Origin of the sequence: Belnapia mucosa (genome assembly GCF_016775475.1) — a bacterium.
Taxonomy (GTDB): domain Bacteria; phylum Pseudomonadota; class Alphaproteobacteria; order Acetobacterales; family Acetobacteraceae; genus Belnapia; species Belnapia mucosa.
The window spans coordinates 553566-606349 of sequence record NZ_JAEUXJ010000001.1 but is presented as its reverse complement, the minus strand read 5'-3'; the positions used below and the strand labels follow the sequence as shown (position 1 = coordinate 606349).

The 52784-nt window shown below is 70.7% G+C and carries 62 protein-coding genes (2 of these 62 cut by a window edge); 26 read left to right on the top strand and 36 right to left on the bottom strand.

What is annotated here, in order from left to right; genetic code table 11:
* On the bottom strand, positions 1-987 hold the 5' portion of the coding sequence (locus JMJ55_RS02925) for an amidase (RefSeq protein ID WP_202823976.1). The gene continues 309 nt to the left of window position 1, outside the view; only the first 987 of its 1296 coding nucleotides appear in the window; the start codon lies at positions 985-987; its stop codon lies beyond the left edge, outside the window.
* Positions 988-1179: 192 nt separating this feature from the next.
* Between JMJ55_RS02925 and JMJ55_RS02920 the strand changes: the two genes are divergently transcribed.
* The gene (locus tag JMJ55_RS02920) at positions 1180-2061 is read left to right on the top strand and encodes a polysaccharide deacetylase family protein (RefSeq protein WP_202823975.1); all 882 of its coding nucleotides are present in this window, start codon (positions 1180-1182) and stop codon (positions 2059-2061) included.
* On the opposite strand, the gene JMJ55_RS02915 is transcribed toward JMJ55_RS02920, so the two are convergent.
* From JMJ55_RS02915 to JMJ55_RS02890, 6 genes are all read right to left on the bottom strand, one after another.
* Positions 2049-2345: a hypothetical protein gene (locus JMJ55_RS02915; protein WP_202823974.1), complete on the bottom strand. Its 297-nt coding sequence runs from the start codon at positions 2343-2345 to the stop codon at positions 2049-2051. The two genes, JMJ55_RS02920 and JMJ55_RS02915, sit on opposite strands and share 13 nt — an antisense overlap.
* On the bottom strand, positions 2342-3229 hold the full coding sequence (locus JMJ55_RS02910) for an ABC transporter permease (protein WP_202823973.1): 888 nt from the start codon (positions 3227-3229) through the stop codon (positions 2342-2344). Before JMJ55_RS02910 ends, JMJ55_RS02915 begins: the two co-directional genes overlap by 4 nt.
* Complete coding sequence (locus JMJ55_RS02905) at positions 3229-4131, bottom strand: ABC transporter permease (RefSeq protein ID WP_236033330.1); 903 nt, start codon at positions 4129-4131, stop codon at positions 3229-3231. The genes JMJ55_RS02910 and JMJ55_RS02905 overlap by 1 nt, the downstream gene beginning before the upstream one ends.
* Entirely contained in the window at positions 4112-5368 is a 1257-nt protein-coding gene (locus tag JMJ55_RS02900) for an ABC transporter substrate-binding protein (protein WP_202823972.1), read from the bottom strand. The genes JMJ55_RS02905 and JMJ55_RS02900 overlap by 20 nt, the downstream gene beginning before the upstream one ends.
* Before the next feature lie 23 nt (positions 5369-5391).
* A complete protein-coding gene (locus JMJ55_RS02895) occupies positions 5392-6345 on the bottom strand; it encodes an ABC transporter ATP-binding protein (protein WP_328702561.1) in 954 nt (317 codons plus the stop codon).
* A 193-nt stretch (positions 6346-6538) separates the two neighbouring features.
* On the bottom strand, positions 6539-7546 hold the full coding sequence (locus JMJ55_RS02890; protein ID WP_202823971.1) for an isopenicillin N synthase family dioxygenase: 1008 nt from the start codon (positions 7544-7546) through the stop codon (positions 6539-6541).
* A 118-nt stretch (positions 7547-7664) separates the two neighbouring features.
* Here JMJ55_RS02890 and JMJ55_RS02885 point away from each other — a divergent pair, with 118 nt between their 5' ends.
* Genes JMJ55_RS02885 through JMJ55_RS02875 form a run of 3 tightly spaced genes read left to right on the top strand, consistent with a single transcriptional unit; the run spans position 7665 to position 10223 of the window.
* Positions 7665-9233, top strand: coding sequence for an ABC transporter substrate-binding protein (locus JMJ55_RS02885; RefSeq protein ID WP_202823970.1), 1569 nt, complete (start codon positions 7665-7667; stop codon positions 9231-9233).
* A gap of 50 nt (positions 9234-9283) precedes the next feature.
* Positions 9284-9709: a MarR family winged helix-turn-helix transcriptional regulator gene (locus JMJ55_RS02880; RefSeq protein ID WP_202823969.1), complete on the top strand. Its 426-nt coding sequence runs from the start codon at positions 9284-9286 to the stop codon at positions 9707-9709.
* Positions 9710-9731: 22 nt separating this feature from the next.
* Positions 9732-10223 (top strand): PaaI family thioesterase, encoded by a 492-nt coding sequence (locus JMJ55_RS02875; RefSeq protein WP_202823968.1) that lies wholly within the window; start codon positions 9732-9734, stop codon positions 10221-10223.
* On the opposite strand, the gene JMJ55_RS02870 is transcribed toward JMJ55_RS02875, so the two are convergent.
* Positions 10184-10588, bottom strand: a complete 405-nt coding sequence (locus tag JMJ55_RS02870) for an acyl-CoA thioesterase (protein WP_202823967.1) — start codon at positions 10586-10588, stop codon at positions 10184-10186. The two genes, JMJ55_RS02875 and JMJ55_RS02870, sit on opposite strands and share 40 nt — an antisense overlap.
* 174 nt (positions 10589-10762) lie before the next feature.
* Between JMJ55_RS02870 and JMJ55_RS02865 the strand changes: the two genes are divergently transcribed.
* Both JMJ55_RS02865 and JMJ55_RS02860 read left to right on the top strand, forming a co-directional pair.
* Positions 10763-12043 (top strand): thiolase family protein, encoded by a 1281-nt coding sequence (locus JMJ55_RS02865; RefSeq protein WP_236033328.1) that lies wholly within the window; start codon positions 10763-10765, stop codon positions 12041-12043.
* The gene (locus tag JMJ55_RS02860) at positions 12040-12459 is read left to right on the top strand and encodes an acyl-CoA thioesterase (RefSeq protein WP_202823966.1); all 420 of its coding nucleotides are present in this window, start codon (positions 12040-12042) and stop codon (positions 12457-12459) included. Before JMJ55_RS02865 ends, JMJ55_RS02860 begins: the two co-directional genes overlap by 4 nt.
* A 247-nt stretch (positions 12460-12706) precedes the next feature.
* On the opposite strand, the gene JMJ55_RS02855 is transcribed toward JMJ55_RS02860, so the two are convergent.
* Positions 12707-13498, bottom strand: a complete 792-nt coding sequence (locus JMJ55_RS02855; protein WP_202823965.1) for a TauD/TfdA dioxygenase family protein — start codon at positions 13496-13498, stop codon at positions 12707-12709.
* A 262-nt stretch (positions 13499-13760) separates the two neighbouring features.
* Between JMJ55_RS02855 and JMJ55_RS02850 the strand changes: the two genes are divergently transcribed.
* The 4 genes from JMJ55_RS02850 to JMJ55_RS02835 are packed head-to-tail and all read left to right on the top strand — an operon-like array spanning position 13761 to position 17405.
* A complete protein-coding gene (locus JMJ55_RS02850; protein ID WP_202823964.1) occupies positions 13761-14768 on the top strand; it encodes a sulfate ABC transporter substrate-binding protein in 1008 nt (335 codons plus the stop codon).
* Positions 14768-15586, top strand: a complete 819-nt coding sequence (gene cysT, locus JMJ55_RS02845; protein WP_202823963.1) for a sulfate ABC transporter permease subunit CysT — start codon at positions 14768-14770, stop codon at positions 15584-15586. The genes JMJ55_RS02850 and cysT overlap by 1 nt, the downstream gene beginning before the upstream one ends.
* Positions 15583-16389: a sulfate ABC transporter permease subunit CysW gene (gene cysW, locus JMJ55_RS02840; RefSeq protein ID WP_202823962.1), complete on the top strand. Its 807-nt coding sequence runs from the start codon at positions 15583-15585 to the stop codon at positions 16387-16389. The genes cysT and cysW overlap by 4 nt, the downstream gene beginning before the upstream one ends.
* Positions 16386-17405, top strand: a complete 1020-nt coding sequence (locus JMJ55_RS02835) for a sulfate/molybdate ABC transporter ATP-binding protein (RefSeq protein WP_202823961.1) — start codon at positions 16386-16388, stop codon at positions 17403-17405. The genes cysW and JMJ55_RS02835 overlap by 4 nt, the downstream gene beginning before the upstream one ends.
* Here the strand turns inward: JMJ55_RS02835 and JMJ55_RS02830 are convergent.
* Complete coding sequence (locus JMJ55_RS02830) at positions 17371-18528, bottom strand: MFS transporter (protein WP_202823960.1); 1158 nt, start codon at positions 18526-18528, stop codon at positions 17371-17373. The two genes, JMJ55_RS02835 and JMJ55_RS02830, sit on opposite strands and share 35 nt — an antisense overlap.
* Before the next feature lie 43 nt (positions 18529-18571).
* Positions 18572-19126: an NAD(P)H-dependent oxidoreductase gene (locus tag JMJ55_RS02825; protein WP_202823959.1), complete on the bottom strand. Its 555-nt coding sequence runs from the start codon at positions 19124-19126 to the stop codon at positions 18572-18574.
* Positions 19127-19199: 73 nt separating this feature from the next.
* On the opposite strand from JMJ55_RS02825, the gene JMJ55_RS02820 reads away from it, so the two are divergent.
* A complete protein-coding gene (locus tag JMJ55_RS02820; RefSeq protein ID WP_236033327.1) occupies positions 19200-20150 on the top strand; it encodes a LysR family transcriptional regulator in 951 nt (316 codons plus the stop codon).
* Here the strand turns inward: JMJ55_RS02820 and JMJ55_RS02815 are convergent.
* Entirely contained in the window at positions 20110-21021 is a 912-nt protein-coding gene (locus JMJ55_RS02815; RefSeq protein ID WP_202823958.1) for an ABC transporter permease, read from the bottom strand. The two genes, JMJ55_RS02820 and JMJ55_RS02815, sit on opposite strands and share 41 nt — an antisense overlap.
* A 13-nt stretch (positions 21022-21034) precedes the next feature.
* The gene (locus tag JMJ55_RS02810; protein ID WP_202823957.1) at positions 21035-21988 is read right to left on the bottom strand and encodes an ABC transporter permease; all 954 of its coding nucleotides are present in this window, start codon (positions 21986-21988) and stop codon (positions 21035-21037) included.
* A gap of 224 nt (positions 21989-22212) precedes the next feature.
* Between JMJ55_RS02810 and JMJ55_RS02805 the strand changes: the two genes are divergently transcribed.
* The 3 genes from JMJ55_RS02805 to JMJ55_RS02795 are packed head-to-tail and all read left to right on the top strand — an operon-like array spanning position 22213 to position 24522.
* Entirely contained in the window at positions 22213-23178 is a 966-nt protein-coding gene (locus tag JMJ55_RS02805; protein ID WP_202823956.1) for a flagellar motor protein MotB, read from the top strand.
* A complete protein-coding gene (motA, locus tag JMJ55_RS02800; RefSeq protein ID WP_202823955.1) occupies positions 23175-24041 on the top strand; it encodes a flagellar motor stator protein MotA in 867 nt (288 codons plus the stop codon). Before JMJ55_RS02805 ends, motA begins: the two co-directional genes overlap by 4 nt.
* A gap of 31 nt (positions 24042-24072) precedes the next feature.
* Entirely contained in the window at positions 24073-24522 is a 450-nt protein-coding gene (locus JMJ55_RS02795) for a PaaI family thioesterase (RefSeq protein ID WP_202823954.1), read from the top strand.
* Here JMJ55_RS02795 and JMJ55_RS02790 read toward each other — a convergent pair.
* Entirely contained in the window at positions 24509-24988 is a 480-nt protein-coding gene (locus JMJ55_RS02790) for an MmcB family DNA repair protein (RefSeq protein WP_202823953.1), read from the bottom strand. The genes JMJ55_RS02795 and JMJ55_RS02790 overlap by 14 nt on opposite strands.
* Before the next feature lie 129 nt (positions 24989-25117).
* Between JMJ55_RS02790 and JMJ55_RS02785 the strand changes: the two genes are divergently transcribed.
* Positions 25118-25546, top strand: coding sequence for an Rrf2 family transcriptional regulator (locus JMJ55_RS02785; RefSeq protein ID WP_202823952.1), 429 nt, complete (start codon positions 25118-25120; stop codon positions 25544-25546).
* Position 25547: 1 nt separating this feature from the next.
* On the opposite strand, the gene JMJ55_RS02780 is transcribed toward JMJ55_RS02785, so the two are convergent.
* Positions 25548-25838: a 4a-hydroxytetrahydrobiopterin dehydratase gene (locus tag JMJ55_RS02780; RefSeq protein WP_202823951.1), complete on the bottom strand. Its 291-nt coding sequence runs from the start codon at positions 25836-25838 to the stop codon at positions 25548-25550.
* A gap of 54 nt (positions 25839-25892) precedes the next feature.
* Here JMJ55_RS02780 and JMJ55_RS02775 point away from each other — a divergent pair, with 54 nt between their 5' ends.
* On the top strand, positions 25893-26285 hold the full coding sequence (locus JMJ55_RS02775; RefSeq protein WP_202823950.1) for a metallopeptidase family protein: 393 nt from the start codon (positions 25893-25895) through the stop codon (positions 26283-26285).
* Here JMJ55_RS02775 and JMJ55_RS02770 read toward each other — a convergent pair.
* The 5 genes from JMJ55_RS02770 to JMJ55_RS02750 all read right to left on the bottom strand — a co-directional run bounded on the left by JMJ55_RS02770 (position 26282) and on the right by JMJ55_RS02750 (position 29217).
* The gene (locus JMJ55_RS02770; RefSeq protein WP_202823949.1) at positions 26282-27055 is read right to left on the bottom strand and encodes a trypsin-like serine peptidase; all 774 of its coding nucleotides are present in this window, start codon (positions 27053-27055) and stop codon (positions 26282-26284) included. The genes JMJ55_RS02775 and JMJ55_RS02770 overlap by 4 nt on opposite strands.
* Entirely contained in the window at positions 27009-27485 is a 477-nt protein-coding gene (locus tag JMJ55_RS02765) for a copper chaperone PCu(A)C (RefSeq protein ID WP_202823948.1), read from the bottom strand. The genes JMJ55_RS02770 and JMJ55_RS02765 overlap by 47 nt, the downstream gene beginning before the upstream one ends.
* Positions 27486-27503: 18 nt before the next feature.
* Positions 27504-28001 (bottom strand): YcnI family copper-binding membrane protein, encoded by a 498-nt coding sequence (locus tag JMJ55_RS02760; RefSeq protein ID WP_202823947.1) that lies wholly within the window; start codon positions 27999-28001, stop codon positions 27504-27506.
* 82 nt (positions 28002-28083) lie between these two features.
* The gene (gene thpR / locus JMJ55_RS02755) at positions 28084-28623 is read right to left on the bottom strand and encodes an RNA 2',3'-cyclic phosphodiesterase (protein ID WP_202823946.1); all 540 of its coding nucleotides are present in this window, start codon (positions 28621-28623) and stop codon (positions 28084-28086) included.
* 12 nt (positions 28624-28635) lie between these two features.
* Positions 28636-29217, bottom strand: coding sequence for an arylesterase (locus JMJ55_RS02750; RefSeq protein WP_236033326.1), 582 nt, complete (start codon positions 29215-29217; stop codon positions 28636-28638).
* Between the two features lie 166 nt (positions 29218-29383).
* On the opposite strand from JMJ55_RS02750, the gene JMJ55_RS02745 reads away from it, so the two are divergent.
* The 3 genes from JMJ55_RS02745 to JMJ55_RS02735 all read left to right on the top strand — a co-directional run bounded on the left by JMJ55_RS02745 (position 29384) and on the right by JMJ55_RS02735 (position 30719).
* Positions 29384-30016, top strand: a complete 633-nt coding sequence (locus JMJ55_RS02745) for an ABC transporter ATP-binding protein (RefSeq protein WP_407927517.1) — start codon at positions 29384-29386, stop codon at positions 30014-30016.
* A 66-nt stretch (positions 30017-30082) separates the two neighbouring features.
* Positions 30083-30241 carry a DUF6726 family protein gene (locus JMJ55_RS02740; RefSeq protein ID WP_236033325.1) on the top strand — a complete coding sequence of 53 codons (159 nt, stop codon included), beginning with the start codon at positions 30083-30085 and terminating at the stop codon, positions 30239-30241.
* Between the two features lie 79 nt (positions 30242-30320).
* A complete protein-coding gene (locus JMJ55_RS02735; protein WP_202823942.1) occupies positions 30321-30719 on the top strand; it encodes a hypothetical protein in 399 nt (132 codons plus the stop codon).
* Between the two features lie 7 nt (positions 30720-30726).
* Here JMJ55_RS02735 and mltG read toward each other — a convergent pair whose 3' ends face one another.
* The 7 genes from mltG to JMJ55_RS02700 all read right to left on the bottom strand — a co-directional run bounded on the left by mltG (position 30727) and on the right by JMJ55_RS02700 (position 36321).
* Positions 30727-31680 carry an endolytic transglycosylase MltG gene (mltG, locus tag JMJ55_RS02730; RefSeq protein ID WP_328702560.1) on the bottom strand — a complete coding sequence of 318 codons (954 nt, stop codon included), beginning with the start codon at positions 31678-31680 and terminating at the stop codon, positions 30727-30729.
* Between the two features lie 23 nt (positions 31681-31703).
* Entirely contained in the window at positions 31704-32993 is a 1290-nt protein-coding gene (fabF, locus tag JMJ55_RS02725) for a beta-ketoacyl-ACP synthase II (RefSeq protein ID WP_268885225.1), read from the bottom strand.
* 24 nt (positions 32994-33017) lie between these two features.
* Positions 33018-33254 carry an acyl carrier protein gene (locus JMJ55_RS02720; protein WP_202823941.1) on the bottom strand — a complete coding sequence of 79 codons (237 nt, stop codon included), beginning with the start codon at positions 33252-33254 and terminating at the stop codon, positions 33018-33020.
* Between the two features lie 202 nt (positions 33255-33456).
* Positions 33457-33678, bottom strand: coding sequence for a hypothetical protein (locus JMJ55_RS02715; RefSeq protein ID WP_202823940.1), 222 nt, complete (start codon positions 33676-33678; stop codon positions 33457-33459).
* Positions 33679-33800: 122 nt separating this feature from the next.
* A complete protein-coding gene (fabG, locus tag JMJ55_RS02710) occupies positions 33801-34538 on the bottom strand; it encodes a 3-oxoacyl-[acyl-carrier-protein] reductase (protein WP_202823939.1) in 738 nt (245 codons plus the stop codon).
* A gap of 9 nt (positions 34539-34547) precedes the next feature.
* Positions 34548-35507 carry an ACP S-malonyltransferase gene (fabD, locus tag JMJ55_RS02705; protein ID WP_202823938.1) on the bottom strand — a complete coding sequence of 320 codons (960 nt, stop codon included), beginning with the start codon at positions 35505-35507 and terminating at the stop codon, positions 34548-34550.
* Between the two features lie 64 nt (positions 35508-35571).
* Positions 35572-36321 carry a hypothetical protein gene (locus JMJ55_RS02700; RefSeq protein WP_202823937.1) on the bottom strand — a complete coding sequence of 250 codons (750 nt, stop codon included), beginning with the start codon at positions 36319-36321 and terminating at the stop codon, positions 35572-35574.
* Positions 36322-36478: 157 nt separating this feature from the next.
* On the opposite strand from JMJ55_RS02700, the gene JMJ55_RS02695 reads away from it, so the two are divergent.
* The 5 genes from JMJ55_RS02695 to rplI all read left to right on the top strand — a co-directional run bounded on the left by JMJ55_RS02695 (position 36479) and on the right by rplI (position 40491).
* A complete protein-coding gene (locus tag JMJ55_RS02695) occupies positions 36479-38071 on the top strand; it encodes an ABC transporter substrate-binding protein (RefSeq protein ID WP_407927524.1) in 1593 nt (530 codons plus the stop codon).
* 141 nt (positions 38072-38212) lie between these two features.
* A complete protein-coding gene (rpsF, locus tag JMJ55_RS02690) occupies positions 38213-38686 on the top strand; it encodes a 30S ribosomal protein S6 (protein WP_202823935.1) in 474 nt (157 codons plus the stop codon).
* Positions 38687-38689: 3 nt separating this feature from the next.
* Complete coding sequence (rpsR, locus tag JMJ55_RS02685) at positions 38690-38977, top strand: 30S ribosomal protein S18 (RefSeq protein ID WP_043362479.1); 288 nt, start codon at positions 38690-38692, stop codon at positions 38975-38977.
* A gap of 26 nt (positions 38978-39003) precedes the next feature.
* Complete coding sequence (locus JMJ55_RS02680; RefSeq protein ID WP_202823934.1) at positions 39004-39921, top strand: hypothetical protein; 918 nt, start codon at positions 39004-39006, stop codon at positions 39919-39921.
* 15 nt (positions 39922-39936) lie between these two features.
* A complete protein-coding gene (gene rplI / locus JMJ55_RS02675) occupies positions 39937-40491 on the top strand; it encodes a 50S ribosomal protein L9 (RefSeq protein WP_202823933.1) in 555 nt (184 codons plus the stop codon).
* Between the two features lie 135 nt (positions 40492-40626).
* On the opposite strand, the gene JMJ55_RS02670 is transcribed toward rplI, so the two are convergent.
* The gene (locus JMJ55_RS02670) at positions 40627-41559 is read right to left on the bottom strand and encodes an amidohydrolase family protein (protein WP_236033324.1); all 933 of its coding nucleotides are present in this window, start codon (positions 41557-41559) and stop codon (positions 40627-40629) included.
* A 117-nt stretch (positions 41560-41676) separates the two neighbouring features.
* Positions 41677-44373: an aconitate hydratase AcnA gene (acnA, locus tag JMJ55_RS02665; RefSeq protein WP_202823932.1), complete on the bottom strand. Its 2697-nt coding sequence runs from the start codon at positions 44371-44373 to the stop codon at positions 41677-41679.
* A 133-nt stretch (positions 44374-44506) separates the two neighbouring features.
* Between acnA and ccmA the strand changes: the two genes are divergently transcribed.
* Both ccmA and ccmB read left to right on the top strand, forming a co-directional pair.
* Entirely contained in the window at positions 44507-45097 is a 591-nt protein-coding gene (ccmA, locus tag JMJ55_RS02660) for a heme ABC exporter ATP-binding protein CcmA (RefSeq protein ID WP_202823931.1), read from the top strand.
* A complete protein-coding gene (ccmB, locus tag JMJ55_RS02655) occupies positions 45094-45753 on the top strand; it encodes a heme exporter protein CcmB (protein WP_202823930.1) in 660 nt (219 codons plus the stop codon). Before ccmA ends, ccmB begins: the two co-directional genes overlap by 4 nt.
* Here ccmB and JMJ55_RS02650 read toward each other — a convergent pair.
* The 7 genes from JMJ55_RS02650 to JMJ55_RS02620 form a co-directional block, all read right to left on the bottom strand.
* Positions 45740-46174: a MarR family winged helix-turn-helix transcriptional regulator gene (locus JMJ55_RS02650; RefSeq protein WP_236033323.1), complete on the bottom strand. Its 435-nt coding sequence runs from the start codon at positions 46172-46174 to the stop codon at positions 45740-45742. The two genes, ccmB and JMJ55_RS02650, sit on opposite strands and share 14 nt — an antisense overlap.
* Before the next feature lie 95 nt (positions 46175-46269).
* On the bottom strand, positions 46270-48765 hold the full coding sequence (locus JMJ55_RS02645) for a putative bifunctional diguanylate cyclase/phosphodiesterase (RefSeq protein WP_202823928.1): 2496 nt from the start codon (positions 48763-48765) through the stop codon (positions 46270-46272).
* Positions 48766-48768: 3 nt separating this feature from the next.
* On the bottom strand, positions 48769-49302 hold the full coding sequence (locus JMJ55_RS02640) for a molybdopterin-dependent oxidoreductase (RefSeq protein WP_236033322.1): 534 nt from the start codon (positions 49300-49302) through the stop codon (positions 48769-48771).
* Positions 49303-49402: 100 nt separating this feature from the next.
* On the bottom strand, positions 49403-49729 hold the full coding sequence (locus JMJ55_RS02635) for a 6-pyruvoyl trahydropterin synthase family protein (RefSeq protein WP_202823927.1): 327 nt from the start codon (positions 49727-49729) through the stop codon (positions 49403-49405).
* A gap of 72 nt (positions 49730-49801) precedes the next feature.
* A complete protein-coding gene (locus JMJ55_RS02630; protein ID WP_202823926.1) occupies positions 49802-50932 on the bottom strand; it encodes a zinc-binding metallopeptidase family protein in 1131 nt (376 codons plus the stop codon).
* A gap of 61 nt (positions 50933-50993) precedes the next feature.
* Complete coding sequence (locus JMJ55_RS02625) at positions 50994-51887, bottom strand: transglutaminase family protein (RefSeq protein WP_202823925.1); 894 nt, start codon at positions 51885-51887, stop codon at positions 50994-50996.
* Positions 51884-52784, bottom strand: partial view of a circularly permuted type 2 ATP-grasp protein gene (locus JMJ55_RS02620; protein WP_202823924.1) — the end only. The gene runs 1622 nt beyond the window's last position; the window shows 901 of its 2523 coding nt (coding positions 1623-2523); its start codon lies off the right edge, out of view; it ends in the stop codon at positions 51884-51886. Before JMJ55_RS02620 ends, JMJ55_RS02625 begins: the two co-directional genes overlap by 4 nt.

Below are 52784 nucleotides of genomic sequence, written 5' to 3'. Positions count from 1 at the left end.
CGCCAGCCCCGCCTCGATATCCGCACCGATCCGTTCGGAGACAAGATCCCGCGGTGCCCGGGCATGAGTGCGGCCAAGCTCCGCCACCATCACCCCGCGATGCACCACCAGCACATCCTCGAGGCGCACCGGCGAAGTCGCCTCCCGCACCGGCAGCCCCGCCGCGCCGAACCGCGCCGCCAGCGCCGCCACCGCCGATGCGGTCCCCGGCTGCGCCTTGGCCGTGATCATCGGGTCATTGAGCAACACGATCCGCGGCCGCACCGGCGCCGGCGCCCGCAGCCCGAGATGATCCGCCGCATAACCCGCGGCGCAGAGCACCGCATCGCGCGCGGTGCCGCCGAAGGTCCCGACCGTGTCGAAGGAGGGTGCGAGCGGCAGCACCCCCGTCCCGCCGATGGCCAGGGTCGAGGGCTTGAAGGCCCCGACGCCGGTATAAGCCGCAGGCCGGTTCACGCTGCCCGCCGTCTGGGTGCCGAGCGCGAGCGGCACCGTCCCCGCCGCCACCGCCGCCCCCGAGCCGGCGGAGGAACCGCCCGCCGTCCGCGTCAGGTCCCAGGGATTCCGCGTCGGCGGCAGGCTGTTGAAATAGGCATATTCCGTGGTGTGCAGCTTGCCGAGCACCACCGCCCCCGCCGCCCGCAGATGCGCGACGACCGTCGCATCCGCGGTCGCCGGCGGCAGCTCGGCCCGGCTCGGGCTATTGGCTCGGGTTGGCAGGCCGGTGACATCGATGACGTCCTTCACTCCGACCGGGATGCCATGCAGCGGGCCGCGCACCTGCCCTGACCGCCGCTCGGCATCCAGGGCGCGGGCGGCGGCGAGCGCCTCCTCCGCCAGCACATGCACCCAGGCCCGGACCTGGCCATCCACCGCGGCGATGCGGGCGAGGCAGCGCTCGACCAGCGCCTCGGAGGTCAGGCTGCCGGCCTCCATGGCGGCGGCGAGGTCGCGGATGCGACCAGGGTCCTGGATCAAGGCGGTCATGCGGCCCTCCTGCCCGGCATGTGGCTCGCCATCATCATGCCATCGGGGCAGCGAGGCGAGAGGGGCACGCAACATCTTCGCGGCGGATCAGAAGCCGGGGGATGCCGGAAGGCGTTATGCCGATATCATCAACGCGGTGGCGATCGATGAGATCGGGCGCCGGGCCCGCGCCAAAGACAAGGGATCAGGGACATGGCCAAGGAAATCCTCTGCGCCTTCAGCATCCATTGCGATGCGGTGGCGGGCTGGCTCGGCAGCTATATGGGCGAGGACAGCCCGGGCGACATCAGCCGTGGCGTCTTCGCGGCCGAGGTCGGCATGCCGCGCATCCTGCGGCTGTTCGAGCGCTTCGGCCTGAAGCAGAGCTGGTTTATCCCCGGCCATACCATCGAAAGCTTCCCCGAACAGACCGACATGGTCGCCAAAGCGGGGCACGAGATCGGCCTGCATGGCTACAGCCACGAGAACCCGCTGGCGCTTTCCCGCCAGCAGGAGGAAGCCATCTTCGACAAGTGCATCACCCTGATCGAGAAGCACTGGGGCCGGAAGCCGGTCGGCTATGTCGCGCCCTGGTGGGAGGTGAGCGCGACCAGCATCGAGATCCTGGTCGAGCGCGGCATCGCCTACGACCACTCGCTGATGCATCACGACTGCACGCCCTACTACGTCCGCACCGGCGATGGCTGGACGCCGATCGACTATTCCAAGCCGGCCGAGAGCTGGATGCGACCCTTCACCAAGGGCCAGACCACTGGCCTCGTCGAGATTCCGGCCTCCTGGTATCTCGACGATCTGCCGCCGATGATGTTCATCAAGAAATTCCCGAACAGCCACGGCTATGTCTCGCCGCACCAGCTTGAGCAGATCTGGCGCGACCATTTCGACTTCATCTACCGCGAATACGACTATGCCGTGGTACCGATGACCATCCACCCCGATGTCTCGGGCCGGCCGCAGGTGCAGATGATGCTGGAACGCCTCATCACCCATATGCTGAAGCATCCCGGCGTGCGCTTCGTCACGCTGGAGGAGATGGCGCAGGACTTCCGGCGCCGTTCGCCTCAGCCCGCCTGAGCCAGCAGCGCGCGGGCGATCGCCAGCCACTCCTCCTCGAGCGTGCCGGCCGGCTTCACCCGGCCGGCGCGACTGTACCAGTAGCCGGCATTGGCGAGGTCGCCCTCCTTGCGGTGCAGATAGGCATGCACCCAGGCGCTCTCGGCATCGTCGCCCGCCTGGGCCGCCGCATGGGCCGCTTCCCAATCGCCGCGCGCATCCTCGGCCAGGGCGCGCAGAGGGCCCGGCAACCCTGGCGGCTGCGCGCCCGTCCGGGCCGCCTGCAGCAATTCCTCAGCCGTCATCCGAGCACCCGCTTCGCTGCCCGGCGCTTGGCGATGGAGACGCCGAGGAAGGCCAACACGATCACCAGCACCGAGACGCCCGTCACCACCGTCCCGAGCGCATAGATCTCCGGCGTCGTCACCGTGCTGGTGAGGCCCTGGAGCTCGAGCGGCAGGGTATTGGCATCGCCGATCGCCTGGCTGGTCCGCGCGATCTCGTCCCAGGACAGGGTGAAGCCAAAGAGCGCAACGCCGACCAAGCTCGGCGCCACCAGCGGCAGCACCACATGGCGGAAGACCTGCCAGGGGGAGGCGCCGAGATCGCGCGCCGCCTCCTCCAGGTCGTTGGGAAACCGGTTGAACACGGCGAACATGATGAGCAGGCCGAAGGGCAAGGTCCAGGTGAGATGCGCCCCCAACCCGGATGTGAAGAGCCCCATCGCCGTGGTGTAGCCCTCGTTCAGCCATTCGATCCCGTGCTCCTCGGCGAAAGCCTTCACCGCATCGTCGAGCAGGCGGAATTCGAGAGCGATGCCGAGCGAGACGACGATGGAGGGCACGATCAGGCTGGCGATGGTCAGGTTGAAGAGCAGCCCCTGGCCGAAGAAGCGCCGCCGGAAGGCATAGCCCGCAAGAAGCGAGATCACTGTCGTCAGCACCATGACCACGAGGCCGAGCCACAGCGAGCGCCGGAAGGAGGCCCAGATATCGATCACCCCGGAGCCGCGCCAGAGCAGCTCGTACCAATGCGTCGAGACGCCCCGCAGCGGGAAGGTCAATCCGCCCTCCGGCCCCTGGAAGGAGAGGACGAGGATGGTCAGCGTCGGCCCATAGAGGAAGACGACGAAGGCCAGGAAGACAGCTCCCAGCAGCCAGAAGGAGAGCGGGCGGCGATCCTCGTCCATCACAGCTCCCGCCGGATATCAATCAGCCTGGTCATCACCGCGATCACCAGCAGCACCAGGCCGAGCAGCACCACCGCCTGCGCCGCGGCCGCCGGGAATTGCAGGTAGGACATCTGCACCTGGATCACCTTGCCGATGGAGGCGATCTGCTGGCCGCCCATCACGCCGATGGTCACGAAATCGCCCATCACCAGCACGATGACGAAAATGGAGCCGATGACGAGGCCCGGCTTGGTCAGCGGGATGACGACGTGCCACAGCGTCTGCCAGCCACTCGCCCCCGCATCCTGCGCAGCTTCCAGCAGGCGGCGGTCGATCCGCATCATGCTGTTGAAGACCGGCACCGTCACGAAGAGCGTGTAGAGATGCACGAAAGCCAGCACGACCGAGAAATCGGAGAAGAGCAGCCAGTCCTGCGGCTGGTCCACCACCCCGGTCGAGATCAGGAACTGGTTCACCACCCCCTCCCGCCCCAGCAGCGGCAGCCAGGAGATCATGCGGATGACGTTGGAGGTGAGGAAGGGCGCCGTGCAGACGAGGAAGAGCGCCATCCGCATCGTGTCCGACCGGATGTGGAAGGCGAGGAAATAGGAGATGGCGAAGCCGAAGAGCGTGGTGAAGGCCCAGACCATGGCGCAGAGCCGGAGCGTCGAGAGATAGGTGCGGAAGGTCGTGCAGAGCCCCTCGCCCAGGTTCGAACAGCCCTCGAACATCTCGACATAGTTGCGCTGGGTGACATCCGGCACCAGCGAGTATTCGGTATAGTTCCACAGGCTGACGACCGCGGTCGCCAGCAGCGGGAACACGAAGAACAGCAGCAGCACCAGCGCCAGTGGCGCCGCCTGGAGCAGCGGCGCCACCGGACGGCCCATGGGGCGGCGGTCAGGCGGCGATGAACTCATTCCATTTCCTGACCATGTAGTCGTTCTCATCCATGACCGCGTTCCAGCAGGCGACGGCGCCCATGCGGGCCTCGAAGCTGCCGCCGTCGCGCACGCTGCCGGCCTTCTCCATCACCGTGCCGTCGGGCGCCTTGATGTCCTGCGCTGCCGGCTTGCCCATCATCCAGAAATCCCACTCAAAGGGCTGCATGCTCTTCTGCGCGGTCGACAACACCGCGGAGTAGTAGCCCTGGCGGTTGAGGAAGGCGCCGGCCCAGCCGGAGAGGAACCAGTTGATGAAGTCATAGGCGGCATCAAGCTTCCGCCCGCTCAGCGTCTTCGGCAGTCCGAAGCCCGCGGCCCAGGCGCGGTAGCCCTCCTTCAGCGGCTGGTAGGTGCAGGGGATGCCGCGGCTGCGCACCGCCGTCACCGCCGGCGACCACATCGACTGGATGACGGTCTCGCCCGAGGCCATCAGGTTGACGCTCTCGTTGAAGTCCTTCCAGAAGGCGCGGAACTGCCCGGCACGCTTCGCCTCGGTCAGCACCCGCATGGTGAGGTCGATCTCGGCCCGGGTCATGTTGCCCTTGTCGGCATATTTGTGCCGGCCCATCGCCTCCACCGCCATCGCCGCATCCATGATGCCGATGGAGGGGATGTTGAGGATGCTCGCCTTGCCCTTGAATTCCGGGTTCAGCAGCTCCGCCCAGCTCTCGATCGGCCGGCCCACGCGGTCCGGGCGGATGCCGAGCGTGTCGGCATTGTAGGTGGTCGGGATCAGCGTCAGCCACTGGGTCTGGCCGGTGGCGAAGGTCTTGCCGTCCTTCGTGGGCAGGTAGCTGACCTTGATCGGTGCCGTGCCCTGGTCGCCGATCTTCTTCCCCGCCACCTCGCCCTTGGTGAAGACCGTGCTGATCTCGTTGACCAGCTTGATGCGGTTCGCATCCATGCCCATCAGGTTGCCCGAGGGGATGATCTTCTTCAGCATCCAGTATTCGGCATCGAGGATGTCGAGGCTGTTCGGCTGCGTCACCGCGCGCCGCACCACATCGTCCGAGGTGACAGGGATATACTCGAGCGTGATGCCGAGATCCTCCTTCACCTTCTCCTTGATGCCGGCATGCTGGTTCACCGCCGTGCCGACATAGCGGAGCGTCACCGCGCCTTGCGCATGCACCGCTGGGGCGGCGAGGCCGGCGGCGATTCCCGCCGCGCCCTGCAGCAGCCGGCGGCGGCCGGTCGGAAGCGTCGTGTCCATGCCTGGATTCTCCTTCTGTGGCATCAGTCTTCCGCCAGGGGGCGGAGGTCTTCCCTATCCCAGCCGAGGCCCACCGCCTGGCCGGACTCCAGCGGCCGCGCCCGCAGCGCGGCCTCATCCACCAACGCCGTCCATTCCTCGCGGCCTGGGCCGATCAGGGTCACGGCATAGCCGGTGCCGGTATATTCGACATCGCGGATGGTGGCCGGCACCGCGCCGGCGCCCGGCGGCAGCAGCCGCGTACGGTCAGTCCGTACCGCGATCAGCCCCTCGGGCAGGCGGATGACATTGTGCCCGCCCATGAAGCGCGCGGCGAAGGCGGTGCGCGGGGCGTCGAAAACCTCGAAGGGCGTGCCCTGCTGCTCGATCCGCCCGTCCTTCATCAGCACCACCAAGTCGGCCAAGGCCAGCGCCTCGTCCTGGCTGTGGGTGACATGGACGAAGGTAATGCCGAGCTCGCGCTGGAAGCGCTTCAGCTCGGCCCGCACCCGGCCGCGCAGGAAGGGGTCGAGCGCCGAGAGCGGTTCGTCCAGCAGCAGCGCCGCGGGGTTGGTCACCAGCGCCCGGGCCAGCGCCACGCGCTGCTGCTGCCCGCCCGAGAGCTGCGCCGGCAGCCGGTCCGCCAGCGCCTCCAGCTCAACCAGCCGCAGCATCTCGCGCGCCTTGGCATGGCGCTCCGCCTTCAGGACGCCGCGCATGCGCAGGCTGAAGGCGACATTGTCAAGGCAGGTCAGATGCGGGAAGAGCGCATAAGACTGAAACATCATCGCCGTACCGCGCCGGGCCGGCGGCAGGCCGCTGATCTCGGAATTGTTGAGCAGGATGTCGCCGCTGCTCTGCCGCTCATGCCCCGCGAGCATGCGCAGGCTGGTCGTCTTGCCGCAGCCCGATGGCCCGAGCAGGCAGCAATAGGTGCCTGCCGGAATCTTCAGGTCGAGCGCATCCACCGCGACCGCGCCGCCGAAGCGCTTGGTCACCTTGACGAATTCGATGGCACCGCGGCCGGTCTGGCCGACATGCAGGACGGATGTGTCAGGCAGGCGAAGATCCCCCTCGCCCGCGAGCCTGCGGCAGAACCCGCCCCCGCTTCAAGGCGGACGCAGGGGGAAAGGCGCCGCTGCCAGACCGGAATTGCCCAAACCCCGCGCGGCGTGACCGCGCCGCGGGCAGTCAGGCCGAGGCCTGGGCCTGGCGATGGGCGAAATTGGTCCGGTTCAGCTTCAGCCGGTGATCCAGATAGAGCAGCGGCTCGTATTTCGGCGGGTTGTCCGGCCCGGTGCAGCTCGGCACCACCTTGATCACCGCGTCATTGGCGGGACCGAAGAAGAAGGGGATGGCGTAGCGCATCGCCCGGTTGTTGTTGACGACGCGGTGGGGCGTCGGCGCGAAGCGGTCGTTGGAATAACGGCCGAGCATCTCGGCCGTGTTGACGACGAAGGTGCCAGGGATGGCCGGCGGCCGCAGCCAGGTCCCCTCCCGCGTCCGAACTTCCAGACCCGGCAACGCGGACTGGGCGAGGAAGGTGATGAAATTGGTGTCGATATGCGGGGCGAAGCCGAAGCGGTCGGCTTCCGCCTCGGGCTGCGGCTGGTAGCGGATGAGGCGCAGCGTGCAGCTCGGCTCGGCGAAATCCGCCTTGAAGTAATCGGGCGGCAGGTCCAGCGCCCGGGCGAAGGCCGGCAGCATTCGCTGCGCGAGGCCACGCATCGCGCTGTAATAGGCCATGGTGGCCTCGCGGAAGCCGGGCAGGTTCGGCGGCCAGCGGTTCAACCCGACCATCGGCTTGCCCTCCACGATGGCGGGATCATCCGGCGCGTAGTCGTGCGAGATGTAGAAGCTCTCGTTCAGGTTCGGCTTGGTATTGCGATGGATGGTCGAGGTGCGGATGACCTGCGCGCCGGTCGGCAGGAAGCCGAGATTGATCTCGCCCACCGCCAGCGCCAGCTTCTCCTCCTCCGGCAGGGCGAAGAACTCGGCGGCGGCGGCGAAGCAGCCATCGATCAGCGGCTGCGGGATGCCGTGATGGGCCAGCACCAGGAAGCCGGTATCCTCGCAGCTCCGGGCGATGCTGCGGGCGAGATGGTCCACCGCCCCCGGCTCGCCGGCCAGCATCGGGCCGATATCCAGCACGGGGATGCGGCCTTCCGGCCCCTCAGCGGTCGTGGCGGCCTGGCTCATCCCGGGAGTCCTCCTGCGGCTGGGGCCAGTCCAGCACGGGCTGTGGCGGGCGACCAGGGGCGGTTGCGCCCCGAAGGCAGCGCCGCCTAGGCTGCCCCGATAGCGGGAGACGGATCGGATGCGGCGCTTCTTCCTCGGACTGGCCCTGGCGGCCGCCCTCGCCCTGCCCGCCGCCGCCCAGCCGCTGCGCGTGGTGATGAATCTCGAGCTGCAGGTGCTCGACCCGATCATCACCACCTCCAACGTCACCCGCGCCTATGCCTATCTCGTCTTCGACACGCTGATCAGCATGGATAGCGAGGGCCGCTACCACCCGCAGATGCTGGAAGGCTGGGAGAGCAGCCCGGACGGGTTGACCTGGACCTTCCGTCTCCGCCCCGGCCTCGCCTGGCATGACGGCGCGCCGGTGACGGCCGAGGATTGTGTCGCCTCGCTCCGCCGCTGGGGCCGGCGGGATGGGCTCGGCAGCCGGCTGATGGCGGCGTCCCGCGGGTTGCGGGTGGTGGACGAGCGGACCTTCGTGCTGGAGTTGGCCCAGCCCTTCAGCCAGGTGATCGAGGCGATCGGCAAGCCCGCCGCCCAGATCCCCTTCATGATGCCGGCGCGGATGGCGGCGACCGATCCGACCCGGCCGGTGACGGAGACCGTGGGTTCCGGCCCCTATACCTTCAGTCGCGAGGAATGGCGCCCGGGCGACCGCGCCATCTTCCGCCGCAACCCCGCCTACCGGCCGCGGCCGGAGCCGGCCAATGGGCTGGCCGGCGGCAAGGTCGCGCATCTCGACCGCATCGATTTCGTCAGCCTGCCCGATCCCGCCACCCGCGTCGCGGCGCTGCAGGCCGGCGAGGCGGATTACGTGGAATATGTCCCGACCGACTTCATCGCCCGCCTGTCGCGGGACCGGAACATCCGGCTGGTCAGCCCGCGGCCGATCGCCCAGATCATGGGCGCGATCGCGATCAACCATATCCACCCGCCCTTCGACAAACCCATCCTCCGCCGCGCGCTGCAGCAGGCGCTGGACCAGGGCGAGATCCTGGCCGGGCTTGGCCTCCCCTCCAGCATGACCCTGCCCTGGTGCCAGTCCATCTTCATGTGCGGCGGCCCCTATGCGAGCGAGGCGGGGACCGAGGCGCTGCGCCAGCCGGGCCTGGAGCGCGCCCGCGCCCTGCTGCGCGAGGGCGGCTATGCGAATGAGCCGGTGGTCTTCCTGCACAGCACGGACAGCGTGACCATCAACCCAATGGCCCTCGTCATCATCGACCGGCTGCAGCGCGCCGGCTTCAATGTCGATGTGGTGGCGAGCGACTACAGCAGCCAGGCGCAGCGCCGCCTCTCGCGCGAGCCGCCAGGGCGCGGCGGCTGGTCCCTGATGCCGGTGGTCTTCACCGGCTTCGACATCCTCAATCCGCTGGCCCATTACGCCGTGGCCTATAACTGCACCAACAACTATCCCGGCTGGTATTGCGACCCGACCATGACTCCGCTGGTGGACGAGTTCGCGCGGGAGCCGGATGCGAAGCGCCGCCTCGCCCTGGCGGGCGAGATCCAGCGCCATGTCCATGAGAATGGGCTGATGGCCTTCACCGGCCAGTTCTCCGTCCCCGCCGCGCACAGGGCCGAGATCGATGGCGTGCTGCCGGTCGGCTTCCCGGTCTTCTGGAACATGCGCCGCGCCGGGCGCTAGGGCCGCTCCCGCTTGCCAGCCCGGGAGGCCCGCCTTAAGCCGGGTGAGGCATGGCCTCCCTCGACCTCGCGCGCCTCGAAGGCACCACGGGTTTCCTGCTGCGCCTCGCGCAGCTCCGGGTCTATGACGAGTTCCACGCGAGGCTGGATGCGATGGGCATCACGCCCACCCGCTATTCCATCCTCGGCGTCATCCACGACAATCCCGGCTGCCGGCCGCATGAGATCGCCGATGCCCTGCGGCTGAAGCGGCCGAACCTTGCCACCCTCCAGGCCCAGCTCGAACGCGAGGGGCTGGTGGCGCGGCAGGAGGAGGAAGGCCGGGCCGTGCGGCTGCGCCTGACCTCGGATGGCGAGCAGCTTTTCGCCCGGCTGGCGCACATCGTCGAAGGGCTCGACCACGGCCTGACCGAGACGCTGAGCGAGGCGGAGCGCGCCACCCTGCACGCCCTGCTGCGCCGCCTCGTGCATCCCTGATTCTGCATCGGACATCCCCCGCATGAGCGACACCCCGCCCGGCTATCTCCGCCTGCCCGACCATGCGCTGCCGGTCTTCAACAGCCTGGTCGGCCCCTTCTGGATCCGGCCCGAGGGCGAGAGCATCACCTTCGGCTTTCGCGTCGAGCTGCGCCATTGCAACCCGATGGAGCTCTGCCATGGCGGGATGCTGACCGCCTTCGCCGATATCGTGCTGACCGGTGGCTGCAACCATGTGGCGCGGTTGAGCAAGTTTCTCACGACCATCAGCCTCTCGACCGATTTCATCGCCCCCGCCCGCATCGGCGCCTGGGTGGAGGCACGGCCGGAGGTGCTGAAGGTCACGCGCGGCATGCTGTTCGGCCAATGCCTGATGACCGCGGATGGCACGCCGGTGCTGCGCGCCAGCGGCACCTTCCGCCATGCCGGCGACCCGGACCCGCGCTTCAACCGCATCGCCCGGCTGCTGGAAGCTCAGGCGAGTGCGGCCTCCGCCTCCAGCGCCGGGCGGTAGCGCTCCGGCGCCGGGATCGGCTTCATCCGCGCCGTCTCGACGAAGGCGCAGACCAGCTCCGCCTCATAGACCAGCCGCTCCCCGACCCGCCCGGTCACCGCGAAACGCAGCGAGGAACCACCGAGGCGGATCAGCCGCACGGTGCTGTCGAGCGTGTCGCGCGGCGTGACCGGGCTGCGGAAATCCATCTGCACATGCACGAAGGGGGTGCCGATCCCCTCATCGACATTCATCTCGTACCAGCCGGTGCCGAGCCGGTCCTGGAACCAGCGCTCGACCGCCTCCATGGCGTAGTCGAGGAAGCGCGCGGTGTAGGCGATGCGCGCCGCATCCGTCTCGCCCCAGGTGACCCGGCGGGAATGCACGAAAACCCCGGTCGATCCCACTTTGGCAGCCCCTCTGGTCTCGCGCCCTGGATATGGGCGGCCGGCCCGGCTGGCAAACCGCCCGGCCCGGCTCCGGTTCCGCCCTCTGGTTCCTCCCTTTGGCTGGTCCGTGCCATGCTGACCCCAACGCCATCCCAACCGAGGAACCGCGCCATGAACGCCCCCGTCGCCGTCACCGAGACCCCGGACTGGACCCGCTATGCCGAGGGCGCGATGGTCGAGACCTTCGCCGATGCGGTGCTGGCCTCCGGCGCCCGGACGCCCTTCACCGACCTGAACGGGGCGCTGGCCGGGATCTCGCCGACCGATCTCGGCATCCATGCCGCCCGTGCCGCGCTCTCGCGCAGCGGGCTCGACCCGCGGCGGATCGGCACCACCATCGCCGGCAACTGCATCCAGGCCAGCTTCGACAGCCTCTTCTTCGCCCGGCATATCGGCCTCTATGCCGGCATGCCGGATGACCGGCCGGCGCATGGCGTGCAGCGCCTCTGCACCACCGGCTTCGAGGCGGTGGCCCAGGCGGCCCGCGCCACCAGCGCCGGCCAGGTGGAGGCGGCGCTCGCGGTCGGGACCGAGAGCATGAGCCGCGCCCCGGTCGCCAGCTTCACCTCGCGCGGCGGCTTCGGCCTCGGGCAGGTGGAATTCAAGGACTTCCTCTGGGAGGCGCTGTTCGACACCGGCTGCGCCACCGCCATGGGCGGCACGGCGGAGAACCTCGCCCGGTTGCATGGCGTGAGCCGCGCCGAGACGGATGCCTATGCGGCGGCGAGCTTCGCCCGCGCGCTGGACGCCCAGGCCGCCGGCCGCTTCGGCGAGGAGATCGCACCGGTGACCGAGGCGGTGTTCGAGGGACCGGGCCTCAAGCCGCGCCGGCTGAAGCTGCCGCGCAAGGTCGATGCCGTCTCCCAGGACACACATATCCGTCCCACCCCCATCGAGGTGCTGGCCAAGCTCGCCCCGGTCTTCGGCGGGGTGCAGACCGGCGGCAACAGCAGCGCCATCGTCGATGGCGCGGCGGCCCTGGTGGTGACGACGGCCCGGGTCGCGGCCGAGGGCGGCACGGCGCCGCTCGGCCGGGTGGTCGCCGCCGCCGCGGCGGGCGTGCCGGGCGAGGTGATGGGCATCGGCCCGGTGCCGGCTGCCCTCGCGCTGATGCGGAAGCTTGGCCTCCGCCTCGAGGATATCGACCTGTTCGAGATCAACGAGGCCTTCGGCGCCCAGGCGGAATCGGTGCGCCGCGCCCTCGGCGTGCCGCATGAGCGGTTCAACGTGAATGGCGGTGCGATCGCCTTCGGCCATCCGCTGGCCGCGACCGGGGTGCGCTGCATCCTCTCCCTCGCGATGGAGTTGCGGCGGCGCGGGCTGAAGCGCGGCATCGCCGGCGCCTGCGCGGGCGGCGGCCAGGGCATGGCGGTGCTGGTGGAGGCGGCGTGAGCGACTTCTCCCGCCAATTCCTGGTCCACTGGAACGACTGCGACCCGGCGGGCATCGTCTTCCATGCCCATTATATCCGCTGGATGGATGAGGGCTTCACCGACATGACCCGGGCACGCGGCGTGGATTTCGCCGCGCTGGCCGCCGAGGACCCGCATTTCCGCGGCTCCCCGCTGGTCGATGTCCGCTGCGGCTTCCGCGCCCCGGCCCGCTTCGCCGATGTGCTGGAGCACCGGATCGCCCCGCCGGTCTTCGGCGCCGGGCGATCCTACCGGCTGCTGCACCGCTTCCTGCTGCCCGATGGGCGGCTGGCGGCGGAAGGCGAACAGACCCGCATCTGGGGCCGGGACGAGGGCGAAGGCCTGCGCGCCGTGCCGATGCCGCCGGAGATCGCGGCGCGGCTGGCGGAGGGCTAAGACAGAAGGCGCAGCTTTCGGACAAATGCCGGACCGGCTGCTGAAAAACCCCGGCCGCTCCTTACCGTCATGGCCGGGCTCGACCCGGCCATCCCTGGGCTGAGGTTTCCTCGGTCAGGGATGCGTAGGTCAGGCCCGCGCAGGACGAAGGGAGGCCAAGGTCGGATGTTCCAGCGGCCCGCGAGGCCGGGCCGCCTCTAGACTATATTCCTATAATCTCATTCCGCCTTCGTGTCCAGCGCAACCCCTATCCCGCCACCACCCAAGGCATCTCCGCCGCGCGCAGGCCGAGCGGCCGGTCGCCCTCGATGCGGACGCGCTGCAGGGCCGGAGCCGGGGCACCGGTATGCAGCACCACCCGGTTGTCCCAGAGCAGCAGGTCGCCCGGCTGCCAGGCATGGCGCCAGGTGACCTCCGGCGCCGTCGCCGCGGCAAACAGCGTGGCGAGCAGCCGCTCGCTCTCGCCGGCCGGCAGGTTCAGGATGCGGCGGGTGAAGCCCGGGCTGACGAAGAGTGCGGGGTCGCCGGTCAGCGGGTGGCTGCGGACCACCGGATGCTCGGCGCGGTCCGGCCCGTGCCGGTGCTCGGCGCGCAGCTCCTCGGCGCGGCGCCGCAGGCCCGTCGGCAGCAGGCCGAGCGCGGCGCGCTGATCGGCGAAGGCGATCTCCGCCCCCTCCCCGGCCCGCGCATGCGCATGCGCATGCGCAAGGCAGGCGAGCGCCGGCTCCGCCATGTGGCTATGATCGGCATGCCAGGCGGGACCGGGCGGCAGCTCGCCCTCGGGGATGCCGGAGACGACCCGCAATGCCGGGGGCCGCAACAGGCTGCGGCGGTCCAGCAGCGGCGCCTCCAGCGCCGCCAGCCGGGTGGCGAGCCGCGCCTGCGCCGCGGGACCCAAGGTCTGGCCGCGGAAGAGCAGCACGGCATGGTCGAGGAAGGCGTCGTGCAACGCCTCGAGCATCGGCGCGTCGAGAGGGGCAGCAAGGTCGAGGCCGGTGACCTCGACGGCGAAATGGGGGTGGAGGGCGTGGATCTGCATGGCGGAGCTCCGGAAGGGATGGCGGGCATGGGTCGAGCGCTAGCGTCGACAGCGCCCCTCTCCGGTCCTGATGCTGTTCGGCATTCCACGCGCCTTTCTGCTGGAACGTGTCGTGAAACACGATCCGTAATGGCTATAATGGCGATCGGCTCGCGGGACGCAAGTGGCAATCCATCACCCGACGGCGTTCAAAGCACTGGGTCGGGTTGAATTGCCCGATTAAAGATTGTTAAATCTGGGCCGGAGCTGCAAGGAGGCTGCGATGGCTGTTCCTCTCGGACGCCGGGCCCTGCCCGGACTGGCTCTCGGCCTGGCGGGGCCGGCTGCGGCCCAAGGAGCCGGCGCGCTGCTGAATGTCAGCTACGACCCGACCCGGGAATTCTACCGCGCCTACAACACCGCCTTCGCCGCGCATTGGAGGGAGAAGTCGGGCCAGGCGGTCCGGCTCAGCACCTCGCATGGCGGCTCCGGGCGGCAGGCACGGGCGGTGATCGACGGGCTGGCGGCGGATGTGGTGACCCTCGCCCTTGCCTATGACATCGACGCCATCGCCGAGCGCGGCCTGATCGCGCGGGACTGGCAGCGCCGCCTGCCGGAGAACAGCGCACCTTATACCAGCACCATCCTCTTCCTGGTCCGGCGCGGGAATCCGAAGGGGATCAAGGACTGGGGCGACCTGATCCGGCCGGGGGTGGGGGTGGTCACGCCCAATCCCAAGACCTCCGGCGGCGCGCGGTGGAATTACCTCGCGGCCTGGGCCTGGGCGCAGCGGCACGCGGGGGGCGACCAGGGCGCGGCGCAATTCCTCGGCCGGCTGCTGCGCAACGTGCCGGTGCTGGATGCCGGCGCGCGCGGCGCCACCACCAGCTTCGCGCAACGCGCGCAGGGCGACGTCCTGCTGGCCTGGGAGAATGAGGCGCATCTCGCCTTCGCCGAATTCGGCCAGGGACAGTTCGAGATCGTCGTGCCGAGCCTCTCGATCCTCGCCGAGCCGCCGGTCGCGGTAGTGGACCGCAATGTCGATCGGCGCGGGACCCGGGCCGTGGCGGAGGCCTATCTGGAGCATCTCTATTCCGCCGAGGCGCAGGCGCTGGCGGCCAAGCATTTCTACCGGCCGCGCGACCGGGCGGCGCTGGCGGCGGCAGGCGCCACCTTCCCCGACCTGCCCTTGGTGACGGTGGATGCCGAGTTCGGCGGCTGGGCCGAGGCGCAGCGGACGCATTTCGCCGATGGCGGCAGCTTCGACCGCCTCTACCAGCCGGGACGCTGATGCGGCGGCGGGATGCCCTGCCGGGACTGGGCCTCGCGCTGGGGGTGACCTGGCTCTGGCTGGGGCTGATCGTGCTGGTGCCGCTCGCCGCCTTGGCGATCCGGCCCTGGGAGCTTGGGCTGGCCGGCGTCTGGGCGAGCGTGACGGAGCCGCGGGTCCTGGCCTCGCTCCGGCTCTCCTTCGGCGCGGCGCTGGTGGCGGCGCTGGTGGATCTGCCACTCGGGCTACTGGTCGCCTGGGTGGTGGTGCGGTACCGCTTTCCGGGGCGCCGGGTGCTGGATGCGGCGATCGACCTGCCCTTCGCCCTGCCGACCGCGGTCGCCGGCCTCGCCCTGACCGCGCTCTATGCGCCGAATGGCTGGCTCGGGGCGCCGCTGGCGGCGCTGGGGGTGAAGGTCGCCTTCACCCCGCTCGGCGTCGCGGTGGCGCTCGCCTTCGTGGGTCTCCCCTTCATCGTGCGGATGGTCGAGCCGGTGCTGCGCGACCTGGGTCCGGAGGCGGAGGAGGCGGCCGCCACGCTCGGCGCCACGCGCTGGCAGGCCTGGCGGCTGGTGGTGCTGCCGGCGCTTGGGCCGGCCCTGGTGGCGGGCGTCGGGCTCGCCTTCGCCCGGGCGGTCGGGGAATATGGCAGCGTCATCTTCATCGCCGGCAACCGGCCGATGGAAAGCGAGATCGCGCCGCTGCTGATCGTGGCGCGGCTGGAGCAGTATGACTATGCCGGTGCCGCGGCGCTGGGGCTGGCCTTGCTGCTGCTCTCCTTCGCCCTGCTGCTGGTCTTCGGCGCGATGCAGCGGCGGCTGCGGCGGGGCCTGCCATGAGGCGCCCGACCGAGGAGCCGGCCTGGCTGCGCTGGCTGCTCTGCCTGCTGGCCGTCGCCGTGCTGGGCGTCTTCCTCGTGCTGCCGCTGGCCGCGGTCTTCGCCGAGGCTTTCCGCCGCGGCGTCGCGCCGGCCCTTGCGGCGCTCGGTGATCCGGATGCGCTGGCGGCGATCCGGCTGACCCTGCTGGTCGCGGCGATCGCGGTGCCGGTCAACCTGGTCGGCGGTGTGGCGGCGGCCTGGGCGATCGCCAAATTCGATTTCCCCGGCCGCCGGCTGCTGACCACGCTGATCGAGCTGCCCTTCTCCGTCTCGCCGGTGATCTCGGGCCTGGTCTATGTGCTGGTCTTCGGCGCGCAGGGCTGGCTCGGTCCCTGGCTCGAGGAGCGCGGCATCCAGGTGGTCTTCGCCCTGCCCGGCCTCGTGCTGGCGACGATCTTCGTCACCTTCCCCTTCGTGGCCCGGACGGTGATCCCGCTGATGCAGGAACAGGGCCGGACCGAGGAAGAGGCGGCGGCGACGCTCGGCGCGGGCGGGTGGCGGATGGCCTGGCATGTGACGCTGCCGAATATCCGCTGGGCGCTGCTCTCCGGCGTGCTGCTCTGCAATGCGCGGGCGATGGGGGAATTCGGCGCGGTCTCGGTGGTCTCGGGCCATGTGCGCGGCGAGACCAACACCATGCCGCTGCATATCGAGATCCTCTACAACGAATACCAATTCGTCGCCGCCTTCGCGGTGGCCGGGCTGCTGGCGCTGCTGGCGCTGCTGACGCTCGCGGCCAAGTCCCTGCTGGAGCGCGCATGACGATCGTGGTCTCGGAGCTTCGGCGGCGCTTTGGCGGGGTGGCGGCACTCGACGGGGTGGAGCTGTCGGTGCGGAGCGGCGAGTTCGTCGCGCTGCTCGGCGCCTCGGGCAGCGGGAAGACGACCTTGCTGCGCGCCCTGGCCGGGCTGGAATTCCCCGATGCGGGGCGGATCCTGATCGATGGGCGGGACATGGCCAGCGTCCCGGCACGGGCGCGCGGCATCGGCTTCGTCTTCCAGAATTACGCGCTGTTCCGGCACATGACGGTGGCCGGGAATATCGGCTTCGGCCTGCGCATCCGGCCCTGGCGCAGCCGACCATCGCGGGCGGAGATCGCCCGCCGGGTCGAGGAGCTGCTGGAGCTGGTCCGACTGCCGGGCTTAGGCGGGCGCTACCCCGACCAGCTTTCGGGCGGGCAGCGGCAACGGGTGGCCCTCGCACGCGCCTTGGCCATCGAGCCGCGGGTGCTGCTGCTGGACGAGCCCTTCGGCGCGCTGGACGCGACGGTGCGGCGGGAGCTGCGGCTCTGGCTGCGCGGGCTGCATGACCGGCTGGGGCTGACCAGCCTCTTCGTCACCCATGACCAGGACGAGGCGCTGGAGCTCGCCGACCGGGTGGCGGTGATGCGCGACGGGCGCGTCGTGCAGTGCGACACGCCGGAGGCGCTGCTGGCGCGGCCGGCCGATGCCGGGGTGGCCGGTTTCCTCGGCGATGCGGCACGTCTCGGCTGCGAGGTCCGCGGGGGGATGGCTTGGTTCGCCGCCCTGCCACCGGTCCCGGCCGAGGGCGTGGCCGAAGGCCAGGCGGTAGCCTTCCTGCGGCCGGTCGATCTCCTGGCCGAACCCGGCGAGGGCGAGGCACGCGTCGCCGCCTCCCGGCAAGATGGGCGCGGGGTGCGGCTGACGGTCGCGGTGGGGGAGAGCCTGCTGGAGGCGGTGCCCGCCCCCGGCTGGCAGCCGCGGCGGGGCGAGGCCTGCCGGGTCAGGGTGCTCGCGGCGCGGGTGTTCCCGGCATGAGGCGGAAGCCGGGCAGCGCCAGGGCGGCGCCGAGCAGGGCGAGGCCGGTCAGCCCATAGACCAGGGCGGGTGGCAGGATCGGCAGCAGCAACCCGGCGGCCAGCGGCCCGGCCCCGGCGCCGAGATCCCGCCAGGTGGCGAGCCGGGCCAGGGCCGGCACCCGTTCCGCCCCCGGGTTCATCGCGGCGACTACCGGCGCGGGCAGCGGCTGGAGCAGGCCGCGCAGCAGCACGACCGTCAGCGCCCCGACCCAGAGGCCAAGCCCGCCAAATCCGATCAGCGCCAGGGCCAGGGCCGAGGCGGCGGAGAGCAGGACCAGCATCCGCGCCGCGCCGAAGCGTTCGGCCAGCGCGCCGCCGGCCGGGCCGAGGGCGATCTCCGAGGCATAGCGCAGCGCGAGCGCCAGCCCGGCCGCCAGCGCTGCGCCCTGCCCTGCCCCGCCGAGCGCCTGCGCCGCCAGGACTGAAAGGCCGAGGACGAAGACGCCGTCCAGCGCCAGGCCCTGGACGAAGGACCAGACATCGATCCGCGCCGGCAGGCCGAAGCGCGGGGCACCGCGCACGGCCTCGCCATGCCCACCTGGCAGGCGGAGGGCAAAGGGCAGCGCCAGCAGGGCGATGCCGCCGAGCAGCAGGAAGACGAGATGCGGGCCCCAGACCTCGGCGATCACCGCGCCGGCGATCAGCCCGACCATCGGGCCGGCGGCGATGATGGCGCGGGACCGGCCGCTGCGGCGGGCCGCGCCCGCTGCCTCGGCGGTGGCGAGGGCCTGGGTTGCGATGTTCAGCGCGGCGAAGGACAGGCCCCAGACCAGCCGCGCCACCAGCAGCCAGACCAGGCCCGGCAGCAGCGCATAGCCGACGGAGGAGAGCGCCGTGCCGAGCACCGCGAGGGTGCAGGCGGCGCGCGGCCCGCGCTGTTCATAGAGGCGCGCGATCCAGCCATAGCCGAAGATGCGGACCAGCCGGTTGGCGGCGAGCAGCAGCCCGGCCTCGGCGAAACTCACGCCGAAGGTCGCGGCATGCAGCGGTAGCAGCAGATAGAGGACGGTATCGGTCGGCAGCGTCAGGCCGAGGGCGATCGAGGCATCGCGCGAGGCGCGGTCGGCGGCTTGGGCGTCCATTCCGGTAGGCTGCGCCTGGATAGATACCTAGACAACTAGATAACTAAATCTCTTGTCCGCTTTCCTGCAAGAAACGCCGTATGCGCTCCCGGTAGGCCGCGCCGGCACTCGCCAGTTCGCCGTCCGAGGCGGCCTTGGCGTTGAAGAGCAGGAAGGGCTCCTGCCATTCCAGCCCGCAACGATGGGCAGTCGCGTGCAGCGGGCGCAGCAGCTCCGGCAGGGGATAGAGGTTCACCCCCGCCGCGCCATAGGCTTCGGGCCGGTTGCCTGCCGTGGCGGCGACCATCAGCGGTCGCCCGGCAAGGCGGGCGCCCTCGGTTTCGGCCTGGAGGTAGAACATCCGGGTCAACACCGCGTCCTGCCAGGCCTTGAGCAGCGGCGGGGTCGAGTACCACTGGACCGGGAATTGCAGGACGATGCGGCGGGCCGCCACCAGCCGTGCCACCTCGGCATCGAGGTCGAACCGGCCATCGGGATAGAGCGCCTCCAGATGCGCCACCTCCACCCCCGGCAGCGCGGCGGCCGCCCTCGCCAGGGCCCGGTTGGCGCGCGAGGCGGCGTAGTCGGGATGGGAAAGAAGGATCAGGGTCTCGGCCACGGTGTCGCTCCCCGGCTGTTGCAGAGGAGGATGGGGCGGGGCGTACTATCGATCCAACGGATGATCGATATGGATGCCCATGGATCCGGTGAATGGCCTGCGCGGCATCGACCTGAACCTCCTCGTCGTCCTGGATGCCCTGTTGGAGGAAGCGCATGTCACCCGTGCGGCGCGGCGCCTCGGCCTGTCGCAGCCCGCGGCCTCGAATGCGCTGGACCGGCTGCGGCATCTCTTCGGCGACCCGCTGCTCGAGCGCGGGCGGGGCGGCCTGCGCCGGACCCCGCTGGCCGAAACCCTGCGGGTGCCGCTAGGGGAGGCGCTGGCGGCCCTGCAAGGCGTGCTGCGGCGCCCGGGGCGCGACCTGGCGACGGCACGGCAGACCGTCCGGATGGTCATGGCCGATGCGCCGGCCGCGTCCCTGCTGGTGGCGCTGCAGGCACGGCTTGTCCGCACCGCGCCCGGCGTCACCCTCGCGCTGCTGCCCTGGGCCGGCGCGGCGGACGCCCTGACCCGGCTCCATCACGGCGATGCGGATCTGGTGGCCTCGGTCCTCCCGCCGCTCGATCCGCCGCTCCGCCAGCGGCGGTTGCTGGAGGAGAGCTATTGCGTCGCCATGCGCCCCGGCCATCCGGCGGCCGCGGCGTTCGACCTCGCCCGCTGGCTGGATTTTCCGCATGTCGTCGTCTCCGGGCATGGTGGGACGGAGACGCCGCTGGATGCGGCGCTGGCGGCGCGCGGCCTGGCACGCCGGGTCGGGGTCGTGGTCCCGAGCTTCCTCATGGTGCCGCCCCTGCTGGCCGGCTCGGACCTCGTCGCCATGCTGCCGACGCGCTGCGTCCCTGCTGGGGCGGCGCTCACGCTCCGGCCCCCGCCCCTGCCGGTCGAGGGCTTTCGGCTCGACCTCGCCTGGCATGACCGGCGTGGCGGCGACCCGGTGGTGATGCATGTGGCCGAGGCCATGACCGAGGCCTTCGGCGCGGACCCTACCCCTTCACATCCATCGCCTGGCGCAGCCCGTCGCTGAGCAGGTTGAAGCAGATGGAGGTGACGAAGATGCAGGCGCCGGGCAGCACGGCGACCCAGGGCTGGACATAGATGGCCGTGCGCAGCGTGTTCAGCATCAGCCCCCATTCCGGCTCGGGCGGCTTGGTGCCGAGGCCGAGGAAGCTGAGGCCGGAGGAGAGGATCATGCAGACGCTGATGAGCCCCGTCGCATAGACGAAGATCGGGCCGAGCACATTGCCCAGTACATGCACCCGGACGATGGTGAAGCCGGAAGCGCCGGAGGCCCGCGCCGCATCGACGAAATCGAGGTTGCGCACGCCCTGGGTCACGCTCTCCGCCACGCGGATGATCTGGGGGACGAAGACCAGCGTCAGCGACAGGATGGCGTTGAAGATGCCCGCCCCCAGCGCGCCAGAGATGGCAACCGCCAGCAGCACCGAGGGGAAGGCGTAGAACACATCCGTCACCCGCATGATCGCCATGTTCACCTTGCCGCCCATGAAGCCGGCGGTGACGCCGAGGGTGGTGCCGATGACGAAGGCCAAGGCGACGGGCACGATTCCCATGAACCAGGACAGCCGGCCGCCATAGAGCAGGCGGGTGACGATGTCGCGGCCGAGCTCATCGGTGCCGAGCGGGTAGTTCGGGGTGCCGATGCCGCGCAGGCGGCGGATCATGCTGCCCTGATAGGGATCGTGCGGCGCCAGCAGCGGCGCGAAGACGATGGCCAGCAGCATCAGCAGCAGGAGCAGCGCGCAGGCGATGGTGACGGGGTCGCGCCGAACCCGCTTCCAGACGCCGGCCCAATAGCCCTGCGAACGGACGGGCGCCTGGCGCTGCTGGACGGCAAGCTCGGCCTCGGCGGCCGTCGGGGTGGTGGCCGTGCTCATCTCGGCACTCTCCTCAGGCGCGCTTGATGCGGGGGTCGAGGGCGGTCTGCACCAGGTCGACCAGCAGATTGAGGGCGACGAAGAACATCGCCAGCACCAGGATCGTGCCCTGCAGCACCGGCAGGTCGCGCTGGAAGATGGCGCTGTTCAGCAGCAGCCCCGTCCCCGGCCAGGAGAAGACCGTCTCGACCAGGATCGAGCCGCCCATCAGGTAGCCGAGCTGCAGGCCCATAACGGCGAGCGCGTTCGGCGCGGCATTCTTCACCACATGGCGGAAGACGCCGCCGCGGGTCATGCCCTTGCCGCGCAGCGCGGTGATGAATTCCTGGTTCATGATCTCGGCGACAATGCCGCGCACGGTGCGGGTGACGATACCCATCGGGATGACCGAGAGGGTGATCGCGGGCAGCACCAGATGCTTGATGTGCTCCCAGTCCCAGCCCCAGTCGGAGGAGCCGCCGGGCCCCGCCCCCATGGCCGGCAGCCAGTTGAGCTGCACCGAGAAGATCACCACCAGCACCATGCCGAGCCAGTAATGCGGCACGGAGACGCCGGCGACAGCGATGCCGACCGCGCCGCGGTCGAGTACCGAGCCGCGGAAGGTGCCGGCCAGCCCGCCCAGGATGCAGCCGAGGATGAAGCCGAGGCCGGAGGCGCAGAAGGCGAGGGTCAGCGTATTGCCGATGGCGCTGCGGAGATCGGCCCAGACCGGCCGCCCGGTGGCGAGCGAGCGCCCGAGATCGCCGACCACGACCTTCGAAAGCCAGAGGCCGAATTGCACCGGCAGCGGCTTGTCGAGCCCGTAATCCTTCCGCACCTGCTCGACCACATCGGCCGGGGCATCGGGCGGGACGATGGCGTTGATCGGGTCGCCCGGGGCGATCTGGACCAGCATGAAGCAGACGAAGCCGACCGCCAGCGCGATCGGCACGGCATAGACCACGCGCCGCAGCAGATAGAGGATCATCGGAGCGTCCAGGCGGGGGTTTCGGGCGGCATGGCCGGAGTGGACGCAAGGCCCGTGCCAGCCCCAGCCCGGCCCCAGGGCCTCTTGCCCGCCCCTGACCCGTCCCTGGCCCACCCCGTCCCTGCCCAGGTGCGCGCCAATCTGCCTACCTTCGGGGCGGTCCCGGCGGTTAGGCGGAAATTAAGGGCGCCGGCCCGAGACTGCGCGCGGCGGAGCGGCAGGGCATGGCGCGCAGGGGCAAGGGCAAGGACGGGGGCAGCACCATCGTCATCCGCCGCGAGGAAGGCGGGGAGGCCGGCCATCATGGCGGCGCCTGGAAGGTGGCCTATGCCGATTTCGTCACGGCGATGATGGCCTTCTTCCTGTTGATGTGGCTGCTGAACGCCACCTCGGAGGAGCAGCGGCGCGGCCTCGCGGATTTCTTCGCGCCCAGCAACGTGCTGGCCCGCGCACCCTCGGGCACCGGCCTGCCCTTCGCCGGCCGCACGCCGAATGCGGATGGCAATATGTCCTCCGACAATGGCGCGATCCGGCCGGAACGCGGCCCGGCCCCGGTCCGGCTCGATATCGAGGAGGAGGGCGAGGCGCTGGCCGACCAGCCGGAGCCCTCGCCCCCAGCGCCCCCGCCCCGCCCGGCCGAGGCCTCACCCGACCCCACCACCCTGCCGGACGAGACGCTGCGCGCCGAGCTCGCCCGGCGCGACCGGGTGGCGCTGGAACGCGCGGCGGAGGATCTTCGCGCTGCCGTGCGGGACGACCCGGCGCTCGCCGAACTGGCCCGGCAGCTCCGCATCGAGCAGGTGCCGGAGGGGCTGCGCATCCAGCTGCTGGATGCCGAGCGGCGGCCGATGTTCGCGCAAGGGGGTGCGGCCCCGAACGACCGGGCGCGGACGGTGATCGCCAAGGTGGCCGCCATCGCGGCGCGGCTGCCGAACGGCATCGCCATCGCCGGCCATACCGATGCGACACCCTTCCGCACCAATGAGCGGAGCAACTGGGAACTCTCGACCGAGCGGGCCAATGCAGTGCGCCGGCTGCTGCTGGATGGCGGCATCGCCGAGGCGCGGGTGCAGGGCGTCGCCGGCCATGCCGAGCGGGAGCCGCTGCTTCCGGACGACCCCAGCAATGCGGCCAATCGCCGCGTCTCCGTCACCCTGCTGCGCCAGGCGCCGGGACCCTCCGGCCCGTGACGACGATCGGCGGCCTCATCTTCCTGCTCGTCTGCGTCTTCGGCGGCTATGTCATCGCGGGTGGCAAATTCGACATCATCCTGCACGCGCTGCCGCATGAGATGATCACCATCGGCGGCGCCGCGATCGGCGCCTTCGTCATGTCGAACAGCGTGCACGACATCAAGCATGTGCTCGGCGGCTTCGGGAAGATCATCAAGGGCGGGCGCTTCCACAAGGCGGAGTTCCTCGAGCTGCTGACCCTGCTGTATTTCTTTGTCCGGCTGGCCCAGCAGAAGGGCGCGATGGCGCTGGAGCCGCATATCGAGAAGCCGGAGGAAAGCGCCGCCTTCCAGAAATTCCCCAAGATCGCCAAGGACAAATTGGCGACGGCGATGATCTGCGACTACCTCCGCATGGTCGGCATGAATGCCGACGACCCGCACCAGATCGAGGACATCATGGCGCGGGAGCTGAAGAAGGTCCGCGAGGAGGAGATGCATGCCTCCCACGCCATGCAATCCATCGCCGATGCGCTGCCGGCGCTCGGCATCGTCGCCGCCGTGCTCGGCGTCATCAAGACCATGGCGAGCATCGACCAGCCGCCGGCGGTGCTCGGCGGGATGATCGGCGGCGCGCTGGTCGGCACCTTCCTCGGAATCCTGCTGGCCTATGGGATGATGGGGCCGATGGCGGCGCGGCTGAAGGGCGTGGTCGAGGAGGATTGCTACTACTACGAAGTGATCCGCGCCGTCCTCGTCTCCCACCTGCATGGCAATGCGCCGCAGGTGGCGGTGGAGGCGGGGCGGAAGACCGCGCCCACCCATTCCATGCCGAGCTTCCAGGAGCTGGAGAAGGCGCTGTCGGATCTGCAGATCGCTTGACCGGGTGCCGGCGCCGGGCCAGAGGGGCGGCATGGACCAGCCGGAATTCGCCCAATCGGGCTCGCCCTATCACAGCCATCTCGGCATCGCGGTCGAGGAATGGCGGGAGGGCTATGCGAAGCTCGTCTGCGAGACGGCGCCCTTCCATGCCAACCGCTCCGGCATCGTGCATGGCGGGCTGCTGCTCTCGATGATCGATCAGGCGGCGGCCTTCGCCGGCCTGTTCTGCCCCTTCCCCGGCCGGGTGCGGCGGGCTGTCACCCTCGACCTCGATTGCCGCTTCGCGGGCCAGGCGCAGATCGGCGGCAGGCTGGTGGCGGAAGGCCGGGTGGTCACCGGCGGGCGCAACGTCTTCTTCGCCCGGACCGAGGTTTTCGATGGGGCGGGGCAGCTCGTTGCCTTCGGCGCCTCCACCCACCGCTACCGCGCCGGCAGCGGCGACCCGCGGGGCGTCCCGGTGGAGGAGCCTACTCCACCCTGAGCGCGGCGCGGCGCTCGGCCAGGCCGGCGGGGTCGGTCAGGGCCGAGAGGCGCTCGGCGGCCAGCATGGCGAAGCGGTGCAGCAGGGCGCGGCGGCGGGCGGGGGCCAGCGGATGCGCGGGCGCATCGCGCAGCTGTGCCACCTCCATCCCGTCGGCGACCAGCAGCCCGGCATCCTCGGGCAGCAATTCCTGCGGGAAGTCGCAATCGACCGCGAAGTAGAGCCGGTCGGCATACTCCCGGTAGTCCGGCCACTTGCCGTCCGAGAGGAAGTCGCGGGCGCAGGACTTCACCTCGATGATGGCGAAGCCGCCATCCGGCTGCAGCGCGATCAGGTCGGCCCGGCGGCCATTGGGCAGCGGCATCTCCAGCAGCACGGCCCAGCCACGCAGCGCGCAGAAGCGCTGGGCGGCGAGGCAGACCGCGGCGGTGCGGGCCGCCGGCGGCGGTGAGAAAAGAACGGTCACGGCTCGGTGCTCCGACAGCGGGTCACGCGTTGCTAGCGTAGAAATCTTCGTCCTGGGGCCTGTTTACCCGGAAGAGTCTGCTCCGCCCCCTGGCCGAAGCGGGGCTTCGGTGCTTTTATATGAGAAGTCATGATTGCGACACGATTCTCCGTCGGCCTCCACATCCTCATCCTCGTGGCGAGCGACCCGCCCGGGGGTGCCACCAGCATCCGCCTCGCGGCCAGCATCGGGACCAACCCGGTGGTGGTGCGGCGCATTGCCGGGTTGCTCACCCGCGCCGGTCTCATCACCGTGCAGCGCGGCCCGGGGGGCGCGAGCCTGACCCGGCCGGCGGAGAGCATTACCCTGCGCGAGGTCTGGCGGGCCATCCATCCGGAAGGGGAGGCGATGATGCGGGTCCATCGCCCCGCGCCCGAGGCCTGCGCGGTGGGGCAGCGCATCCCCGGCCTGCTGCGGCAGCGCTTCGACGCGGCGGAGGAGGCGATGCTGCGCGACCTCGGCGATACCAGCCTCGCCCAGATGGTGTCCGAGGCGCAGCGCCAGGCGGCAGCAGCCTAGCCTAGCCGAGCAGGGCGTCGATCGCCCGGGCGAGCTTCACGTCGCGGGCCGAGAGCCCGCCCGCATCATGGGTGGTGAGGAGGATCTCCACCCGGTTCCAGACATTCGACCATTCCGGATGATGGTCCTGCGCCTCGGCCAACAGGGCGACCCGGTTCATGAAGCCCCAGGCGGCGGAGAAATCGGCGAAGCGGAATTCGCGGCGGATGGCGTCCCGCCCTTCCGCCACCTGCCAGCCGGGCAGGGTCTCGGCGAGCCCCGCCCGTGCCGCCGCATCCAGCTTCTCGATCATCCTGGCCCCCTTCCCGCTTGACCTGGCGTCCGCCGCGGCGTCCTGCTGCGCCGCATGCGCCATAGCACCCCCCCGAGCCTCGAAGACATCCTGGATCTGGCCGAGCAGGCCCTCGCCGCGATCCCGGAGACGCTGCGCGAGCGGGTGCGCGGCACCGCCATCGTGGTCGAGGAGACGCCGGAGGAGGATGTGCTAGAGGAGCTCGGGATCGACAATCCCTGGGACCTCACCGGCCTCTATCGCGGCACGCCGCTGACCCAGAAGAGCGTGCTCGACGTGCCGCAGGAGCCGGACACGATCCTGCTGTTCCGCGAGCCGATCCTGCTGGAATGGATCGAGACCGGGGAGGATCTCTTCGCCCTGGTCCGCACCGTGCTGATCCATGAGATCGGCCACCATTTCGGCTTCTCGGACGAGGATATCGAGCGGCTGGAGCGGGAAATCTAAGGCAAGCTGATCGCCGAGGTCGGCACCGCCGCGCCGAGGGCGACGGCCGGCGAGGTGCGGGAGGCGATGCCGGCCACCCCCCAGCCGCCGCCCGGGAGCGGCGCCAGCAGCGGGGCGCCGCTGCTGCCTCGGGTCCCGGCACAGTCATGCAGCAGCATCGCACCCGGCCCCGGCCTGGAAAGGCCGATGGCGCGGCAGCCGGTATCGGCCAGCAGCACCTCCGGCCGGTCCTGCTGGTAGCCGCCAAGCATCAGCGGCGTGCGCGGCGCCGGCGCGGCGGTGAGCAGCGGCAATACCCGGTCCGGCGCGCCGAGCGGCGAATCCAGCACCAGCACCGCCCAGTCGGCGCCGGGCGGGCCGCCGGTCGCCGGGTCGAAGCCGGGGCCGATGCGGTAGGACACCGCCTGGGCATGGCCGACCGCCGTGCCGCGGTCATAGCCGAGCAGCACATGCACCGTCCCCGGCCGGACCAGGGCACGGCTGCGCGGCGCCACCAGGCAATGCGCCGCGGTCAGCAGCAGGCGCGGCCCGATCAGCACGCCGGTGCAGCGGCCGCCGACCTCGAGCTGCACGCGGCCGAGCGCATTCCAGGGCGGCGCCCGCAGGTCGACCGGCCGGCGCGGATCGGCCGGGCCGATGCCGGGCAGCAGCGGCTTCGGCTCCGCTGCGGCCAAGGCCGGCAGCAACAGCGCCGCGGCGGGAAGCAGGCGCTTCAGCGGCGCCTCAGTGGGAATGGGCGGTGGGGCCGCGCGCCCCGGCGCTCTCGACATGCAGCATCACCTGCACCTCGCCGGCCCGCTCGAAGCGCAGCGTCAGTGGCACCTCCGTGCCCTGGCGCAGTGCCTCCTTCAGCCCGATCAGCATCACATGGAAGCCGCCGGGCTGGAGGGTGACGGTCTCGCCGGGCGGGATGGGGATGCCAGCCTCCACCGGGCGCATCCGCATTACCTCGCCATCCCGCACATGCGTGTGCAGCTCGACCGTGCGGGCGACGGGGGCGGTGGCGGCGACGAGCCGGTCCGGCTGACTGCCGGCATTGCGAATGGCCAGGAAGCCCGCCCCGGTGCCATTGGCCCCGGCCGCGCGCGACCAGGTCCGGCTGATGGTGAGGTCGCCGGCCCGGATCTCCTGCGCCGCGGCGGTGCCGGCGGCGAGGAGCAGGAAGGCGGCGGCCGGCAGGCCGCGACGAAGGAGGGTCATCGGGGGCGTCTCCAGGATTCAGTGATGGCCCCGCCCCGGCACCAGCCGGAGCAGCGGGGCAGGCCGCTCAAGGCTGCGGCCAGGGGCAGGCAGTTCGGCCCAGTCGACGGCGAAGCCCCCGGCGCAGCCTTGCAGCACCGGCAGGGCCAGGGTCTCGCCCGGGCGGCCGGCGACATGCAGCATAAGGACGAACTCCTCATACTGGTCCTCGGGCAGCGGCCCGCCTTCCCAGGCGATCTCGGTCACCCGCCCGTCCCGCCCCGGCGCGGGGGCGGGGCCACGGGTGATGCTCAGGCGCCAGCCCGGCTTCGGCATGGGGCTGGCCGAGAGCACCCCCTCCGGCAGGCGGACCAGGATGCGGCTGGTCCCCGGATCGGGGCAGCCATGAGGGACGCGGAGCGCGGCGCGGACATAGCCGCCGGCCGGCGCCTCCTGCGGGTCGATGGTGACATGGGCGCGGGCGGGGGCGGCGAGGACGCTGCCGGCCAGCAGGGCGGCGATCAGGACAGGGCGCATCGGGTTCCGGCATCCACTGGGGCGGCGGACCCTAGCCGCGTCCTGGCCGGAACAAAAGATACGCTCCCCCTCCCCGCCCGGCTCAGGCCGCCAGGGCGTATTCCACCTCCGGCACATAGAAGGCCTGTTCCTTGCCGAGCAGCGAGGAATAGAGGGTGAAGCTCTCCACCGCGACCGGCGGGGCGCGGAACAGGTTATGCGCCTGGACGAATTGGATCAGCTTGTCCGGCGCCGCCCGGTCGGTCCGGGCCAGGGTCACATGCGGGGCGAAGCGCTTGCGCTCCGGCTCCAGCCCGATCCTCTGGAGCGCGGTCTCGACCTTGGATTGCAGGAAGGCGAGCGCCTCGGTCTTCTCCACCCCGACCCAGAGGGCGCTGATCCGCCCCGCCTTCTCGAAGGTGCCGAGGCCCCGCAGCGACAGCTCGAAGGGCCGGGCGCGGATGGTGGCCAGGGCATCGTCCACCTCCTGCGCCCGCCAGGATTCGACCTCGCCGATGAAGCGGAGGGTGAGGTGGTAATTCTCCGGCGGCACCCATCGGGCGCCGGGGATGCCCCCGGCCAGCAAGGCCAGCTGTTCCTTGATCGCTGCGGGCAGGGCAAGCGCGACGAAGAGGCGGATCATGCTGGCTTCTCCTCAGCCTGAGGGGACACGCTCCAACAAAGCTTCGACCGCGGGCAGGATGCGGGCGACGAGGATGGCGACCCCGCGAGGATTGGGGTGGATGCCATCCGGCTGGTTCAGCGCCGGATCGCCGGCGATGCCTTCGAGGAAGAAGGGATCGAACAGGACCCCGGGCCGCTGCCCGAGCGCCTGGAAGACGCCGGCGAATTCGCGGCCGTAATCGGCGCCGAGATTGGGCGGGGCGAGCATGCCCGAGAGCAGCACCGGGATTCGCCGTGCCTCCAGCCGGTCGAGGATGGCGGTGAGGTTGCGGCGGGTCTCGGCCGGCGGCAGGCCGCGCAGCCCGTCATTGCCGCCGAGTTCGACCAGCGCCGCCTGCGGCTCCTCGGCCAGGGCCCAGTCCAGCCGGGCGAGGCCGCCGGCCGTGGTATCGCCCGAGACCCCGGCATCCAGCACCCGCACCTGCCGGCCGCGAGCGGTGAGCGCCGCCTGGAGCTTCGGGACGAAGCCCTCGCCCGGCGGCAGGCCATAGCCGGCGGTGAGGCTGTCACCGAGGGCGAGCAGCCGGACCGGGCCGGCCGCCGCGGCCCGCAATACTCCGAAACCGGAAAACGCTAGGCCGAATGCGGCTCTGCGCCCATATCGGCTGGCATCCCGGAACCCGCATGGCACCATGGACACCATAGAAAGAAGCCTCCGACCCCAATCCGGCGAAGACGCCGACGACTCGCTCATTGCCGCCCAGGGCCTGCGGTTCAGGGTGGCGGGGGCCGCCGGGGAGGTCAACATCCTCCGCGGGGTGGACCTGACGGTGCGGCGCGGCGAGGCGGTGGGGCTGGTTGGGCCCTCCGGTTCGGGGAAAACCTCGCTGCTGATGCTGCTGGCGGGGCTGGAACGGCCGACCGGGGGCGAATTGCGGGTCGCGGGCCATGACCTGGCGGCGATGGACGAGGATGCGCTGGCCCGATTCCGCCGGGGCCATGTCGGCATCGTGTTCCAGGCCTTCCACCTGGTCCCGACCATGACGGCGCTGGAGAATGTCGCGGTGCCGCTGGAATTCGCCGGCCGGCGCGATGCCTTCGCCCGGGCGCGGGAGGCGCTGGCGGCGGTCGGGCTCGGCCATCGGGTCGGGCATTATCCGGGCGAGCTCTCGGGCGGCGAGCAGCAGCGGGTGGCGCTGGCCCGCGCCACCGTCGCCGAGCCGCCGCTGCTCCTGGCCGACGAGCCGACCGGCAATCTCGACCGCGGCACGGGCGCGCAGGTGATGGAGCTGCTCTTCGGCCTGCAGGCAAGGCTCGGCACCACGCTGCTGCTGATCACCCATGATCCCGTGCTGGCCGGGCGCTGCGGCCGGGTGGTGCGGATGGAGGACGGGCTGGTTGTCCCCGGTTGAATGGGCCCGGCTGAACGGGGCCGGAGGCCCCGGCGTTTTGCCGCCAAGAATGAAGGGATTGTTCCGATGCGGATCGTGATGCTGGTGCTGGCCGCCCTTTCGCTCTCGGGCTGCGGGCTGGTGGCGCTGCCCTTCCGGGTGACGGGCGATGTGCTTTCCGTGGTGCCGGTGGTCGGCAAGCCGCTCGGCGCGCCGATCCATGCGGTGGGCGACGTGATCGACTAGGCTTCACGCAGTCGAGACGCCGCACCCGGTCGTTGCCGGGTTAAACCATGCCCCTGAATGCAAAGGGGGAGAGGTGGCCTTGCGCCTGTGGTTGATCCGGCTGCTGCTGGGCCTGTTGCTTCCCGTCACCGCCGCCCAGGCCCAGCTCGGCAAGCCGGATGCGCTGCCGCCGGCGGGTGGCTACCAATCCGATCCTGGCGGCAAGCCGCCACCCCTGCCGCCCTCTGGCGGGATGGGCGGGTCGGTGAGGCCACGGGCGCCTGCCGCGCCACAGGAGAATGGCCAGGCGCCGCAGCGCTGCCCCCAGGTGCTGGCGAATGGCTGCCTGTCCCAGCAGAGCTCCTGCCAGATCGCCTGCCCGCCGCAATGGAGCATGAACCCCAACGCGCCGGCCTTCACGCCGAATGACCGGGCCGGCTGCATGAGCCAATGCCTTCAGCGCTACATGGCCTGCATGCGGCTGCATGGCTGCATGTAGGCGGCGGTCACAATCCGCCGGCGCGGCGCCGCTCGATCTCCCGCCAGCGGGCGACGTTGCGGTTATGCTCCTCCAGCGTGCGGGCGAAGGCATGGCCGCCGCTGCCATCGGCGACGAAGAAGAGATCCTCGGTCCTGGCCGGCCGGGTCACGGCGCGCAACGCGGCCAAGCCCGGTGAGGCGATGGGTGCGGGCGGCAGGCCCTTCACCCGGTAGGTATTGAAGGGATGGTCCCGCTCCAGATCGGCCCGGCTCAGCGGCCGGTCGAGCGGCGCGCCATCGGCGGCGGCATAGGCGACGGTCGGGTCGGATTGCAGGGCCATGCCGGCGCGGAGGCGGTTGATGAAGACGGCGGCGACCCGCGGCCGCTCCTCCGGCACCGCCGTCTCCCGCTCGACGATGCTGGCAAGCACCAGCGCCTCGCGCGGGGAGGTCAGCGGCAGGCCCTCAGCGCGGCCAGCCCAGGCCTCGGCCAGCGCCGCCTCCATGGCGGATTCGGCACGGCGGAGCAGCGCGGCGCGGGCATCACCCCAGTGATAGGCATAGGTCTCGGGCAGGACCGCGCCCTCGGCGAAGGAGGGCAGGTCGCCGGTCAGCCCTTCGGCACGGTTGAACAGGGCGGCGATCTGCCGGGCCGCCAGCCCCTCGGGGATGGTCAGCCGGCGCTGCACCGGCCGGGCATGGCGCAGGATATCGAGCACCTGGGCCATCGAGGCACCGGCAGGGAAGACGAATTCGGCGGCGCGGATCGGCCCCTCCCCGCGCGTGGCGAGGCTCGCCAAGCCGAAGAGACGGGGGTCACGGATGACACCGGCGCGGTCGAGGGCGGCGGCGATCGCCTCCGTCCCGCCACGGGGGATGACAAGCTGGGCCGGGGCGGCAAGCGGCCCGGGCGCGCGGTAAAGATGGTAAGCCCAGCCCGCCCCGGCCGCGGCCAGCAGGGCCAGGGCGGCGAATGCCACCCCGGCGATGCGGAGGAAGCGCCTCAGGGCGCGGCGCGGAAGACGATGCTGGCGTTGGTGCCGCCGAAGCCGAAGCTGTTCGACAGCGCCACCTTGATCGGCCTCTCCTGCGCGGTCTTGGCCACGCGGTCGATCGCGCTCTCGCGCGAGGGCTTCTCGAGGTTCAGCGTCGGCGGGGCGACGCCATCGCGGATGGCAAGGATCGAGAAGATGCCCTCCACCGCGCCAGCGGCGCCGAGCAGATGCCCGATCGCCGACTTGGTCGAGGACATGGCGAGGGTCCTGGCGTCATCGCCCCAGAGCCGCTCCACCGCGCCGAGCTCCAGGTCGTCGCCGAGCGGGGTCGAGGTGCCATGGGCGTTGACATACTGCACCTCGCCCGGCTCGACCCCGGCGCTGTGCAGCGCCGCCCGCATGGAGCGGAAGGCGCCGTCGCCGGTATCGGAGGGGGCGGTGATGTGGTGCGCGTCGCCCGACATGCCGTAGCCGATGACCTCGGCATAGATCTTGGCACCCCGCTTCCGGGCGTGCTCCAGCTCCTCGAGCACGACAACACCGGCGCCCTCGCCCATGACGAAGCCGTCGCGGCCCTCGTCCCAGGGACGGGAGGCGGCGGTCGGGGTGTCGTTGTAGCCGGTCGAGAGGGCGCGGGAGGCGCAGAAGCCAGCCATCCCGATCTCGGAGACCGCGGCCTCGGCACCGCCGGCGACCATGACATCGGCATCACCGAGGGCAATCAACCGCGCCGCGTCACCGAGCGCATGCACGCCCGTCGCACAGGCCGTCACGGCCGAATGGTTCGGGCCCTTGAAGCCGAAGCGGATCGAGACATGGCCAGAGGCCAGGTTGATCAGCGCGCTCGGGATGAAGAAGGGCGAGATCCGCTTGGCGCGGCCAGCGGCCACCACCTGCGCGGCCTCGTAGATGGTCTGGAGCCCGCCGATGCCGGAGCCGATCATGACGCCGGTGGCGCAGCGGCCCTCCTCGTCCTCGGGCTTCCAGCCGCTGTCCTCGACCGCTTCCACCGCCGCCACGATGGCGAGCTGGATGAAGCGGTCCATCTTCTTCTGGTCCTTCACCGGGATCCATTCGGCGAGGTCGAGCCCGCCGTTTTCCCGGGTCCCGACCGGGACCTGGCCAGCGACCTTCGCCGGCAGCTCGCTGACATCGAAGGACTGGATCGCGGCAATGCCGCTCTCGCCCCCGGTCAGGCGCTGCCAGACCCGCTCGACGCCGAGGCCGAGCGGGCACGCGATGCCCATGCCGGTGACGACAACGCGCCGCGGCGCGGCACCCTTTGCGAACACGCTCAACCTCTCCCTGGTCGCGGGCGGGCTTTAGGACTTGTGCCCGTCGATATAGGCGATGGCGTCCTTCACCGTGGTGATCTTCTCGGCCGCATCGTCCGGAATCTCGACGCCAAAGGCCTCTTCGAAGGCCATCACCAGCTCGACGGTGTCGAGGCTGTCGGCACCCAGGTCGTCGATGAAGGAGGCGTCCTCGGTCACCTTGGCCTCATCCACGCCGAGGTGCTCGACAACGATCTTCTTTACCTTCTCGGCGGTCTCGCTCATCGCCTGCCAGTCTCCACGTCTGCAGCTATGCCCCAAGGGTCGCCCCCGGCCCGGCATCCCGGGGCACCCCGCATGGGGGCGCCGCCTCGGGCAGGCGGGTGGTCATCCCGGAACCCGGGTGCGGCGTAGGCGGTGTTGGCGGCGCTGGCAAGTCCCTTTGGCAGGGTGGCGCATATGCCGCAGCGCAGCATGGCGGCCGGGCTCAGCGCGGGGGTTCGATAAGCTGGGTGACCCGGGCAACGCCCATCATTGCCTCGATCGCCGCCCCGGGGGTGGCGAGGCAGGCGAGCGAGGCCAGAAGGGCAAGATGCAGGTCGCCACCCTGCAACAGGACCGCGAAGGGCGCCGCCAGCGCGGCCGCTGCCAGGAGCCACCAGGGGCCTTCCGGCCAGGGCCCCATCAAGGAAACATGGGGCTTGTCCATGCGCGCCATCGCCGCCTCGCCGTCCTGGGGAGAAAGCGGTGCAGCCTAGCGGAGGTTGCCTGAAGGAACCCCGAACAATCGCATGAGCAGGCCGGGCGACCTGACCGAGTCGCCCGCCTGGATCAGATCATCGCCATCCCGCCATTCACATGCAGGGTCTGGCCGGTGACCCAGCCAGCCTCCGTGCTGGCGAGATAGGCGACGGCGGCACCGATATCCTCTGGCGTGCCCATGCGGCCGGTCGGGATGCGCTCCATCAGCTTGCCGCGGGCCGCCTCCGGCAAGGCATCGGTCATGGCGGTCTTCACGAAGCCGGGGGCGACGACGTTCACCGTCACGCCGCGGGTCGCCACCTCCTGCGCCAGGGACTTGCTCATGCCGATCAGCCCGGCCTTGGCGGCGGCGTAATTCGCCTGGCCGGCATTGCCGGTGACCCCGACGATGGAGGCGATGGAGACGATCCGCCCGTGGCGGCGCTTCATCATCCCCCGCAGGGCCGAGCGGGCCAGGCGGAAGGGGGCGGTCAGATCGACCTCCAGCACCGCCGCCCAGTCGGCATCGCCCATGCGCAGCGCCAGCATGTCGCGGGTGAAGCCGGCATTGTTCACCAGGATGTCGAGGCTGCCGAGCTGCCCTTCCACCTGCTCGACCAGCGCCGCGGGCGCCGCCGCATCGGCCAGGTCGGCGGGGGCAACGAGGACCCCCTCCCCCAGCTCCGCAGCCAGCGCCTCCAGCTCCGCCGCGCGGCGGCCGGTGATGGCGAGGCGCGCGCCCTGGGCATGCAGCGCCCGGGCGGTGGCGGCGCCGATGCCGCCCGTCGCCCCGGTGACGAGGGCGACCTTGCCGTCCAGCCTGAACATCGGCGTCTCCTAGATTGTCTTCAGGAAGGCCTCGACCTCGGCGGGGGTGCCGATGGCGGAGGCGGTGGCCTCGGGCGCGTTGCGCTTCATGAGGCCGGTGAGAACCTTGCCGGCGCCGAGCTCGACGAAACGGTCGCAGCCCATGGCGGCCATGGCGGCGACGCAGTCGCGCCAGCGGACGGTCGCCGTCACCTGCTCGACCAGCAGGCGGCGGATCTCGGCCGGATCGGTGGCCTTGGCGGCGGTGACATTGGCGACGACCGGAACGAGCGGGGCCTGGATGCGGGCCGCGGCCAGGGCCTCCGCCATGGCATCGGCGGCGGGCGCCATCAGCGCGCAGTGGAAGGGCGCCGAGACCGGCAGCGGCAGGGCCCGCTTCACGCCATGGCCCGGGGCGGCGGCGATGGCGCGATCGACCGCCGGCTTGGCCCCGGAGATCACCACCTGCCCGCCGCCATTGTCATTGGCAATCTCGACCACCTCCTCGGCGCCCGTCTCGGGGTCGGCCTTGGCGGCGTCGCAGATGGCCTGGGCCTGGGCGAGCTCGGCCCCGAGCAGCGCAGCCATGGCACCGGTGCCGGGCGGCGTCGCCTTCTGCATCGCCTCGCCGCGCAGCCGCAGCAGCCGGGCGGCGGTGGGCAGGTCGAAGGCGCGGGCGGCGGTCAGGGCGCTGTATTCGCCGAGGGAATGGCCGGCGACCAGCGCCACCCGGGCGGCGAAGTCGAAGCCGCCCTCCGCCTCCAGCACGCGGAGCACGGCGACGGAATGCGCCATCAGCGCCGGCTGGGCATTGGCGGTCAGGGTCAGCTCCTCACCCGGGCCTTCGAACATGAGGCGGGAGAGGTTCTGCTTCAGTGCCTCGTCCACCTCCTGGAAGACCTCGCGCGCGGCGGGGAAGGCGGCCGCGAGGTCGCGGCCCATGCCGGGGGCCTGGCTGCCCTGGCCAGGAAAGACGAAGGCCATTGCCATGGACATGTCCTCAGCGGGTTTTGGCCGGCGGGCCTAGCCGCCGGTCACACCGCTGTCAACAATCTCACGGCGCGGCGACGGCGCGGGCGACGCCCTGGGCCACGGGCGGAAGCTGGGAGGTGACGGCCGACTGCACCGCCTGGGTGGCGGAAGACTGGCTGCCGGACGGGGCCGGAGGGGCGGCGGCCGAATCATCCGGTGGCGGGGGCGGCGGGGGGACCACCACGGGCGGCGGCGGGGCCGGCGGCAGGCCGGCCTGGCTGGGGCTCGCCGGGGTGGCGCCGGCCGGGGTGGAGGCCGGCTCGGCCGGCCGCGCGGTGGCGGCCTGGGCGGCCGCCGCAGCCGGGGTTGCGGGCGGCTGGGTGGTGTAGTCGGGCACGATCCGGGCCTGGGTGCCGGCGATGACCAGCACCCGCTGGCCGACGACCAGCGGCGTCTGATCCTTCTGCGTGACCGAGATCAGCTCCTCCTTCGCCGTGCGGACGATGTATTCGAAGGCCTTGGTGTCGCCGGCCACATGCTCGGCGGTGGTGCCGATCAGCCCGCCGATCAGCGCGCCGCCGACCCCGCCGAGCGCCGAGCCGATGCCGCCCCCCGGCGTCTGGGCGCCGAGCACGCCGCCCGCCGCGGCACCGGTCGCGGCGCCGGTGCTGCCCTCGGCGGTGACGCTCACCTCGCGCCGGCCGACGACCATCCCCTGCTCCACCTTGTTCGCCTGCTGCACGGCGCGCGTCGCATAGGTGTCCGGCGAGTAGTCGGCACCACAGGCGGCGAGGGACAGCAGGAAGAGGGGGGCAAGCAGGGTCCGTTGCAAGGGCGATTCACCATTCCGGTTCGAGGGAGAATTGCTGCACTGCATAAAGCGGATGAGGGGTGTTTGTCATCCTGTGCCGCGATGCCCTACCCTCCCCGCCAGGGAGCAAGGCCGGATCGCACGCCACCGCTGGGGGCAGAGAGCCATGGATATCCGCCTGAACCGTCGTACCCTGCTGGCCGGGGCGGCCAGCCTTGGGATGCCGCTCGCCATGCCGCGGCTCGCCGCCGCGCAAGGCTCGCGGGTGCTGAAATTCATCCCGCAGATCGACCTGGCCTTCCTCGATCCGCACTGGACCACGGCCTATGTCACCCGTGGCCATGGGCATATGGTCTTCGACACCCTCTACGGGCAGGACAGCAGCTTCAAGGCCTCGCCGCAGATGGTGGAGGGGCATGTCGTCGCGGATGACGGGAAGCTCTGGACCCTGACGCTGCGCCCCGGCCTGCTCTGGCATGACGGCGAGCGGGTGCTGGCCCGGGACTGCGTCGCCAGCATCCGACGCTGGGCCAAGCGGGATGCGCTGGGCGGGGCGCTGATGGCGGCGACCGAGGAGCTTTCGGCGCCCGACGACCGGACCATCCGCTTCCGCCTCTCCCGCCCCTTCCCCCTCCTGCCGGAGGCGCTGGGCAAGGTCAGCTCGCCCATGCCGGCGATGATGCCGGAGCGGCTGGCGGAGACCGACCCCTTCAAGCAGATCACCGAGATGGTCGGCAGCGGGCCCTTCCGCTTCCTGGCCGATGAGCGGGTGGCGGGCTCCCGCAACGTCTATGCGAAATTCGAGAAATACGTCCCGCGCGAGGGCCAGCGGGCGAGCTGGAATGCCGGGCCGAAGCTCGTGCATCTCGATCGCGTCGAATGGACCACCATCCCCGATGCGGCGACCAAGGTGGCGGCGATCCAGCGCGCCGAGCAGGACTGGTGGGAGAACCCGACCCATGACCTGCTGCCGCTGCTCCGGCGGGACCGGCGCATCCTGATCGAGGTGACGAACCCGACCGGCACCGTCTGCATGATGCGGCCGAATCACCTCCAGCCGCCCTTCGACAAGCCCGAGGCGCGGCAGGCCTTGCTGCATGCCTTCGACCAGACCGCCTTCATGCAGGCGATCGTCGGCGAGGATGCGGCGATGTACCACGTGCCGCACGGCATCTTCTGTCCGAATACGCCGATGGCGAGCGAGGCGGGGCTGGAGCCGCTGAAGGGACCACGGGATTACGAGAAGGCGCGCCGCCTGCTGGCCGAGGCCGGCTATGGCGGCGAGACGGTCGCCCTGCTCGTCGCCACCGACTATTCCCATCTCAAGGCCATCGGCGAGGTGATGGCGGATGCGATGGGCAAGATCGGCCTGAAGGTCGACTATATCGCCACCGATTGGGGCACCATGCTGCAACGGCGGAACAACCGGGGCCCGGTAGCCCAGGGCGGCTGGAGCTGCCTCACCACCAGTTGGGAGGGGGCGGACCATATGGACCCGGCCAGCCACTATGCCATCCGCGGCAATGGCCGCGACAGCGGCGCCTGGCCCGGCTGGTGCGTCAGCGAAAGACTGGAGCAGCTGCGGGATGCCTGGTTCGCGGCGCCGGATCAGGCCGGGCAACAGGCGGCCTGCCGGGAGATGCAGGTGCAGGCGATGCGGGACGTCCCCAGCATCCCGCTCGGCCAGTATATCCAGCCGACCGCCTACCGGACCAACATCACCGGCGTCGCCAAGGGCTTCCCGACCTTCTGGGGCGTGCAGAAGGGGTAAGTAAGCCCTTGCCTATGGCGGGGCGGCGTGCTTTACGCCCCGCTTCCCTGCCGCCGCGGAGGCATCGCGCGCGGCTATGCCCATTTGCGCGCCCGGCATCCCGCCTGTCGCCTCGGGCTGAGACAGCCAGAGGGGTATCATATGCCGCTATATGAAAGCGTGTTCATCGCACGCAACGACGTCACGCAGCAGCAGGTCGAGACGATCGCCGAGCAGGTCGCGACCATCGTCGCCGAGCAGGGCGGCGAGGTGAAGAAGCGCGAATACTGGGGTCTGCGTGGCCTCGCCTATCGCATCAAGAAGAACCGCAAGGGGCATTACATGCTCCTCGGCATCGACGCCGTCCCGGCCGCGATGCAGGAAGCCGAGCGCCAGCTCGGCCTGAACGAGGACGTGCTCCGCGTCATGACGCTGCGCGTCGAGGCGATCGACGAGGCACCCTCCGCCATCCTCACTCGCCGCGGCGAGGAGCGTGAGCGCGACCGTGGCTTCCGTGGCCCCCGTCCGCCGGGCCGCTTCAGCAGCGGCCGCCGCGAGCGTGGCGACGAGCGCGAGGAATTCCGTGCCCGCCCGCGTGACGAGATGGCCGATCCCTCCATGGGCGGCGAGGAGTAAACCATGTCCGACGAGATCCCCGCTTCCGACATGACGCCGGCCGCGCGCCGTCCGGCCGTCGGTGCCCGCCGGCCCTTCTACCGGCGCCGCAAGTCCTGCCCCTTCTCCGGCCCGAACGCGCCGAAGATCGACTACAAGGACGTGCGCCTGCTCAGCCGCTTCCTCTCCGAGCGCGGCAAGATCGTGCCGAGCCGCATCACCGCGGTCTCCGCGAAGAAGCAGCGCGAGCTGGCCAATGCCATCAAGCGCGCCCGCTTCCTGGCGCTGCTGCCCTACGTCATCAACGACTAGGGCAGGCGGGCCCGGGATAGTGGGACGTGGCGACGGTGACGGCAGCAGCACCTTCCGGCCAGGCTAGCGCCGGCCTCATGGCCGCGATGGCCGCCGCCCTGGCGGCGACGGTGGCAGCCATGTGGGCCTTTCGCGGCCTGCCGGGCGGAACGATGCTGTTCTGGCTGGCGCCCTTCCCGCTGTTTGCCGCGGGGCTCGGCTTCGGGCCGGGCCGGGCGGTGATCGCCTCGGGCCTGGCGGCGCTGCTGGTGGCGATGGTCGGCGGCAGCTTGCCGCTGCTGGTCTTCCTGCTGCTGTTCGGCCTGCCGGTGCCGCTGCTGCTGCTGGCGGGGCTGCGCGACGGGGCGACAGGGCTCTCCCTGCCGCTGGCGCTGCTCGGCCTCTGGCCACTCTTCGTGCTGCTCGGCGCCGCGCTCTTCCTCGCCGATGATGGCGGGCTGGAGCCGGCGATGCGCCGCGCGGTGGAGATCGCCCTCGCCCGGCTCGGCCTGCCGGCGCAGGAGGTGCTGGTGGCGGAGCTGGTGCGGGTGAAGGCGGCGGCGATCGGCTTCTGGGCCAGCCTCGCCCTGCTCGCCAATGCGGCGGGGGCGGAGCGCTTCCTGGCGCGGCGCGGGCTGCTGGCCGTCCCACCTCTGCCCTGGAGCGCGGTGCGGCTGCCGGGCTGGTACCTGCCGCTGCCGGCGATCGCCGCGGGCTTCTTCCTGGCCGCGCCCGAGGACGGGGATGCTGTCGCGCTTTCCGCCCTGCTGCTGCTGCTGGTGCCGCTCTTCCTTCAGGGCTGCGCCGGCGTGCATGCGCGGCTGCGCGGGCGGCGCGGCGCTGGGGCGATGCTGGCGGGCTTCTACCTGCTGCTGCTGCTCTTCCTCCAAATCATGGGCCCCGGCCTCGTCGGCCTCGGCCTCTACGACCAAATCCGGCGGCGCCAAGCGCCGCGCAACAGCTGACGAGAGACATCTCCCATGATCGAAATCATCCTGATGCAGCGGGTCGAGAAGCTCGGCCAGATGGGCGAAGTGGTGAAGGTGAAGCCGGGCTATGCCCGCAACTTCCTCCTCCCCCTCGGCAAGGCGATCCGCGCCAACAAGGCCAATCTCGAGAAGTTCGAGTCGCAGCGCGCGCAGCTCGAGGCGCAGAACATCAAGCGGCGCGAGGAGGCCGAGCGCGTGGCCGAGCGGATGGACGGCCTCACCGTCACCATCATCCGCCAGGCGGGCGAGAGCGGCGGCCTCTACGGCAGCGTCTCGGCGCGCGACATCGCCGATCTCTGCAAGGAGGGCGGGCTGACCGTCTCGCGCAGCCAGGTGCTGCTGGAGCAGCCGATCAAGACGCTGGGGCTCACCAAGGTGCGCGTCGAGCTGCACCCGGAGGTGCATATCCCGGTGACCGTTAACGTCGCCCGCAGCCAGGAGGAGGCCGAGCGCCAGGCCCGCGGCGAGGAGATCGTCCGCGAGGAGGAGCCGAGCCTCGAGGACGAGCTGCGCGCCGAGATCGGCGCGGCGATGGACGATCGCTGATATCCCCACAACAACGCTGCGCGTTGCCGCGGGGGCCCCATCAAGGGCGCTTTGACGAGCAGCGTTTCGGCATCCTTCCGCGGCAAGCCACGGAAGGCGCGAATGGAAAGGGAGCCGTAAGGCTCCCTTTTTTCGTTATGAGCGGGGGAAGTCGTAGAGGCGGGCGGGGTTGTCGACGAGGACGCGCTGGCGGACGGCGGGGTCGGGGACCCAGGTGGTGAGCAGGTCGAACAGGACCGCATCGTCCGGCTTGTTGTCGGGCTTCTCGGTCGGATGCGGCCAGTCGCTGCCCCAGACCATCTTGTCCGGTGCGATCCCGGCGAAGGTGCGGGCCACGGCGCTGCTGTCGGCATAGGCGGGCGGGCCGGATTTGGTGTCGGCATAGGCGCCGGACAGCTTCATCCAGACATTCCCCTTCTCCAGCAGCGATTTCATGAAGGCGAAAGCCGGGTCACCCGTGCCCGCCGGCTGCGGCACATGGGCGAGGTGGTCGAAGACCAGGGTGGCGTCGATGCGCTGGAACAGATCCCGCTGCGCCATGATGACCGAAGCCGGCGCGTTGATCTGGATGTGCCAGCCCATCGGTTTGATGCGGCGGGCCAGCGGCTCCATCATCTCGGGCGTCGTGGCGCCGGCCTGGGCGAGGTTGAAGCGGATGCCGCGGATGCCGGCGGCGTGCAGGCGGGCAAGCTCGGCATCCTCGACCTTGTCGTTGACCACGGCGACGCCGCGGAAATTCGGGCCGAGCGCGGCCATCCCCTCCAGCGTCGGGCGGTTGTCGGTGCCGTAGAGCGAGGGTTGGACGACGACGCCCCGGGTGGTGCCGATCCGGCGTTGCAAGGCGCGGTAGTCGTCCGGCGAGGCGTTGGGCGCCGGCAGGCCGCCGGGCGCGGGCGGATACTTGTCGTTGTAGATGTGGAAGTGGCAGTCGGTGGCGTTGGGCGGGGCCTGAAGCTTGGGCTCCTCCATGCCGACCGAGAAGGGGACGGTCTGGGCGAAGGCCGGCGTGGCGAGCAGGCCGGCGCCGGCGGCGAGCACCGTGCGGCGCGTGGCGGTGGGTTGGGTCATCGCGTTCCTCCTGCGGCCTCTGCGGGCCGCGCGGCGGAAGGCTAGGCCCGCATCCGCGCAAGGAAAAGGGCGCGGCCCCTGCGGACCGCGCCCTCCTTCAGACCGGCGATGCGGCGTTCAGGCCGCCTTCGCCATCCCGCGCAGCACGTAGTGCAGGATGCCGCCATTCTTGTAGTACTCGACCTCATCCGCGGTATCGATGCGGCTGAGGACCTTGGTGCGGGTCTCGGTGCCGTCGGCGCGGCGGATGACCAGCTCCAGCGTCTGGCGCGGCGAGAGCTGCTCCAGACCCAGGATGTCGATCACCTCGTCGCCCTGGATGCCGAGCGACTTGCGGTCCTCGCCATTCATGAAGACCAGCGGCAGCACGCCCATGCCAACCAAGTTCGAGCGATGGATGCGCTCGAAGCTCTCGGCGATGACGGCCTTCACGCCGAGCAGGAAGGTGCCCTTTGCCGCCCAGTCGCGGGAGGAGCCGGTGCCGTATTCCTTGCCGCCGAACACCACCAGCGGCACGCCCTCGGCCTTGTAGCGCATCGCCACATTGTAGATCGGGGCGACGTCGCCCGAGGGGTAGTGCTTGCTGACGCCGCCCTCGGTGCCGGGGACCATCTCGTTCTTGATGCGGATATTGGCAAAGGTGCCCCGCATCATGACCTCATGATTGCCGCGGCGGGCGCCGTAGCTGTTGAAGTCGTCCTGCCGGACCTGGTGCTCGACCAGGTACTCGCCGGCCGGGCTCGCCTTGCGGATGTTGCCCGCGGGCGAGATGTGGTCGGTGGTGATGCTGTCCGCCAGCTCGGCCAGGACGCGCGCGCCATGGACCGAGGTCACCGGCTTGATGTCGGCCGACATGCCCTCGAAATAGGGCGGGTTCTGGACATAGGTGGAGCCGCTGTTCCAGCGATAGGTGTCGCTGTCCGCATCGACGCGGATGGCCTGCCACTGCGCCGGGCCCTTGAAGACGTCGCCGTAGCGGCCCTGGAACATCTCGCGCGTCACGCAGGCATGGACGGTGTCGTTCACCTCCTTCTGCGTCGGCCAGATGTCCTTCAGGTAGACCGGCTGGCCATCGCTGCCGGTGCCGATCGGCTCCTTGGTGATGTCCTTGGTGATGGTGCCGGCCAGCGCATAGGCGACGACGAGCGGCGGCGAGGCCAGGTAGTTGGCGCGCACATTGGCATGCACGCGGCCCTCGAAGTTGCGGTTGCCCGACAGCACCGAGGCGGCGACCAGCTTGTTGTTCTCGATCGCGTCCACGATCGGGTCCGCCAGCGGGCCGGAGTTGCCGATGCAGGTGGTGCAGCCATAGCCGACGGTCTGGAAGCCGATGGCGTCGAGATCCGCCTGCAGGCCGGACTTCTCGAAGTACTCGGTGACCACCTGGCTGCCGGGGGCGAGCGAGGTCTTCACCCAGGGCTTCGGCATGAGGCCCTTCTCGCGCGCCTTGCGGGCGACGAGGCCGGCGGCGACCATCACATAGGGGTTCGAGGTATTGGTGCAGCTGGTGATCGCGGCGATCACCACGTCGCCATGGCCGAGGTCGTAATTGGCGCCCTCGACGGGGACGCGCTTGGTCGCCTCGTCACCGGGCACGCCCATGGTGCCGGCGGCGAGGTCCTTGGCGAAGCTGGTCGCGGCGTTGGACAGCGCCACGCGGTCCTGCGGGCGCTTCGGGCCGGCGAGCGAGGGCTCGACCGTGCCCATGTCGAGCTCGAGCGTGTCGGTGAAGACCGGATCGGGCGAGTTGCTGTCGCGCCACATGCCCTGGGCCTTGGCATAGGCCTCGACCAGCTTGATCCGGTGTTCCTCGCGGCCCGAGAGGCGCAGGTAGCCGATGGTGACGGCATCGACCGGAAAGAAGCCGCAGGTCGCGCCGTATTCGGGCGCCATGTTGCCGATGGTCGCGCGGTCGGCGAGGGGCAGGTCGTCGAGGCCGGGGCCGAAGAACTCGACGAACTTGCCGACGACGCCCTTCTTGCGGAGCATCTGCGTGACCGTCAGCACGAGGTCGGTCGCGGTGACGCCCTCGCGCAGCTTGCCGGTCAGCTTGAAGCCGATGACGTCCGGGATGAGCATGGCGATCGGCTGGCCGAGCATCGCGGCCTCCGCCTCGATGCCGCCGACGCCCCAGCCGAGCACGCCGAGGCCGTTGACCATCGTCGTGTGGCTGTCGGTGCCGTAGCAGCTGTCGGGGTAGACATAGGTGTCGCCGATATCCTGCGCGGTCCAGGCGACCTGGGCGAGGTATTCGAGGTTCACCTGGTGGCAGATGCCGGTGCCGGGCGGGACGACGCGGAAATTGTCGAAGGCGGCCTGGCCCCAGCGAAGGAACTCGTAGCGTTCGCCGTTGCGCTGGAACTCGATGTCGACGTTGCGCTGCAAGGCCTGCGGCGTGCCGGAGACATCGACCATGACCGAGTGGTCGATGACGAGGTCGACGGGGACGAGCGGGTTCACCTTCCGCGGGTCGCCGCCGAGGGCGATGATGCCGTCGCGCATGGCGGCGAGGTCCACCACCGCGGGGACGCCGGTGAAGTCCTGCATCAGGATGCGGGAGGGGCGGAACGGCACCTCTCTGTCGGAATGGCCGCTGGGGAGCCAGCCGGCGATCGACTTCGCATCCTCCACCGTATAGCTGCGGCCATCCTCGTAGCGGAGGACGTTCTCCAGCAGCACCTTCAGGCTGTAGGGCAGGCTCGCGATGTCGCCGATCGTGCGGGCCGCCTCGGGCAGGCTGAAATAATGGTAGGTCTTGCCGTCCACCTCGAGGGTGCGGCGGGTCTTCAGGCTGTCCTGCCCGATCATGCGCATGGTCCGGGGGCCCTTCCTCAATCCGCATCGACTATGCTGCGATGCGGGGCTGGCGGTTTTAACCACGCTGCCGCGGGCTGGTCCATGGGCCGCGCGGTTGTCAAGGCCAGATGAGAGGGATTCGCAACTGGCCATGCTGCAAGCGGAAAACCTGGCCTGTGCCCGGGGTGAGAGGGTGATCTTCGCCGGCCTGTCCTTCGCGGTGGAGCCGGGGGCGGGGGTGCTGCTGACGGGGGCGAATGGCGCCGGGAAGTCGACGCTGCTGCGGCTGCTGGCCGGGCTGCTAGCGCCGGCGGAGGGACGGCTCCTATGGGGGGGCGCGGATGCCTTCGCCGACCGCGCGGCGCATGCGGCGCGGCTACGCTACCTTTCCCATGCCGATGCGCTGAAGCCGGCGCTGACGGCACGGGAGAATCTCGGTTTCTTTGCCCGGCTCTGGGGCGGCGATACGGCGGCGGCGCTGGAGTCGCTGGGGCTGGCGCCCCTGGCCGAGCTGCCGGCGCGGGTGCTGTCCTCCGGCCAGAAGCGGCGGCTGGCCTTGGCGCGGCTGGCGTTGGCGCCGGCGCCGCTTTGGCTGCTGGACGAGCCGACGGTGGGGCTGGATGCGGCCTCGGTCGCGCGACTGGGCGGGCTGCTGGCCACGCATCGCGCGGCGGGCGGGATGGTCCTGGCGGCGACCCACCTGCCCCTCCCCCTCCCCGATGCGCGGGAGCTGCGGCTGTGAGGGCCTGGGGCGCGCTGCTGGCACGGGAACTGCGGCTGGCGCTGCGGCATCCGGCCGATTCGCTGGCGGCGGTGCTGTTCTTCGTCCTGGTCGCGGCGCTGTTTCCCTTCGGCATCGGCCCGGTGCCGGAAGCGCTGGCGCGGCTGGCGCCCGGCGCGCTGCTGGCCTCGGCCCTGCTGGCGGCGCTGCTGCCACTCGACCGGCTGTTCGGCGCGGATGCCGAGGACGGGACGCTGGATCAGCTCCTGCTTTCGGGCATCGGCGCGGCGGCGGTGGCGCTGGCCAAGGCGGTGGCGCATTGGCTGGTGACCGGGCTGCCGCTGCTGGTGGCGACGCCCATCGCCGGCGCCATGTTGAACCTGGCGCAGGAGGCCTGGCCGGCGGCGATGGCGGCGCTCGGCCTGGCGACGGGGTTCCTCTCCCTGCTCGGCACGGCCGGGGCGGCGCTGACGCTCGGCGCGCGGCGCGGCGGGGTGCTGCTGCCGCTGCTGGTGCTGCCGCTGGCGATCCCGGCGGTGATCTTCGGCGCGGCGGGGATCGAAGCGGCGGCGGCGGGGCTGGAAGCGCGGCCCTATCTGCTGCTGCTCGGTGCCCTGCTGGCGGCGGCGCTGCCGCTGGCGCCGCTCGCGGCCGGGGCGGCGCTCAGGGTGGAGTAGCGGCGGCGCCCGACGGGTTGGCCAGGCTCTGCGCTACCCGCTCCAGCACGGCGAGGCAGGCGGCGAGCTCCTCCTCCGGGATGCCGCCCATGATCTCGGCCCGGACCAGTGTCGCCGCCGCCTCGATCCGCTGGATCAGCGGCCGGGCCTCGGGCGTCAGATGCAGGGTTTTGGCGCGGCGGTCCTCGGTCGAGGAGCGGCGCTCCACCAGCCCCTCGCCTTCCAGCCAGTCCAGGGTGCGGACCAGGGTCGGGCCCTCGATCAGCAGCCGGTGGGCAAGGTCCTTCTGGGTCATCCCCTCGCCATGGCGGGCCAGGGTCAGCAGGGCCAGCCACCGCGCTTCGGTCAGGCCGAATTCGGCGATGCGCGCATCGAGCCGCCCGCGCCACCGGCGTGCGATCTGAGCGATGGTGATTCCCATCCGCCACTGAGTATGGGCAAGGCTGGAGCCGTCCCGCATCCGCCGAGGCTAGCCCTGCCCTGCTTGGTTAGGAAGCTAGATATTCGCCGCGGGGATCAGAGAGCGGGCAGGAGGAAGCCGGCGGAGGGCGCCGGCTCGGCGAACCAGCGGCGGAGATCGGCCGAGGACTCGGCGGGTCCGAAGAAATAGCCCTGCGCCTCGGTGCAGCCGGCCTCCCGCACCTGGCGGAGCTGCTCGGCGGTTTCCACCCCCTCGGCCGTGGTCGCCATGCCGAGCTGATCGGCCAGATGCGAGACGGAGCGGACGATGGCGAGGCAGTCCTGCCGCTCCGCCATCTCTCGCACGAAGGACTGGTCGATCTTGATCTTGTCGAAGTGGAAATTCCGGAGATAGCTCAGCGAGGAGTAGCGGGTGCCGAAATCGTCGAGCGAGATGCGGATGCCGGCGCCGCGGAAGGCCTGCAGCACCTCGGCCACGCCCTCGGCCTGGAGCAGCGCCGATTCGGTCACCTCCAGCTCCAGCCGGTGCGGCGCCAGGCCGGATTGCCGCAGCACATGCAGCAGGCTGCCCGCCATGTCCGTGGCACGGAACTGCAGCGGCGAGAGATTGACCGCCACCTTGAGCGGCGCGGGCCAGGACGCCGCCTCCCGCGTGGCGACATCGAGCACCCAGCGGCCGACCTCCTCGATCAGCCCCATTTCCTCCATCACCGGGATGAAGATGGCAGGCGAGACCATGCCGCGGGTCGGGTGGCGCCAGCGCAGCAAAGCCTCGAAGCCGGTGAGCCGATTGGTTTTGAGGCCGAAGATCGGCTGGTAGGCGAGTTCGAGTTGGTTGCGCGGCAGCGCCTCGCGCAGATCGGCCTCCAGCGCCAGCCGGGCCTGCAATTCGGCCTCCATGCTGGCCTCGAAGAAGCGCCAGGTACGGCGGCCGGCGGCCTTGGCGCGATAGAGCGCCATATCGACATTCTTCAGCATCTGGTCGGCGGCGGAGGCGGCATCGCCGGCCTCCAGCCCACTGGCCAGGGCAATGCCGATGCTGACTCCGACCTCGGCGCGGTAGCCGAGCGGCTCATAAGGCGCGCAGATCACATCGACCAGTTGCTGCGCCAGCCGCCGGGCCTGCTCCGGCTGGCGGGCACAGGTCTGCAGGATGGCGAATTCGTCGCCGCCGAGCCGTGCCACCAGCTCGCCCTCGCGCAGGCAGCCGCGCAGGCGGCGCGCGACCTCCCGCAGCAGCGCATCGCCGACCGGATGACCGAGCGTGTCGTTGACGTTCTTGAAATGGTCGAGATCGAGGAAGAGCAGCGCCAGCTCCTCGCCGCGGCCGCGCCCGACCGCCAGCGCCTCCTCCATCCGCTCGCGGAAGAGCAGGCGGTTGGGCAGGCCGGTGAGCTCGTCGTGATGCGCCATATGGCTGATCCGGGCCTCGACCCGGCGGCGCTCGCTGATGTCCTCGAAGGTGGCGACCCAGCCGCCATCGCCCATCGGCTGATGCGCGACAGCGATGGTGCGGCCGTTCGGCCCCTCGCGGAAGAAGGTCCCGGCGCGGCCCTCGGCCAGCAATGCCTCCTGCGCCTGGCGCAGGGCGAGGATGAGGTTGCCGTCCACGCGCCGGGCGGCGAGCATGTGCTCGACCAGTGCCTCGAAGCTGGTGCCGGGAGCCGGCGCCTCGGCCAGGCCGAACAGCTCGGCGAAGCGGGCATTGCAGACGATCAGGTGCCGGTCGGCCCCGACCATGCAGAGGCCCTGCGACATGTTGTTCAGCGCCGCGTCGAACCGGGCATTCTGCTGGTTCAGCGCGGCATCGCGCAGCCGCAGGGCGCGGTACTGCTCCTGCACCTCGGCCATCGCCTCCTGCGCCTGTTCCTTGGCAGCGGCGAGCTGCCGTCCGGTGCGGGTCAGGTCGCCGACCAGGGCATTCACCTCGGCATGGGCGGCGCGGACCATCCGGTTATGGCCCATCAGCGTGGCGATCAGCCCGAAGCAGCAGAACAGCAGCGCCAGCAGCACCCCGGAAAAGACCCAATGAAGCTGGCGGAGATGCTGGATATCGGTCGAGAGAAGCTCGTTGCCATGGGTATAGGAGGCCGCGCTGAGCCTTGTGAGGCGCGAATTCAGCTCGGCGAAGGTGTTGAACATCCGGTCGGCGACGCCGGGCTCGCGCAGCCGCTCCAGCATCGGCTGGGCGGAGGCGATGGCGCGGCGAAGCTGGGCAACCGTCGCCTCTCGGTCCGGATCGTCGCGGATGAAGGGCCCGACATCTCCGCCGCCGAAGAGCTGGGCGCGGTTGGCCACGATGTCGAGCCAGAGCTGGACATTGTCGAGACTGTCGTCGTCGGGTTCGAGCCGGAAGGCGGCGATCGCGGTCTGCAGCCGTGCCACTTCCAGCATGCCCTGGCTGATCAGCCAGGTGGTGTTGTAGCGCGAGATGGCGCGCAGCGATTGCTGGCGCTGCAGGATCAGAACCGACGTATAGGCGGCGGCCGCAGCCAGAAAGAGGATGACGACCAGGAAGCCGATGCGCTGCGCCCGCCGCATGGCGGCCGGCGGCGGCCGGGTCGCGTTCTCCAGGCTGGCCGACAGCTCCATCCGCTAATGGACCACGAGCCGGGCAACCTGCCAGGCGGAACGCCCGTAATAGCGGGGCGATTTCAGCGCCGGATCCGAATCATAGGGATAGACAATGAAGAGAGGCCCCTTGTCGCGCACGGTCAGGTAGCTGCCGTCGCGCTTCAGCGCCAGCAGCACGCCATGGCGGGCGAAGTCCGAGATCGGGATCTCGGTCGAATAGTCGTTGAGGGCGATGGCCTGCACGGTCTCGCCCTGGGCGCCCAGTCGCTGCAGCAGCCGCGTCATCGGCACGCCCTCGAAGGTGACCTTCCCGTCGTACCAGGGGGTCGTGGTGCTAAAGGAGGCCATGCCCAGCTCCTCGAGCATGGGCCGGTCGAAGCGGGCGGAATCGCCATCATTCGTCACCCCGATGCGGCCGCTGACGGTGAGAATCGCCCGGCCGGCAGGCTGAGGCAGCGGCGCCGACTGGGCCGAGCTCCGCCCCGAAGGCAGGCCAAGCGTCAGTGCCGCGGCCCCGAGCCCGAGCATGAAGGGTCGCCGCAAGGCCGATCGCATCCCTTTCTCCATCCCTTAACAGATGCGCCCACCGTATAACCGATGCGTGAGCAGGATGGCAGCGTCCTGTTTGCTGCGGGCCAAGAACCCTCTCCCCTGGTCAGGCCGGTTCGACCACCAGGCGGCAGCCCAGGCCCTCGGGGCGGTTGATCGCCACCTCGGTCACGTCATGCCCGGCCTTCGCCACCTCCCGCGCGAACCAGCGGGCCAGCTCCTCCATCGAGGGCGTCTCCAGCACGTCGTTCAGGCAGCGGTGGTCCACGCCGCGGCGAATCTGCATCAGCTCGTCGCGGAAATCCTCGGCGTTGAGGAAGCCATCCCTGCCCTCCCGCACGCAGACCCGCACGGTATAGGTGTGCCCGTGCAAATCGTAATCGGCGAAGCGATGCGCGGCCGACACCGTGCACTCCGCCCAGATGGTCATCATGAATAGCGCCTCACCCTGGCTCTGGTGCCGTCTGTGCCGACGACAACCCCTCCGCCACACTGTATCAAAGTTTCAACCCTCCCCCAAGGGTTGTAAAGCATTGCCTGATTTCGCCTCAAGTCGGCTGGTCCGGACCAGATGGTGGATATAGCCCAGCTTGGCGATGGCGGGGGCAGACAGAACAAAGGGATAAAGATCGGCGGCCCCCATGCAACGATTGAGGCTGTTCGCGGCATAGGTCAGGGGCAGCCAATTCTCGATCAACTCCTCGATACCGATCGGGCCATAGGGATCGAAATCGATCTCCGCGGCCGGGAGGCCGGTCCCCGCCGGCGTCTTAGGGAGTCGCGGACGGACCCGGATGCCGAAGGCGGCTGCCATCTCCAGCGTATCGACGATATGGAGGTAGTGCGCCCAGGTCTCGGCGAAATCCTCCCAGGGATGGGCGGTGGCATAGGCGCTGACGAAGGCATCCTGCCAGTCGGCCGGGGCGCCATTGGCGTAATGCGCCTTCAGCGCCTCCCCATAATCCTGGCTGTCATCGCCGAAGACGGCCCGGCATTCCTCCAGCCGCCCGGCATCGCGGACCAGGAGGTTCCAGTAGTAATGCCCCACCTCGTGCCGGACATGGCCGAGCAGGGTCCGGTACGGCTCGCCCATGGTGGTGCGGCGGCGCTCGCGCTCGGCATCGTCGGCCTCGGACAGGGCCAGGGTGATGATCCCCTCGTCATGCCCGGTCAGAACCTTGGGCCCATCCGGCGGATCGGCCAGGACGTCGAAGACGAGGCCGTGATCCGGTGCGTCGACGCGATTGGGCACCGCCAGGCCGAGCCGGCGCAAGGTATAGACCAGCCGGTGCAGCGCCGACTGCCAGCGCCGCCAGGCCATCAGGTTCTCCGGCACCGTCAGGTCCGGGACGGTGCGGTTGTGCCGGCAGGTATCGCAGAACTGCTCCTCCGACTCGGCAGGGATCAGCCAGTTGCAGGCCTCGCATTGCGCATTGGCGCAGAGCCGCACCCGCGCCTCGGGCTCGGCCAGCGGCTGCCAGAGCACCGCGCCGCCTGCCTCCGCCGCCCCATCCTCCTCCAACGCCGAGAGTTCGAAGCGCTCCGGCATGTAGCCGAGCGTATGGTGGGAGCGCTCGCAACGGATGTTCTCGAAATACAGGACCTGCGAGCAGGCCTGACAGCGAAAGAGCTTCATGGGACCTCGGCGGGGGCGCAATGCGCCCGCAGGACGCGCCGCTCCCGCCATAGTTCCGCCCTCAACCCGCCGCGGCGCCCTGCTCCACCGGATCGAGATCGACGGCGATGGACAGCCCATGCTCCCCGCCGCCGAGCACGATGCCGCTGACCGGGCTGACATCGGCATAGTCGCGGCCCCAGCCGACGATCACATGCTCCTCCTGCACCACGACGCCATTGGTCGGGTCGAGGTCGAGCCAGCCATGCGCCGGCCCCAGCCAGCAGCCGACCCAGGCATGGGACTGGTCGGTGCCGCGGCGGCGCACCTGGCCCGGCGGCGGCCGGGTGCGGATGTAGCCGGAGACATAGCGCGCCGGCAGGCCGAGCGCCCGGAGCGCGCTGATCATCAGATGGGAGAAGTCCTGGCAGACGCCCTCGCGCCGGGCCAGCACCTCGGCAACGGGGGTGGAAAGGCTGGTGACGCCGGAACGATAGGCGAATTCCCGGCGGATGCGGCTATTGAGCTCGAGCAGCCCCTCCAGCACCGGCCGGCCGGGCGGGAAGCTGGGGGCAGCATAGGCACCGGCCGCCGGCTCGACCGGCACCATCGGGCTGTCGAAAGTGAATTCGGCCGCCTGCCAGCCCCTCGGCCCGCCGACGCGCGCCAGGGCAGCGACCTCCTCCCAGGCGGGGGTCGCGGCGGCGGGCGGGGCGGGCGGCAGGCGGACCTCGACCACCGCCTCGCCCACCACCTCGAAGGCGGCATGCGGCGCATCGACGAAGAGCCAGGTGACATGGTTGCCGAAATGGTCGCGTCCGTGGCGGAAGCGCGAGGCCGGCGGGTCAGCCATGATGTCGGCCGAAAGCACGCGCTGGCCGGGCAGGTCGCGCGGCGTCAGATGCAGCAGATGCGCGGCGAGATCGACCGGGTTGCCATAGGCATAGCGGGTGCTGTGACGGATGCGGTAGATCACGCGGCGCCGCGCAACGGCGCGTCCGGGGCCGTCGGGCCGAGGCTGTGCACCGCCGGCAGCAGGCTGAAATAGCGCCGGGCGATGCGGTTCGAGAGATCGGCGACCGCGCCCTCCATGGCGCGCAGCCGCGGCGGCAGGGCCAGCACCAGCTCCGCCTGCATCGCCTCCGCCCGGGCCGCCGCGATCACCTCCCGCACCATCGCCTGGGCATCCTCCAGCAATTGCCCGGCCGCACGGCCGAGGGGCGATTCGGTATCGCCATCCAGGTCGACCAGCATGTCCCGGGCGGCAATGAGCTGGAAGGCCAGGCCGCGCGGATTCCCTTCATCGGCCAGGACGAGGTCGAGCACCGGCCCGGCCTGGAGGGCGGTGAGGTAGCGGCTGCGATAGGTGATGACCGAATCCCGCAGCTCGAGCGCGAGGCGGAGCCCCGGTTCCAGCCGCGCCGGCTGGCTGGCGGCGCCGGGCTGGTCCAGGGCGCGGGCCAGCTCGGCCGCGACCGCCTGGGCACGCTCGACCCGCCGGCCGAGATCGAGGAAGAGCCGGCCGCCGCCGCGGACCATGTTCTCGGCGGCCAGGCCGGCGACGGTCGCGGCGAAGGAGAGGATGGCGCCGCTCGCCTCGGCTAGCCGGTCGAGCGCCTGCCCTTCCGGCACCGGGGCGCGGAGCTGGGCGCCGAGCTGGCGCAGCCCGTGATGCAAGGCGAGCTGCATCTCGCCGGTCAGCCGGTCGCGCAGCAGCTCAGTCAGGCGGGAGACGCGGGCGAGCAGGCCGGGCACCGGCCCGCCCTCGCGGATGGCGCGCAGCAGGGCATGGCCGAGCGCGCGGGTGCCGAGGCCCGCGGCGCCGGCCTGTGCGGTCTCGGCATCCAGCAGCTCGGCCCGGACCAGGCAGGCG

Bases quoted from the DNA above. Each gene is read 5' to 3' on its own strand.
- JMJ55_RS02915 (WP_202823974.1), bottom strand. From the start codon at position 2,345: ATGACGGCTGAGGAATTGCTGCAGGCGGCCCGGACGGGCGCGCAGCCG.
- fabD (WP_202823938.1), bottom strand. From the start codon at position 35,507: ATGGCAATGGCCTTCGTCTTTCCTGGCCAGGGCAGCCAGGCCCCCGGC.
- JMJ55_RS02920 (WP_202823975.1), top strand. From the start codon at position 1,180: ATGGCCAAGGAAATCCTCTGCGCCTTCAGCATCCATTGCGATGCGGTG.
- JMJ55_RS02775 (WP_202823950.1), top strand. From the start codon at position 25,893: ATGCGCCATAGCACCCCCCCGAGCCTCGAAGACATCCTGGATCTGGCC.
- ccmA (WP_202823931.1), top strand. From the start codon at position 44,507: ATGCTGCAAGCGGAAAACCTGGCCTGTGCCCGGGGTGAGAGGGTGATC.
- JMJ55_RS02900 (WP_202823972.1), bottom strand. From the start codon at position 5,368: ATGGACACGACGCTTCCGACCGGCCGCCGCCGGCTGCTGCAGGGCGCG.
- JMJ55_RS02715 (WP_202823940.1), bottom strand. From the start codon at position 33,678: ATGGACAAGCCCCATGTTTCCTTGATGGGGCCCTGGCCGGAAGGCCCC.
- JMJ55_RS02650 (WP_236033323.1), bottom strand. From the start codon at position 46,174: ATGGGAATCACCATCGCTCAGATCGCACGCCGGTGGCGCGGGCGGCTC.
- JMJ55_RS02770 (WP_202823949.1), bottom strand. From the start codon at position 27,055: ATGTCGAGAGCGCCGGGGCGCGCGGCCCCACCGCCCATTCCCACTGAG.
- JMJ55_RS02805 (WP_202823956.1), top strand. From the start codon at position 22,213: ATGGCGCGCAGGGGCAAGGGCAAGGACGGGGGCAGCACCATCGTCATC.
- JMJ55_RS02765 (WP_202823948.1), bottom strand. From the start codon at position 27,485: ATGACCCTCCTTCGTCGCGGCCTGCCGGCCGCCGCCTTCCTGCTCCTC.
- JMJ55_RS02635 (WP_202823927.1), bottom strand. From the start codon at position 49,729: ATGATGACCATCTGGGCGGAGTGCACGGTGTCGGCCGCGCATCGCTTC.
- JMJ55_RS02780 (WP_202823951.1), bottom strand. From the start codon at position 25,838: ATGATCGAGAAGCTGGATGCGGCGGCACGGGCGGGGCTCGCCGAGACC.
- JMJ55_RS02910 (WP_202823973.1), bottom strand. From the start codon at position 3,229: ATGGACGAGGATCGCCGCCCGCTCTCCTTCTGGCTGCTGGGAGCTGTC.
- JMJ55_RS02885 (WP_202823970.1), top strand. From the start codon at position 7,665: ATGCGGCGCTTCTTCCTCGGACTGGCCCTGGCGGCCGCCCTCGCCCTG.
- JMJ55_RS02810 (WP_202823957.1), bottom strand. From the start codon at position 21,988: ATGATCCTCTATCTGCTGCGGCGCGTGGTCTATGCCGTGCCGATCGCG.
- JMJ55_RS02855 (WP_202823965.1), bottom strand. From the start codon at position 13,498: ATGCAGATCCACGCCCTCCACCCCCATTTCGCCGTCGAGGTCACCGGC.
- thpR (WP_202823946.1), bottom strand. From the start codon at position 28,623: ATGATCCGCCTCTTCGTCGCGCTTGCCCTGCCCGCAGCGATCAAGGAA.
- JMJ55_RS02645 (WP_202823928.1), bottom strand. From the start codon at position 48,765: ATGGAGCTGTCGGCCAGCCTGGAGAACGCGACCCGGCCGCCGCCGGCC.
- rplI (WP_202823933.1), top strand. From the start codon at position 39,937: ATGATCGAAATCATCCTGATGCAGCGGGTCGAGAAGCTCGGCCAGATG.
- JMJ55_RS02795 (WP_202823954.1), top strand. From the start codon at position 24,073: ATGGACCAGCCGGAATTCGCCCAATCGGGCTCGCCCTATCACAGCCAT.
- JMJ55_RS02850 (WP_202823964.1), top strand. From the start codon at position 13,761: ATGGCTGTTCCTCTCGGACGCCGGGCCCTGCCCGGACTGGCTCTCGGC.
- JMJ55_RS02815 (WP_202823958.1), bottom strand. From the start codon at position 21,021: ATGAGCACGGCCACCACCCCGACGGCCGCCGAGGCCGAGCTTGCCGTC.
- fabG (WP_202823939.1), bottom strand. From the start codon at position 34,538: ATGTTCAGGCTGGACGGCAAGGTCGCCCTCGTCACCGGGGCGACGGGC.
- JMJ55_RS02720 (WP_202823941.1), bottom strand. From the start codon at position 33,254: ATGAGCGAGACCGCCGAGAAGGTAAAGAAGATCGTTGTCGAGCACCTC.
- JMJ55_RS02760 (WP_202823947.1), bottom strand. From the start codon at position 28,001: ATGCGCCCTGTCCTGATCGCCGCCCTGCTGGCCGGCAGCGTCCTCGCC.
- rpsR (WP_043362479.1), top strand. From the start codon at position 38,690: ATGTCCGACGAGATCCCCGCTTCCGACATGACGCCGGCCGCGCGCCGT.
- JMJ55_RS02670 (WP_236033324.1), bottom strand. From the start codon at position 41,559: ATGACCCAACCCACCGCCACGCGCCGCACGGTGCTCGCCGCCGGCGCC.
- JMJ55_RS02785 (WP_202823952.1), top strand. From the start codon at position 25,118: ATGATTGCGACACGATTCTCCGTCGGCCTCCACATCCTCATCCTCGTG.
- JMJ55_RS02820 (WP_236033327.1), top strand. From the start codon at position 19,200: ATGCCCATGGATCCGGTGAATGGCCTGCGCGGCATCGACCTGAACCTC.
- cysT (WP_202823963.1), top strand. From the start codon at position 14,768: ATGCGGCGGCGGGATGCCCTGCCGGGACTGGGCCTCGCGCTGGGGGTG.
- acnA (WP_202823932.1), bottom strand. From the start codon at position 44,373: ATGCGCATGATCGGGCAGGACAGCCTGAAGACCCGCCGCACCCTCGAG.
- JMJ55_RS02865 (WP_236033328.1), top strand. From the start codon at position 10,763: ATGAACGCCCCCGTCGCCGTCACCGAGACCCCGGACTGGACCCGCTAT.
- JMJ55_RS02740 (WP_236033325.1), top strand. From the start codon at position 30,083: ATGCGGATCGTGATGCTGGTGCTGGCCGCCCTTTCGCTCTCGGGCTGC.
- JMJ55_RS02830 (WP_202823960.1), bottom strand. From the start codon at position 18,528: ATGGACGCCCAAGCCGCCGACCGCGCCTCGCGCGATGCCTCGATCGCC.
- JMJ55_RS02835 (WP_202823961.1), top strand. From the start codon at position 16,386: ATGACGATCGTGGTCTCGGAGCTTCGGCGGCGCTTTGGCGGGGTGGCG.
- cysW (WP_202823962.1), top strand. From the start codon at position 15,583: ATGAGGCGCCCGACCGAGGAGCCGGCCTGGCTGCGCTGGCTGCTCTGC.
- JMJ55_RS02880 (WP_202823969.1), top strand. From the start codon at position 9,284: ATGGCCTCCCTCGACCTCGCGCGCCTCGAAGGCACCACGGGTTTCCTG.
- JMJ55_RS02875 (WP_202823968.1), top strand. From the start codon at position 9,732: ATGAGCGACACCCCGCCCGGCTATCTCCGCCTGCCCGACCATGCGCTG.
- JMJ55_RS02890 (WP_202823971.1), bottom strand. From the start codon at position 7,546: ATGAGCCAGGCCGCCACGACCGCTGAGGGGCCGGAAGGCCGCATCCCC.
- JMJ55_RS02905 (WP_236033330.1), bottom strand. From the start codon at position 4,131: ATGAGTTCATCGCCGCCTGACCGCCGCCCCATGGGCCGTCCGGTGGCG.
- JMJ55_RS02630 (WP_202823926.1), bottom strand. From the start codon at position 50,932: ATGAAGCTCTTTCGCTGTCAGGCCTGCTCGCAGGTCCTGTATTTCGAG.
- rpsF (WP_202823935.1), top strand. From the start codon at position 38,213: ATGCCGCTATATGAAAGCGTGTTCATCGCACGCAACGACGTCACGCAG.
- JMJ55_RS02640 (WP_236033322.1), bottom strand. From the start codon at position 49,302: ATGCGATCGGCCTTGCGGCGACCCTTCATGCTCGGGCTCGGGGCCGCG.